This is a genomic window from Streptococcus sp. 'group B', assembly GCF_002073795.1.
Taxonomy (GTDB): Bacteria; Bacillota; Bacilli; order Lactobacillales; family Streptococcaceae; genus Streptococcus; species Streptococcus agalactiae.
This window is the reverse complement of record NZ_CP020432.1, coordinates 873187-930857: the sequence shown is the minus strand read 5'-3', so window position 1 is coordinate 930857 and position 57671 is coordinate 873187. Positions and strand designations below refer to the sequence as shown.

Annotated in this window: 50 protein-coding genes and 2 pseudogenes (2 of these 52 only partly in view); 7 read left to right on the top strand and 45 right to left on the bottom strand. The window is 34.9% G+C overall.

Annotated elements, in window-relative coordinates:
• The 3 genes in view from A6J68_RS05185 to A6J68_RS05175 are tightly spaced (at most 12 nt apart) and all read left to right on the top strand, a layout consistent with a single transcriptional unit that may run on beyond the window.
• On the top strand, positions 1 to 180 hold the final stretch of the coding sequence (locus A6J68_RS05185; RefSeq protein ID WP_000946173.1) for a transporter substrate-binding domain-containing protein. The gene continues 621 nt to the left of window position 1, outside the view; only the last 180 of its 801 coding nucleotides appear in the window; its start codon lies off the left edge, out of view; the stop codon is at positions 178 to 180.
• A 12-nt stretch (positions 181 to 192) separates the two neighbouring features.
• Positions 193 to 888 carry an amino acid ABC transporter permease gene (locus A6J68_RS05180; protein WP_105253165.1) on the top strand — a complete coding sequence of 232 codons (696 nt, stop codon included), beginning with the start codon at positions 193 to 195 and terminating at the stop codon, positions 886 to 888.
• 11 nt (positions 889 to 899) lie between these two features.
• The gene (locus A6J68_RS05175) at positions 900 to 1550 is read left to right on the top strand and encodes an amino acid ABC transporter permease (protein WP_000100034.1); all 651 of its coding nucleotides are present in this window, start codon (positions 900 to 902) and stop codon (positions 1548 to 1550) included.
• A gap of 48 nt (positions 1551 to 1598) precedes the next feature.
• Here the strand turns inward: A6J68_RS05175 and A6J68_RS05170 are convergent, their stop codons facing one another.
• The 8 genes from A6J68_RS05170 to ccpA form a co-directional block, all read right to left on the bottom strand.
• Entirely contained in the window at positions 1599 to 2165 is a 567-nt protein-coding gene (locus A6J68_RS05170; RefSeq protein ID WP_000592389.1) for a PepSY domain-containing protein, read from the bottom strand.
• A 166-nt stretch (positions 2166 to 2331) separates the two neighbouring features.
• Positions 2332 to 3351 (bottom strand): DUF3114 domain-containing protein, encoded by a 1020-nt coding sequence (locus A6J68_RS05165; protein ID WP_001140268.1) that lies wholly within the window; start codon positions 3349 to 3351, stop codon positions 2332 to 2334.
• 97 nt (positions 3352 to 3448) lie between these two features.
• Complete coding sequence (locus A6J68_RS05160) at positions 3449 to 4153, bottom strand: response regulator transcription factor (RefSeq protein ID WP_001261246.1); 705 nt, start codon at positions 4151 to 4153, stop codon at positions 3449 to 3451.
• 220 nt (positions 4154 to 4373) lie between these two features.
• Complete coding sequence (thrS, locus tag A6J68_RS05155) at positions 4374 to 6317, bottom strand: threonine--tRNA ligase (protein WP_105253164.1); 1944 nt, start codon at positions 6315 to 6317, stop codon at positions 4374 to 4376.
• A gap of 456 nt (positions 6318 to 6773) precedes the next feature.
• The gene (locus A6J68_RS05150) at positions 6774 to 8108 is read right to left on the bottom strand and encodes a glycosyltransferase family 4 protein (RefSeq protein ID WP_001219475.1); all 1335 of its coding nucleotides are present in this window, start codon (positions 8106 to 8108) and stop codon (positions 6774 to 6776) included.
• Position 8109: 1 nt separating this feature from the next.
• A complete protein-coding gene (locus tag A6J68_RS05145) occupies positions 8110 to 9108 on the bottom strand; it encodes a glycosyltransferase family 4 protein (RefSeq protein ID WP_000866349.1) in 999 nt (332 codons plus the stop codon).
• A gap of 44 nt (positions 9109 to 9152) precedes the next feature.
• Positions 9153 to 10619, bottom strand: coding sequence for an alpha-amylase (locus tag A6J68_RS05140; protein ID WP_000180587.1), 1467 nt, complete (start codon positions 10617 to 10619; stop codon positions 9153 to 9155).
• Positions 10620 to 10750: 131 nt separating this feature from the next.
• Positions 10751 to 11755, bottom strand: coding sequence for a catabolite control protein A (gene ccpA, locus A6J68_RS05135; protein ID WP_001090621.1), 1005 nt, complete (start codon positions 11753 to 11755; stop codon positions 10751 to 10753).
• A gap of 209 nt (positions 11756 to 11964) precedes the next feature.
• Here ccpA and A6J68_RS05130 point away from each other — a divergent pair, with 209 nt between their 5' ends.
• Entirely contained in the window at positions 11965 to 13050 is a 1086-nt protein-coding gene (locus A6J68_RS05130; RefSeq protein WP_000040811.1) for a M24 family metallopeptidase, read from the top strand.
• Positions 13051 to 13107: 57 nt separating this feature from the next.
• Here the strand turns inward: A6J68_RS05130 and A6J68_RS05125 are convergent, their stop codons facing one another.
• The 12 genes from A6J68_RS05125 to A6J68_RS05065 all read right to left on the bottom strand — a co-directional run bounded on the left by A6J68_RS05125 (position 13108) and on the right by A6J68_RS05065 (position 27488).
• A complete protein-coding gene (locus tag A6J68_RS05125; RefSeq protein WP_000149456.1) occupies positions 13108 to 14898 on the bottom strand; it encodes a glycoside hydrolase family 3 protein in 1791 nt (596 codons plus the stop codon).
• A gap of 15 nt (positions 14899 to 14913) precedes the next feature.
• A complete protein-coding gene (locus A6J68_RS05120) occupies positions 14914 to 15726 on the bottom strand; it encodes an HAD family hydrolase (protein WP_000228638.1) in 813 nt (270 codons plus the stop codon).
• Between the two features lie 152 nt (positions 15727 to 15878).
• Entirely contained in the window at positions 15879 to 16718 is an 840-nt protein-coding gene (locus A6J68_RS05115; RefSeq protein ID WP_000047578.1) for an SDR family oxidoreductase, read from the bottom strand.
• A 123-nt stretch (positions 16719 to 16841) separates the two neighbouring features.
• Positions 16842 to 17888, bottom strand: a complete 1047-nt coding sequence (gene uxuA, locus A6J68_RS05110) for a mannonate dehydratase (RefSeq protein ID WP_000426045.1) — start codon at positions 17886 to 17888, stop codon at positions 16842 to 16844.
• A gap of 17 nt (positions 17889 to 17905) precedes the next feature.
• Positions 17906 to 19306, bottom strand: a complete 1401-nt coding sequence (uxaC, locus tag A6J68_RS05105) for a glucuronate isomerase (protein ID WP_000885295.1) — start codon at positions 19304 to 19306, stop codon at positions 17906 to 17908.
• 16 nt (positions 19307 to 19322) lie between these two features.
• Positions 19323 to 19976 carry a bifunctional 4-hydroxy-2-oxoglutarate aldolase/2-dehydro-3-deoxy-phosphogluconate aldolase gene (locus A6J68_RS05100; protein ID WP_370657098.1) on the bottom strand — a complete coding sequence of 218 codons (654 nt, stop codon included), beginning with the start codon at positions 19974 to 19976 and terminating at the stop codon, positions 19323 to 19325.
• 80 nt (positions 19977 to 20056) lie between these two features.
• The gene (locus A6J68_RS05090) at positions 20057 to 20728 is read right to left on the bottom strand and encodes a FadR/GntR family transcriptional regulator (protein ID WP_000113632.1); all 672 of its coding nucleotides are present in this window, start codon (positions 20726 to 20728) and stop codon (positions 20057 to 20059) included.
• A 28-nt stretch (positions 20729 to 20756) separates the two neighbouring features.
• Positions 20757 to 22556 (bottom strand): beta-glucuronidase, encoded by a 1800-nt coding sequence (gene uidA, locus A6J68_RS05085; RefSeq protein ID WP_000966715.1) that lies wholly within the window; start codon positions 22554 to 22556, stop codon positions 20757 to 20759.
• 16 nt (positions 22557 to 22572) lie between these two features.
• Positions 22573 to 23598: a sugar kinase gene (locus A6J68_RS05080; protein ID WP_001062640.1), complete on the bottom strand. Its 1026-nt coding sequence runs from the start codon at positions 23596 to 23598 to the stop codon at positions 22573 to 22575.
• 66 nt (positions 23599 to 23664) lie between these two features.
• Positions 23665 to 25215, bottom strand: a complete 1551-nt coding sequence (locus A6J68_RS05075) for an MFS transporter (RefSeq protein ID WP_070469325.1) — start codon at positions 25213 to 25215, stop codon at positions 23665 to 23667.
• Between the two features lie 208 nt (positions 25216 to 25423).
• A complete protein-coding gene (locus A6J68_RS05070) occupies positions 25424 to 26416 on the bottom strand; it encodes a D-lactate dehydrogenase (RefSeq protein ID WP_000770070.1) in 993 nt (330 codons plus the stop codon).
• Positions 26417 to 26429: 13 nt separating this feature from the next.
• The gene (locus A6J68_RS05065; protein ID WP_001286427.1) at positions 26430 to 27488 is read right to left on the bottom strand and encodes a PTS transporter subunit IIC; all 1059 of its coding nucleotides are present in this window, start codon (positions 27486 to 27488) and stop codon (positions 26430 to 26432) included.
• Between the two features lie 192 nt (positions 27489 to 27680).
• Between A6J68_RS05065 and A6J68_RS05060 the strand changes: the two genes are divergently transcribed.
• Positions 27681 to 28565, top strand: a complete 885-nt coding sequence (locus tag A6J68_RS05060) for a LysR family transcriptional regulator (protein WP_000354843.1) — start codon at positions 27681 to 27683, stop codon at positions 28563 to 28565.
• Between the two features lie 36 nt (positions 28566 to 28601).
• Here A6J68_RS05060 and A6J68_RS05055 read toward each other — a convergent pair whose 3' ends face one another.
• The 3 genes from A6J68_RS05055 to A6J68_RS05045 form a co-directional block, all read right to left on the bottom strand.
• The gene (locus A6J68_RS05055; RefSeq protein WP_000601007.1) at positions 28602 to 29420 is read right to left on the bottom strand and encodes a hypothetical protein; all 819 of its coding nucleotides are present in this window, start codon (positions 29418 to 29420) and stop codon (positions 28602 to 28604) included.
• Between the two features lie 163 nt (positions 29421 to 29583).
• On the bottom strand, positions 29584 to 30357 hold the full coding sequence (locus A6J68_RS05050) for an ABC transporter permease (RefSeq protein ID WP_000011926.1): 774 nt from the start codon (positions 30355 to 30357) through the stop codon (positions 29584 to 29586).
• On the bottom strand, positions 30354 to 31010 hold the full coding sequence (locus tag A6J68_RS05045) for an ATP-binding cassette domain-containing protein (RefSeq protein ID WP_000121094.1): 657 nt from the start codon (positions 31008 to 31010) through the stop codon (positions 30354 to 30356). The genes A6J68_RS05050 and A6J68_RS05045 overlap by 4 nt, the downstream gene beginning before the upstream one ends.
• 216 nt (positions 31011 to 31226) lie before the next feature.
• Here A6J68_RS05045 and A6J68_RS05040 point away from each other — a divergent pair, with 216 nt between their 5' ends.
• Positions 31227 to 31865 (top strand): VTT domain-containing protein, encoded by a 639-nt coding sequence (locus A6J68_RS05040; protein ID WP_000478531.1) that lies wholly within the window; start codon positions 31227 to 31229, stop codon positions 31863 to 31865.
• A 77-nt stretch (positions 31866 to 31942) separates the two neighbouring features.
• Here the strand turns inward: A6J68_RS05040 and A6J68_RS05035 are convergent, their stop codons facing one another.
• Positions 31943 to 32728, bottom strand: a complete 786-nt coding sequence (locus tag A6J68_RS05035) for a DNA/RNA non-specific endonuclease (protein WP_000825431.1) — start codon at positions 32726 to 32728, stop codon at positions 31943 to 31945.
• A 260-nt stretch (positions 32729 to 32988) separates the two neighbouring features.
• Between A6J68_RS05035 and A6J68_RS05030 the strand changes: the two genes are divergently transcribed.
• Positions 32989 to 34434, top strand: a complete 1446-nt coding sequence (locus tag A6J68_RS05030) for an FAD/NAD(P)-binding protein (protein ID WP_000750933.1) — start codon at positions 32989 to 32991, stop codon at positions 34432 to 34434.
• 56 nt (positions 34435 to 34490) lie between these two features.
• Here the strand turns inward: A6J68_RS05030 and A6J68_RS05025 are convergent, their stop codons facing one another.
• From A6J68_RS05025 to A6J68_RS04930, 21 genes and pseudogenes are all read right to left on the bottom strand, one after another.
• The gene (locus A6J68_RS05025) at positions 34491 to 35162 is read right to left on the bottom strand and encodes an ATP-binding cassette domain-containing protein (RefSeq protein WP_000891267.1); all 672 of its coding nucleotides are present in this window, start codon (positions 35160 to 35162) and stop codon (positions 34491 to 34493) included.
• Between the two features lie 96 nt (positions 35163 to 35258).
• Positions 35259 to 35579, bottom strand: a complete 321-nt coding sequence (locus A6J68_RS05020) for a hypothetical protein (RefSeq protein ID WP_001865677.1) — start codon at positions 35577 to 35579, stop codon at positions 35259 to 35261.
• 8 nt (positions 35580 to 35587) lie between these two features.
• Positions 35588 to 35716 (bottom strand): hypothetical protein, encoded by a 129-nt coding sequence (locus tag A6J68_RS11635; RefSeq protein WP_000962057.1) that lies wholly within the window; start codon positions 35714 to 35716, stop codon positions 35588 to 35590.
• 100 nt (positions 35717 to 35816) lie between these two features.
• Entirely contained in the window at positions 35817 to 36611 is a 795-nt protein-coding gene (locus A6J68_RS05015; RefSeq protein ID WP_001869075.1) for an ABC transporter permease, read from the bottom strand.
• Positions 36612 to 36620: 9 nt separating this feature from the next.
• Positions 36621 to 37850: an ABC transporter permease gene (locus tag A6J68_RS05010; protein WP_001055321.1), complete on the bottom strand. Its 1230-nt coding sequence runs from the start codon at positions 37848 to 37850 to the stop codon at positions 36621 to 36623.
• Positions 37851 to 37973: 123 nt separating this feature from the next.
• Positions 37974 to 39035: an alpha/beta fold hydrolase gene (locus A6J68_RS05005; protein ID WP_001033956.1), complete on the bottom strand. Its 1062-nt coding sequence runs from the start codon at positions 39033 to 39035 to the stop codon at positions 37974 to 37976.
• 34 nt (positions 39036 to 39069) lie between these two features.
• Positions 39070 to 40069 (bottom strand): annotated as a pseudogene (locus A6J68_RS05000) (alpha/beta fold hydrolase).
• 34 nt (positions 40070 to 40103) lie between these two features.
• On the bottom strand, positions 40104 to 41135 hold the full coding sequence (locus A6J68_RS04995; RefSeq protein ID WP_000790436.1) for an alpha/beta fold hydrolase: 1032 nt from the start codon (positions 41133 to 41135) through the stop codon (positions 40104 to 40106).
• Positions 41136 to 41166: 31 nt separating this feature from the next.
• Positions 41167 to 41349, bottom strand: a complete 183-nt coding sequence (locus A6J68_RS11685) for a M13-type metalloendopeptidase (RefSeq protein ID WP_071659942.1) — start codon at positions 41347 to 41349, stop codon at positions 41167 to 41169.
• Positions 41274 to 42092: a M13 family metallopeptidase gene (locus tag A6J68_RS11680; RefSeq protein WP_001865683.1), complete on the bottom strand. Its 819-nt coding sequence runs from the start codon at positions 42090 to 42092 to the stop codon at positions 41274 to 41276. Before A6J68_RS11680 ends, A6J68_RS11685 begins: the two co-directional genes overlap by 76 nt.
• 20 nt (positions 42093 to 42112) lie before the next feature.
• Positions 42113 to 43198, bottom strand: coding sequence for a peptidase M13 (locus tag A6J68_RS04980; protein ID WP_001873818.1), 1086 nt, complete (start codon positions 43196 to 43198; stop codon positions 42113 to 42115).
• 183 nt (positions 43199 to 43381) lie between these two features.
• A pseudogene (locus A6J68_RS04975) lies at positions 43382 to 46700 on the bottom strand (hypothetical protein).
• Positions 46701 to 46745: 45 nt separating this feature from the next.
• The gene (locus tag A6J68_RS04970) at positions 46746 to 49403 is read right to left on the bottom strand and encodes a S8 family serine peptidase (RefSeq protein WP_000165740.1); all 2658 of its coding nucleotides are present in this window, start codon (positions 49401 to 49403) and stop codon (positions 46746 to 46748) included.
• A 51-nt stretch (positions 49404 to 49454) separates the two neighbouring features.
• Positions 49455 to 49970, bottom strand: coding sequence for a putative cross-wall-targeting lipoprotein signal domain-containing proteiin (locus A6J68_RS04965; RefSeq protein ID WP_000145149.1), 516 nt, complete (start codon positions 49968 to 49970; stop codon positions 49455 to 49457).
• A gap of 33 nt (positions 49971 to 50003) precedes the next feature.
• Entirely contained in the window at positions 50004 to 50345 is a 342-nt protein-coding gene (locus A6J68_RS04960) for a hypothetical protein (protein ID WP_001288731.1), read from the bottom strand.
• Positions 50346 to 50687: 342 nt separating this feature from the next.
• The gene (locus A6J68_RS04955) at positions 50688 to 51263 is read right to left on the bottom strand and encodes a hypothetical protein (protein ID WP_001068960.1); all 576 of its coding nucleotides are present in this window, start codon (positions 51261 to 51263) and stop codon (positions 50688 to 50690) included.
• Positions 51232 to 52443: a glycosyltransferase CylJ gene (gene cylJ / locus A6J68_RS04950; RefSeq protein WP_000033001.1), complete on the bottom strand. Its 1212-nt coding sequence runs from the start codon at positions 52441 to 52443 to the stop codon at positions 51232 to 51234. Before cylJ ends, A6J68_RS04955 begins: the two co-directional genes overlap by 32 nt.
• A gap of 4 nt (positions 52444 to 52447) precedes the next feature.
• On the bottom strand, positions 52448 to 54643 hold the full coding sequence (locus tag A6J68_RS04945) for a beta-ketoacyl-[acyl-carrier-protein] synthase family protein (RefSeq protein ID WP_000118223.1): 2196 nt from the start codon (positions 54641 to 54643) through the stop codon (positions 52448 to 52450).
• The gene (locus A6J68_RS04940) at positions 54640 to 55593 is read right to left on the bottom strand and encodes an aminomethyltransferase family protein (RefSeq protein ID WP_001092618.1); all 954 of its coding nucleotides are present in this window, start codon (positions 55591 to 55593) and stop codon (positions 54640 to 54642) included. Before A6J68_RS04940 ends, A6J68_RS04945 begins: the two co-directional genes overlap by 4 nt.
• Positions 55590 to 57593: a hypothetical protein gene (locus A6J68_RS04935; RefSeq protein WP_000650743.1), complete on the bottom strand. Its 2004-nt coding sequence runs from the start codon at positions 57591 to 57593 to the stop codon at positions 55590 to 55592. The genes A6J68_RS04940 and A6J68_RS04935 overlap by 4 nt, the downstream gene beginning before the upstream one ends.
• Positions 57590 to 57671: the 3' end of an ABC transporter permease gene (locus A6J68_RS04930; RefSeq protein ID WP_000462408.1), read on the bottom strand. 797 nt of this gene lie beyond the right edge of the window; only the last 82 of its 879 coding nucleotides appear in the window; its start codon lies beyond the right edge, outside the window — the gene reads right to left on this strand; its stop codon occupies positions 57590 to 57592. The genes A6J68_RS04935 and A6J68_RS04930 overlap by 4 nt, the downstream gene beginning before the upstream one ends.

Sequence of the window (57671 nt, the reverse complement as noted above, 5' to 3'; positions counted from 1 at the left end):
CATACAACCATATTAAAAGAAGGGTTCAATACGCAAGAATACGGTATTGCAACCAGTAAACAGGACAAAGTCTTGATTCCCTACGTTAATAAGTTACTGGTATCATGGGAAAAAGATGGTAGTTTAAAACACATTTATCAAAAATTTAAGCTTAAACCCGCTAAAGTAAAAAAAGAATAGGGAGGATTTTTTATGACTTTATTAAACATCAGTCCTTTTGCCATTTCAAGGTGGGGCGCTTTCTTTAACCATTTTGACCTATTCTTTAAAGGCTTCTTATATACTCTAGGTATTTCGTTTGGTGCACTCCTACTTGCTCTGATATTAGGAATTCTCTCTGGTGGTTTATCAACTTCTAAAAGTAAAGTTGGTAAGTTGATATCACGTATCTATGTTGAAGTTTTTCAAAACACACCTCTTTTGGTTCAAATGGTTTTTGTCTACTATGGACTAGCAATCATTAGTAATGGTCATATTATGATTAGTGCTTTTTTCACCGCTGTTTTGTGCGTTGGCCTATACCATGGTGCCTATATTTCTGAAGTTATTCGCTCAGGAATTGAAGCTGTCCCTAAAGGACAAACAGAGGCTGCTTTAGCTCAAGGATTCACAGCTAATCAAACCATGCAACTTATCATTTTGCCTCAAGCTATCAGAACAATTTTACCACCAATGACCAACCAAGTTGTTAACCTAATCAAGAATACCTCTACCGTAGCAATCATTTCTGGAGCCGATATCATGTTTTTAGCTAAGGCCTGGGCTTATGATACGACTAATTATATCCCAGCTTTTTCAGGAGCTGCTATCTTCTATTTTGTTATTTGTTTCCCACTAGCAAGCTGGGCAAGAAAACAAGAAGAATTAAATAAGAAAACTTATTCTTAAGGAGGTTTGATATGTCATCAGTCTTAACACTAACAAATATACTATTTCTCCTTCAAGGGTTCGGTTTAACCTTATATATATCTTTTATTTCCATTTTACTATCAATGTTTTTTGGAACTCTATTAGCAATTATGAGAAATAGCAAAAATCCTATCTGGAAATTAATAGCTAGTATCTATATCGAATTTGTCAGAAATGTTCCAAATCTACTTTGGATTTTTATCATTTTCTTAGTATTCCAGATGAAATCAGTCAGCGCTGGTATTACTTCGTTTACAATTTTTACCTCCGCTGCTTTAGCAGAAATTATTCGGGGAGGTTTAAATGGAGTTGATAAAGGACAGACAGAAGCTGGACTTTCTCAAGGATTCACTTATTTGCAAGTTTTCATTATTATTATTTTTCCACAAGCTTTTCGCAAAATGTTGCCAGCCATTATTTCTCAGTTTGTAACGGTTATAAAAGATACATCACTACTTTATTCTGTTATAGCTATTCAAGAAATCTTCGGAAAAAGTCAAATTCTAATGGGAAGATATTTCGAAGCTGGACAAGTTTTTACACTCTACGCTATTATAACTGCTGTCTATTTCATTACAAACTTTATCATCTCAAGTTTTTCACGTAAACTTTCAAAACGTTGGGAGCAAGCTACTGAGTAATTAAAACGAAGGCCTTTTAGACCTTCGTTTTTTTATATCTTATTTAAATTAATCATTCATATGATCTCTAGAACGTTCAATGATTTTTCCAGTTTCTGCATCAATTTGATAATCAACTTCATTTTTATTTTTCAGGTCCACAAAGTCAATATCATAAACTGATTTTCCATTTTCAATTTCTTCTTTGATCTTAAGATTACTGACTTCTGATTCCTCTATATTAGCATCTTTAAATGCAATCTTTTTGGCTTCTTCTTGACTTATTTTATGAGATTTTTGACTTGACGATGAACTTGACTGAGAAGTCGATTTTGAAAAGCCATTATTATCCATGTCCCGCTCAAGGATTTGTCCAGTCTTAGCATCTACATGATAGCTGTATTCTGCGCTTTTGGTATTGAATTCAATTTCGTAGCTCCCTCTAAAGTTTTCAAATTCTTTGTCAATTTTTTGATGTATGACATCCTTCTTAGCCACTTTAGCATCTTTATAAGCAATAGCTAACGCTTGATTAGTTGTCTTTTGGAATTGTGATTGGTAAAATAATACACCACCTCCAAGGATAACAACAAGGACTAAAAGAACTCCTAAAAAAACTTTATTTTTCTTAATCATACAGCACCTTCTTTCTATTATTCAATTGTATTTTAACATAAGCTAGACACTTTTTCAATTTTGACCACTCGTTTATAAAAATATGTGGTCAATAAAAACCATTTGACATTAATACCGCAAATTAAAAGATACCATAGTATCATGGTATCTTTTAATAGTATATGTATCAGTTGATGCGCATTTTCTGCACAGCCTTCTTCAAGTATTTGACTTGTTTATCAACCGATTGCTTAGCACTACGCCTTCCAAATGCGTAATATCCTTTTTTATTGAAATAACTACAATCGTAATCCTCTTCTTTAAAGAAAAACCATTTCCTTCTAGATAGATTTGGCGATCTATAACCTCTAGTCATATCGTTTCGAAATTTTGGGTCTAACTTTACAGGATCAACATCTAATTCTTTATGACGTGTATTATTTTTAAAAGCATAATTAAAGCTAGCACCGTTGATAATGCCATTACGTGTGATTACTTCTGCGTCAATCTCGTTTAAAAAGTTTCCTTTGTCATCAATAATAAATTCCGTATGGAATGAAATTAAAAGCTTACTATTAATAACCGGCTCATCATCTGGGAAACCAAAGATTTCACCATTTCTCCGACGTTTATTATGCAAGCGAGCAGATTCATAGTAGGCGATACTATCTGGTTCTCTTAAACATGATAGGTAGTTTACTAAAGCATCTCTATCAGTCATACCAACATCTTTAAAGTATCGTCGAACATACTGTGCTTGCTGACTAGAAATCAAATAGCGGAATTGATGGAGTTTCCTATTTAATACAGTATCTTCGGCTAGACTATTCCCAGGAAAAGAATCATAAATAACTTGTGATAAGGCTATCCAGAAATCATCATGCGGAGCTAACTCATCTGAAAACTGTGCGACCAAGTATTGTGTTTCTGATAATTCTCCTGACAATTCAGTTGGCATTTTAGCCTGCTCTAACACGAATTCTAAAGCTTTGAGGGGTGCTTGTAAACTTAAAGAAGTCCAAAAATACTTAAAAATAGGAGAGCCAACTTTTATATCATCAATAGCCTTGAGTCCCTTTAAAAAGAGTAATAGATCATCTTTAGGTATGCTCCATTTATCTGCTAAAGACAGTATCATTTTTATATTTTGATAATAATTTTCTATCCCTTCAACTGTAAAAGGAATATTAAGAGCGGTCTTTGCCATATCTCTCCCCTCCAATTTTACTTATTATAGCAAAAAGGAAAGCTTAAAACCAAGAAATATCTTCACTAAAAAATGGCTCTCACTAGCCATTATATTTTTAAACAAGATACTGCGGTTTTTCGATTTTATACCCTACTCCTCTAAGTGTTTTTATATATTTAGGATATTTACTATCATCTTCGATTTTGTCACGGATATTAGAAATATGCACCATAATCGTTGTCTCATCACCTTCTAAATACCTACCATTAATCTTCTCATAGAGTTGTGTTTTAGTATAAATCTTTCCTGGTGATGACATTAAGATATGAAGAATCTTAAATTCTGTAGCAGTCAACTTGATATGTTTACCATTTTTAGTTAGTTCAACATGTTCCTCATCTAGTTCCAATTCCCCTATCTTTATAAATTGATTTTTAGGTTTGGCAAGACTATTGAATTCATAGTAACGACGCAGTTGCGAATTAATTCGAGCTAAAACCTCCAAAGAATTAAACGGTTTCGTGATAAAATCATCTGCTCCAATATTCAATCCTAATATTCTGTCCATATCTGTTGTCTTAGCTGCTAGCATAATAATAGGAATCTGACTATCTTGACGAATGAGTCGCGTCAACTCATATCCATCTATTTTAGGTAGCGTAATATCTATGATTGCTAAATCAATCTGATGTTGCTGAAATAAAGAAAAAGCCTCCTCACCATCACTAGCCATCACAACCTTATAAAGAGCTCCCTCTAAATACGACCTTAATAACTCTATTGTTTCGTCATCACCTTGCACTACTAATACTGTTCGCAATGCTCCATACCCCTTTTTATTAATACTATTTTCCTTTATGTGTCAATCATATTAATTATACCAAAAAATCTAATTTTGTGAATGTTATATGAGATTATTTATCTATAATTAGCTTATAATTAAACATCAAGAAAAAATTAGCATCTAAAAAACTGATTCTGCATCATACAGTAATCAGTTCACATCATTTATTAATGATTTTTATAATGACTAATAAAATTTATTTAACTTCGTCAGGTCTAGATTTTCTTGCAATATCAGCTAAAATACTTTCTACAAATTCCTCTATAGATTTTGTTTCAGTCGCTTTACTTCCATAGCGACGCACATTTACGGCTTTTTCTTCCATTTCCTTATCACCAACAATCAATTGATATGGAATTTTTTGGGTTTGCGCCGCACGAATCTTATATTGCATCTTTTCGTTACGGTCATCCACTTCAGCACGAATACCACGATCTTTAAGGGCACGAGCCACTTCCCAAGCATAATCAATGTGGGCTTCATTTGAAATTGGAATAACAGAAACTTGTTGTGGAGCAAGCCAAGTTGGAAAGGCACCTTTGTAAGTTTCAATTAAAATAGCTGTAAATCGCTCCATTGTTGAAATACCACCGCGGTGAATCATAATTGGACGATGTTCTTCACCATCTGCACCGATGTATTTAAGATCAAAGCGTTCTGGAAGAAGGAAATCTAGTTGGATAGTAGATAATGTTTCTTCATTACCAAGAGCAGTTTTCACCTGGATATCCAATTTAGGACCGTAAAAGGCTGCTTCGCCTTCTGCTTCAAAATAATCTAATCCCAAATCATCCATAGCCTCTTTTAGCATAGCTTGTGCATTTTCCCACATCTCATCGTTATCATAATACTTATGTTTATCTTCTGGGTCACGATAAGATAAGCGGAAACGGTAATCTGTTAAGTTAAAATCTTCATAAATTTCTGCTATGAGATTAAGAGCTTTAAGAAATTCATCTTTAATTTGCTCAGGTGTAACGAAAATATGGGCATCGTTGAGTGTCATTTCGCGTACACGTTGCAATCCTGTGAGGGCCCCTGATTTTTCATAACGGTGCATCATACCAAGTTCAGCGATACGAATTGGCAATTCACGATATGAGTGAACATGATGTTTATAAACTTCAATATGGTGTGGGCAGTTCATTGGACGAAGAACGAATTCCTCCCCATCTCCCATATCCATTGTTGGGAACATATCTTCACGATAGTGGTCCCAGTGCCCAGAAGTCTTGTAAAATTCAACAGATGCCATCGGAGGTGTGTAAACGTGTTGATAACCTGAAGCAATCTCCTTATCAACAATGTAACGTTCCAATTCGCGGCGAATAGTTGCTCCATTTGGCAACCAGAATGGCAATCCTTGACCTACTTCAGGATTAACCATAAATAAATCAAGTTCTTTACCTAATTTGCGGTGGTCACGTTCCTTAGCTTCTTCACGGCGTTTAAGATATGCTTTCAAATCTTTTTTATCAAACCAAGCAGTACCATAGACACGCTGCATCATAGCATTATCACTGTTACCACGCCAGTAAGCCCCAGCGACATTTAGAAGATGAAAGACTTGAATACGTCCTGTTGATGGGACATGAGGTCCACGACAAAGGTCTACAAATTCACCTTGACGATAAACAGTTAAACCATCTTCAGCATGTTCACTAATTAATTCAACTTTATAAGGGTCATCTTTAAAAAGTTCTAACGCTTCTTCTTTACTGATTTCTTCACGAATACAAGGGTGATTTTCCTTAACAATTTTTTTCATTTCTTCTTCAATACGAGGAAGATCATCATTTGAAATTTGACCTGATTTATTATCAGTATCGTAGTAAAAACCATCGTGAATAGCTGGACCTACACCTAAACATAAGTCTGGAAAAAGGCGTTTTGCAGCTTGAGCAAATAAATGCGCTGCTGAGTGACGAAGAACTCCTAAAGCATCTTCGTGGTCAGGTGTTACAATCTCAATACTACCATCTTCTTCGATAGCACGTGTTGTATCAATAAGTTGACCATTAAATTTACCAGCTAAAGCTTTTTTAGCTAAAGAGTTAGAAATTGATTGTGCAATTTCAAATGTTGTGATGCCAGATTCAAATTCACGAATTGCACCATCTGGGAAAGTGATTTTAATCATCTTGTTCTCCTTTTCTTAATAACTGTTAGGGTGATACCAATTCCTAAACACATTAATTCACTAATAAACAAAGGGATTGACCTTTGATTGAATTCCACATTATCCTAGATAGGGATAATAAGTATAACATTAGAAAAGCAATCTGCCTCTTTTATGCAACCACTTCTTTTATAAAAAAAGAGCCTTTACATCCAAAAGGACGTAAAGACTACGTGGTTCCACCTCAATTTATCCAACACAAAAACTCGAGTATACTTGTGTCAGACCTCTAGTGGCGATAAGGGAACCACCCTTTTATGTTTACATAAAATCAAGGAAGTAGTACTAAGTTCTCTAATTGCACTCTTTCCACCAACCAGTGCTCGCTCTTGAAATCTATTAGAACCTAACATGTCTTCATTTTTTATTATAACAATATTTTTTATAATTTCAAGACATTTACTAATTTTATTCGTCTCAATCTAAAAAATCTCGAATAGATGAAATACGACGTTTAGGTGCTTTTACCACTTTTTTAGAGGCTCTTCCTGTAAAGGTAAAAACTTTCTTAGGTAAATATACCGCTTTTCTGACAAAACGAAGAGTAGAATGGCTATCCTTATTTCCTATCGTCAGAGAGACTTTTTCTTTCACACTAGCTTTTTGTGAAATCAGAAAGTCTAGGTAAAAAGCATATACAGACTTGCTGAAATTCTCAGCAGAAATCTCATATAATTTCTGTTCATAAGCTTCTTGAGTCATTTTGGGTGTCTCTGCTATTGCATCTAGGATAGCATCTGCCAAATCACTTTCCTTCTTGTACAGAGTTCCAAACATTTTATCTGAAATAACATCATCTAGATAAGGATTGCTTTGCGCAATGATTGGACGTCCACTCGCCAGACTCTCAATGTAAGTTAATCCTTGCGTTTCACTTGTTGAAGCACTAATAAAGAAATCACATGCTTTATAGTAGATAGCCACTTGGCTATGCTCAACCATACCTGTAAAAATAACTGAATTTTCAAGTTCTAAAGAGTGAACAAGTTCTTTTAGATCTGAAAGATAAGGACCATCTCCAACTATCACTAATTTTACGTGAGGATTTTCATCAACGACAGCTGATAAATGCATCAAGATTGCTTGAATATTTTTTTCAAAAGATACCCGTGATAAACTCAATAGCATTGTATCATTATCCGCAAGGCCAAGCTCCGTTCGTAGATTCTTGATTGTTTCTTCAGAGATATCCTCTCGACGATAGTTCTCAACAGGAATACCTGTCGGAATAACTTGTTTTGGAATTTTGACACCGTAACCATCTAGAAGATTGAGAACAATTCGAGAAGGACATATGACACCATCCAAATCACTTAGGTAGGTACGCATGATATATTTGACCATACTTGGCTTAATCAATTTGCCTTTTGCGATATAACCAACGTAATCCTCATATTGAGTATGATAAGTATGCACAACAGGTATTCTTAAAGCTTTTGCAACTAATTTTCCTAAAAGTCCTAAACTGAATTCTGTTTGAGTATGAATAATATCAAGTTCGTAGTCTTTAGCTATCCTATAAGCAGAAATTAAACCTCTATAAACTACTCGACGATCTGTAAAAGAAATAAAAGGGACACTTGGTAAACGAATAATTGTAGGGTCTTCAAAACGTTTGACATTACGGTCGGTAGTTGTGAAAATATAAACTTCGTGTCCTTCCTTCTCCAACCCTTCCTTTAAAGTTCGGATACTTGTTGAAACTCCCGAAACTTGGGGAAAGTATGTATCTGTAAATAGACCTATACGCATCTTACAACTCCATTACTTTTTGATAAACACTTGCCAATTCATGGGCAATTCGTTCGATACTTCGACTCTCAGCCACACGATAACCTTCTTTAATCTTATCACTCTTACCAGATAAGACTTTATCCAACTTTTCAACAAAACCATCAACATCAGTCGCTAATTCAACACTGTCTTCGGTCACCCAACCGTGATACACAGGGATATCTCTTAAAACCACATGCTGATGACTAGCTAAAGCCTCTAAAACTACTATCCCTTCTGTCTCTTCACGACTCGGAAAGAAGAAAGCATCGCTAGCACTCATGGCACCTTCATAAACATCACCTTTTATGTAACCAGCAAAAGTAACATTTGAGGGATGTTGCTTGGTAACGATTTGCCTAACCTTTCGAGGAATAACCCATTTATTTGTTTCTCCAAACCAAATAAAACGAATATCAGGCATTTTTGCAGCTACTTCAACAAATTGGTCAATTCCCTTACGCATGAAATAAAGACCGGCCCCCATAACAACTTTATCATCCTTACTTAAGTGAAAATAGTGACGAAATGCAGCTTCTTTCTTTTCTGACCTCTGATAGCGACTTAGATCAATCCCGTTAGATAAAACAAAAATTGGTTTCTTGATGCCATATGCTTTTATTAGTTGTTTAGAATAATCAGTTGGGGTTATAATGGCATCTGCTTTTTGATAAAAACGGCAAAGGTACCATTTAAAAAGCGGGGATACTAAATTTGAGCCAATAAAAGAATTTCTAAAGTCCTCTTCAGTGGAATGGCCATGCATAATTACTTTTTTCCCAGTTTTTTTAGCTTTACTCATCAAAAGCCAACTTCTAATACCATAGGTATTCATATGAACAAGGTCAAAGTCATCTGTAGGATTAGTGGTATAATCTATCCCAGCAATTTGAAGAGCTTTCTCTTGATGTTTGATAGCACGACCGATACCTGACTTTTTCAAGTATTCTTCAGCCTCTAAATACAGTAAAACTTTCATAGGTCTTATTATATCTCATTTTACCTTTTTTTTCACCTGATTTATCAGTTAGCTTCCTCTATTTTAGGGACCCAAGCCGAGATAGACGCAGATGCAACTAAAAAATCACCCCAACCATCATCTCCTATAACAACCTCTTGTTCACAATTGCCTAAATAATCAACAAAAGTTTTGCCTGCATAAATTTCCCCTACTTCCATATGTTTCCATCCCTGATCACCATTTGTTAGGACCACAGCTAAACAAGAATTATGTTCCTCATCCCCAAGACAAGTCCAACCAATACAATTTGAATGCGTAAAGTAATCGACTTGTTCGCCAAATACATAGTTTTGGCGTAGCTCAGCCATTTTATCAATAACCTCTTTAAAGGATGGTTGGCCAAATTCTCCTTGAATGCCATAGTAATCACCATAAAAAAGACATGGAGTCCCTTGTTGGCGTAAAAGTATCAAGCCATAAGCTAAAGGTTTAAACCAATCTTCCACTCTACTTTCTAGAGCTTGTCCACTTTGCGTATCGTGATTTTCTACGAATGTAACAGCATACTCAGGATTATCAATAACAAGACTATCATCAAAAATTGTTCGCATATCAAAATCACGGTTTTGGTGACTGGCATCAAAAAAATTCATATGCAAGGTGACATCAACAAGAGAAAATTGAAATTGTGTTGCCTCTAAATAGTCCTTCATTGATGTTTGGTCAGATTTCCAATATTCGCCAAAGACCTCTAAATCGGGTTTTATTTTTGTACGAATATCATTAATGAAAGTTTGAATAAAGTAAGAATCGATATGTTTCACAGCATCCAAACGAAAACCTTCAATGCCTGTAGTTTCAATAAACCACTTAGCCCAATCTTGTAAGTTTTTTATAACTTCAGGATGCTTAAAATCAATGTCATTGTACATGAGATAATCGAAATTACCATTTTCATCATCAATCAAATCATCGTCTGCCCAACCTTTATTATCGCCTACAATCATAAAGATGTCTGTTTCATTATTTTTAGCATCGTAATCTAAACCAGTAAAGTGGTACCAGTGCCATTTAAAATCATTGTACTCACCCTGTCTACCTGGGAAATCAAATCCCGTCCATCCTTCAATCTCATAGGGTTCACTTAATGCTTCTTGACGATTTTCAGGATTGACTTTGATGACTTGAAATTTTTCTTTATGATCACCATTGGCTTTATGGTTAAGAACGATATCTGCAAACGGTTTAATGCCATTTGCCTTTAACGACTTAATAAGCTTTAGATACTCTTCTTTCCTACCATATTTTGTTCTAATTGTTCCATTCTGGTCAAATTCTCCTAAATCAAAGAGATCATAAACACCATATCCTACATCATCACTGCTAGTTCCCTTAAATGCTGGTGGTAACCAGATTTTACTAATTCCAAGTTTTTTAAGGTCTGATATAGACTCCTCTAATTTCTTCCAGTGATTCCCATCACTAGGTAAATACCACTCAAAAGCTTGCATTATCAATTCATTTGTCATATTACACCTCTAAAAAAAGATTAGGAAGCTAAGCTACCCTAATCCTCTCAATATATCATGTTAAGTATCAGAAAGTTAAGCGCTAAGCTACTACCATTCTACCACTATTTTTCAAATAACATACTCTAACACTAATTATTTGTTGTGCCACGTTTAACAATCCCGTGATTAAGCACTATTTCTTTTTCTTCCAACTCTTCTTTGTGCATAATTTTTGTTAGCATACGCATGCTAACAGCACCCAAATCATAGACCGGTTGACTGATAGAAGTTAAGTTAGGACGTGTATATTGTGCGATTGGCGAGTCATTGCTTGTGATAATTTCAAAATCTTCAGGAACACGTTTACCTGCCTCAAAAAGACCATTTAACAAACCTGCCGCTAACTCATCCTCAGCAACATATGCTGCTGTTGCTCCAGCATTAATCACACGTTGAGCTAATGCAAAGCCTTCAGCATAACGGTAGTTGGCTTCAAAAACCAACCCCTCTTTAAAGTTTAAGCCATTTTTCTTGAGACCTTCTTTGTATCCTGCCAAACGAACCTTGCCATTAATATCGTCAATAAGTGGTCCTGATACAAAAGCAATGTCTTTATGATTGCCAGCTAAAATATCAATAACATCAACTGCTGCTGCTTTGTAATCGATATTAACACTTGGTAATTGATGCTCAAGGTCCACAGTACCTGCTAAAACAATCGGTGTGCGTGAACGAGAGAACTCTGCACGAATCTTTTCAGTTAAGTGGTGTCCCATAAAAATAATACCGTCTACTTGCTTAGCAAACAAAGTATTAACAACATTAACCTCTTTATCATCGTCTTCATCACTTGAAGCAAGGACAATGTTATATTTGTACATTGCTGCAATATCATCAATACCACGCGCTAAAATTGAAAAGTAGCTATTTGCGATATTAGGAATGACAACACCAACAGTTGTCGTTTTTTTACTTGCTAAACCACGCGCCACAGCATTTGGACGATAGTCAAGACGATCAATAACTTCAAGGACTTTCTTACGTGTATTTTCCTTGACATTTTTATTTCCATTTACCACACGACTAACAGTTGCCATCGAAACACCTGCTTCACGGGCAACATCATAAATCGTAATCGTATCATCTGTATTCATATTGATTTAACTTCCTTTCTATTTGAAAATGACGCTTTCACTGATATTTTATCACCTTTTGGAAACACTTTCAAGCTTTTATAAAGCTTTTTTATGAAAAACTTTCAAAATACTAACTAAACTTGATTTTTTCCTATTTTTTTGGAAAAATAATAGGCATAAGAAACTAGCCTAACTAGACTAAGTTCCTTTTAGGAAGAAGGGTTATTATGTCAAAACTTAATCGTATACGCCATCACTTACATTCAGTCCAAGCTGAACTTGCTGTCTTTTCTGATCCTGTGACAGTCAACTATTTAACAGGTTTCTTTTGCGATCCCCATGAAAGACAAATGTTTTTATTTGTCTATGAAGATCGCGATCCTATTTTATTTGTACCAGCACTAGAAGTATCGCGTGCAAAACAAAGTGTACCATTTCCCGTCTTTGGTTACATAGATTCAGAAAATCCTTGGCAAAAAATAGCTAGCAACTTACCATCCTTTTCTGTTTCTAAAGTTCTAGCCGAATTTGATAATCTTAATGTTACTAAATTCCAAGGTCTCCAAACCGTTTTTGATGGTCATTTTGAAAACCTAACACCTTATATTCAAAACATGCGCCTAATTAAATCACGAGATGAAATTGAGAAAATGTTAGTCGCTGGAGAATTTGCTGATAAAGCTGTTCAAGTTGGATTTGACAATATCTCGCTAAACAACACTGAAACCGATATTATCGCTCAAATCGAATTTGAAATGAAAAAACAAGGTATCAATAAAATGAGTTTCGACACTATGGTTTTGACTGGCAATAATGCAGCAAATCCACATGGTATCCCAGGAACTAATAAAATCGAAAATAATGCTTTGTTATTATTTGATTTAGGTGTAGAAACACTAGGTTATACGTCAGATATGACCCGTACAGTAGCAGTGGGGAAACCTGATCAATTCAAAAAAGATATTTACCATTTATGTCTTGAAGCACATCAAGCGGCTATTGATTTTATTAAGCCAGGAGTCCTTGCTTCTGAAGTTGACGCAGCAGCAAGAAATGTTATTGAAAAGGCTGGTTATGGACAATACTTTAACCACCGCCTTGGTCATGGATTAGGTATGGATGTCCATGAATTTCCATCTATTATGGCTGGTAACGATATGGAGATTCAAGAAGGCATGTGCTTCTCTGTTGAACCAGGTATTTATATACCAGATAAAGTTGGTGTGCGAATTGAAGACTGCGGTTATGTGACTAAAACCGGCTTTGAAGTATTTACCAAAACACCCAAGGAACTACTCTATTTTGAAGGATAAAAAAAGAGCTTTAAGCTCTTTTTTTATGTTACATAAAAGTACATCATCTTGTTTCTATTAGCATTGGCGCCATAAATGTGTATCAATTAAACCACAGTAAGCATCTACTGGTGAAACTCCTGTAAATTCTGATTCTCCAGCCAATTTCGCAACTACTGCACTTATCGTGCTAGGAAGCCCATCATAAGCATTAATATAAGTCCCTACCTGTGGCATATCTGCTAAAGCAAATGCATGTTGTACTGAAATCACAATAGATGGTATTTCATGAACGTAAAAAGGCTGATCAGGGGTGCCTTTAGCTGCTGGCCAAATAATACGTTGTGTTGTTCCTCCAGCATTGACATCTACCAAGTTAATAATCAAGTCATAGTGTTCTGTTAGATTTGCGATTGGCTGTTTTTGTGCGTAAACATTAGCGATAGCTGCTGCCCGCTCCTCTTGTGGCAATTTCATAATACGCTCTTCGGTAGACTCCCAGACAGTTACTTCATGGCCACGTGCCTCAAGTAACTCTTTCATGTAATCCGATGCACGTTGCTTGTTTCCAGCAATCATCGCACCAAAACCTCCCTTATATCCTTCAACGTTAACAAGTAAGATATGACGATAACGTTCTGGATTTACTGGAAAGATATCTTTTTGTTTATCTTTTACCAGAGTTACTGCTTTATCAGCAACTTCATCAGCTATTTTTTGCGACTCTAATGTGTTGATTAAAGCCATAGCCTTATCTTTAGGCATAAAGAGTTCTTGGCGACGTCCCTCATAGTTATGCAAGCCTAATTTCGCTTTTAGACCGAGAGTACGACGTAAAGCGTCATGGAGACGTTCCTCTGTTAGAATACCTTTTTCGTAACCTTCTTTCATCCATTGAATGTCTTCATCAGGGTCATTAAAGAATAAGAATAAATCACAACCTGCTTCAATCGCCGTTGGCAACAAATCTCTCCTTGGCATTGAAGCAGTCATTCCAACCATATGAGAAGCGTCCGTTACAATAGCTCCATTATAACCTAACTCTCCTCTCAATAACTCATCTAAAAGTGTTTTATTCAATGAAGCTGGTAACATATCATCAAGGTCTCGCTCTGGATGCATTTCTTTTTCAACGTTTGGTAAATGTATGTGACCTGCCATGACTCCTGGTAAACCTGCGTCAGCCAATTCACCATAAATGCGGCCAAATGTCGACATCCACTCCTCTTTACTCATAGGATTGGAAGCAAATGACAAATGATGATCACGCTCATCAATGCCATCCCCTGGAAAATGTTTAGCGAAAGGTACAATATTATATTGCATGATTCCTTTCATATACTCTTTTGAAAGTGAAATAATTTGATCAACGTTAGCACCCCAATTTCGACTAGCTATGATAGGATTACGCCAATTACGTGTCAAATCTACAATTGGAGAAAATGAAGCATTACAACCCACAGCAGATGCCTCCATCCCTGCGATTCTTCCCATTTCATAAGCATATTTCGGATCATTTGTAGCAGCCACTTTTATTTCATCGCCAACTTTAGTTCCATCCGTGACAGCACCGTCTCCACCAGCTTCTGTATTTGCAGCAATCAACATCGGCAATTTCGACTTTGTCTGTAAAATTAAATTCTGATCATAGATTTCACTTGAACTACCTCTATTATAGCGAACAGCAGCAATATGATACCGATCCAAAACATCTGTTAAATATTCTTCTGAACGACTAGCTCCCATATTGAAAAAAAGTTGCCCAATTTTCTCATCCAATGTCATCTCATTAATTGTTTTTTCAATCCACTCAATTGCTTCTTGATTTAGATTGAAGGGTTTCTTTGTTAAGTCAACTAAATGTGTCATAGCCTATCCTTTCTATTAGTTATCTAAATTAGCCCAAAAGGTATTAATAGATTCTTTTTGCCTTTGCTGTTCGAATTGACCTTTTGCAAAAGCTTCACCAATATCTTCTCTAAGAATTTCCCATGATTTGACTTCCTTACCAACAAGTACTGGGTAAAATGCAATACCATTTTGTTCTGCTGCAGCCAGATCACCCAGGGAATCTCCTACCATCAAAATAGTTTCACGGCAGTAACCACTTGCAATTAAAGTGGCGATAACATCTTCTTTTTTACCTCTATCTTGACAATAGATATCATCAACATACTTTAGCAATCCCTGTTCTTCCCACTCTTGCCAAACAGCTTCCTTGTTAGCAGAACTCACGACATAAACATTACCAAATTGACTTAATCGTTCTAAACTTTCTAACACACCTGAAAACGCTAAAGAATCTCCCTCATAATTTTTGATTTGGCGATTCACTTCATTGGACCATTCTAAAGCCTTCTCTAAATCTCTACTAAAATCGTTGGCAAGCGCTAACTCTAAGGAATTATTGGACAATGAGTCTGTTGTTTCGACCCATTCTTTTAATTTATCAATATGTTCTACTCCGGCAAACTCAAGGCCCATAACCAATCCCACAAACCGATTAACTCCACGAGTTCTTGAATAAAGATTGACTCTATCCCACTCTTTTAAAAAACTTGTTCTTTCTTGTTCTGATATCCCAAATATATCTGCAGCAATTGGACCAAAAAAGAGTTGATGCTTATATGTCATTGTATCCATTGCGCAACCATCAGAATCTATGCAAAAAGCGATTTTGTGATTTGTATCTACCATATTATCTCCAGTTTCTAAATTTATCTAACTTATGAGGATTTTCCAATTAGCAACCTACCCATCATTTAGTGGTAAGATCATTAAACAAATTTCCTTAAAAAACCACTCAACTCAATAATCTCTTATGTGTTAAGTGGCTATTATCTTGTAAATTAAACACCAGAGTAAGCAGCAAATCCACCATCAATCGGAAGGACAACGCCATTAACAAAACTTGATGATTTTTCATCTGCTAAAAAGAACAATCCGCCAATCAGCTCACTTGCTTCTCCAAATCTTCCCATTGGTGTATTATTAAGAATTTTCTCAGCACGCGCAGTTGGCTGACCGTCCTCAGTAAATAACAAGCTTCGGTTCTGATTTGTTACCAAGAAACCAGGTGCAATAGCATTACAACGGATACCAACTTTTGAGAAATGAACAGCTAGCCATTGTGTGAAGTTACTAATAGCTGCTTTAGCTCCAGAATAAGCTGGTATTTTGGTCAGAGGGGTGAAAGCATTCATTGAAGAGATATTAATAATATTCGCTCCTTCACGTCCAACCATATCTTGGGCAAATACTTGCGTTGGCAATAATGTTCCTAAATAATTTAAGTTAAAAACAAAGCTAATACCAGCTTCATCTAACTCAAAGAAGGTTTTTGTTTCTGAAGGTAAGTCTAATTCGTGAAATTCATTATCAGTTGTAGCTTTAGGATTGTTGCCTCCTGCACCATTAACTAAAATATCAGTTGGTCCAAGATCCTCTAAAACGGCTTGATGCACTTCTTCAAGGTTTTCTTTAGACAAAACGTTAGCTTTATAAGCCTTAGCGATACCACCTTCTTCTACAATTTCATCAGCAAATGTTTGAGCAGCTTCTTGATTCAAATCTAATAATGCCACTTTAGCGCCTGCTTTCGCAAATTCTTTAGCCATATAACCACAGAGAACACCGCCTGCACCTGTTATGACGACAACTTTATTGGTAAATGTAATTGTTTTTGACATCTTATTCCTCTCATTAACTTCTATAAGTATTCTACTCTTAGCTAAGTACAATCATATTATGATAATAACTTTCCAAATTTCTCTTTCAGGAGATTGGAACAGGAGAAATTTGGAAGCATCGCCTTATTTTGAACCTTTAATCACAGCTTCGTATAAACCAGAAACGTAAGTGGCTCCTAAAGCTCTATCGTATAGGCCATATCCTGGACGACCTGTTTCTCCCCAAATCATACGCCCGTGGTCAGGTCGAATAGCACCCTCAAACCCAAATTCATGGCATAACTTAATAACTTCATACATGTCTATTGACCCGTATTCTGATGGATGAGCCGATTCTTTAAATGACTTTCCATCACCTAATTTAATATTGCGAGCATGAACAAAGTTTACACGATCTAACTCAAAAGCACGTCGCGAAATCTCTAAAACATCATTCTGGGGATCAGAAGCGTAAGAACCCACACATAAAGTGATGCCATTACTTTTACTATCGTACAATTTCACAAAACGCTCAATAGCCTCTAACCCAGTAATAATGCGAGGTAAACCAAAAATAGAATATGGTGGGTCATCCGGATGAATGGCCATTTTAACGCCTACGGCTTCCGCTTCAGGAATAATACGTTTAATAAAATAAGTGAGATTTTCCCAAAGTTTTTCCTCATCAATTTCAGCATAGGCATCCATGATAGCCTTCATTTCTTCTTTACTATAGCTGGCATCCCATCCTGGCAAAGATAATTCACCGTTTACTGGATCCATTTTTTTAGAAACCGTCTCATCAAATATCAAAGCTGTGGAACCATCTGGATATTGATATGCTAAATCAGTGCGTGTCCAGTCAAATACTGGCATAAAATTATAACAAATAGTATCAATACCTTCCGCAGCCAAATTTTTGACGGTTTGAATATAATTATCAATCAAGAGATCACGTGTTGGACGTCCCAATTTGATATCTTCATGAACAGGTACTGATTCGATAACCGAAATTTTAAGCCCTGCTGCCTCTACCTTTTCTTTCAGCTGTTGAATGCGCTCACGTGACCAAACTTCTCCTACTGGTACATCGTATATCGCTGTAACAATCCCTTTCATTGTTGGAATTTGACCAATATTTTCTAAAGTAACGGGGTCGTCTTCACCATACCACCTAAATGACATTTCCATGATTTCACTCTTCCTTTTTAGTTCTTAAAATAATTAACTGCATTTTGATAAGCGATGTCTTTAGCCATACTTCCTAAAGCTTGATAATCTTCTGGAACTTCTCCTTCTTCAATCCATTCTCCTAAGTAGGTACATAAAATACGTCGAAAATAGTCATGACGTTGATAAGATAGAAAACTTCTAGAATCTGTTAACATACCAATAAAATTCGCCAACATGCCTTGCTCTGCTAAGGCATTCATTTGACTAATCATCCCTAATTTAGTATCTGCAAACCACCAACCTGCACCAAATTGAAGGTAAGATCTCACTCCAAGTTCGTTAGCTTGAAAATTTGCCAAAGTGTTAGCTACTGCTATATTGTAAGCTGGATTGAGATTATACCAAATCATTTTAGGCAGACTATCTTTTTTAACCAAGGAATCCAATAAACGGTTCATATTAACAGTTAAAGCCACTTGGTCACCAAGTGAATCCACACCCACGTCAGCTCCCAATTTTTCAAAAATAGTAGAATGATTATTTCTCAAAGCTCCAAAATGCACCTGTGTTACAAAACCATATTTTTTATATAATCGGCAAAGTTCCATAAAAACAGCTGTTTGCCATTTGCTGATTTCTGATTGATTTGGGATATAGCCTTCACAAACTTTATTAAATAAATCGTTCAACTCCAATTCATCAGTTTGTTCAAAGACGATTTCCGTAAAACTGATATCGCTAGCCCTACAACCATTTTGAGCAAAATACGCAATGCGTTCTTCCATTGCTGCTATAAATGTTGAAAAATCTGTAATCTCTTTTTGAGTAATGTCACCCAGTTTAGTAATAAAATCAACAAAATGTCGATGTTCAATAAAAGCTTCATCTGGCCTAAATGTCGGAGCAACAACTGTTTTAAAACTCTCATCAGCAGCCAACTTTTTATGCCACTCGAGAGTATCAAGAGGGTGGTCTGTAGTACCAATAAACATAACTTTGCTATCTGCAATTAAACGTCTAGGACTTATTTTATGCTCTTTCAAGAAATGATTTAAACGATGATAAATTTCCTCAGCATTTGATTCTGTCAAAATCTCATTAACACCAAAGATATTTTTCAATTCCATAGCAGACCAATGATAAACAGGATTACCGTATGCTCTTTCTAGTGTTCTAGCAAATGCTTTAAATTTCTCAAGGTTGGATGCTGGACCTGTAATTTCTGCTTCAGAAATACCATTAGCCCTCATAAGACGCCATTTATAGTGGTCACCACCAAGCCACAAATCCACAATATTATCAAAAATATGATCTTCAAAAATGTCCTTTGGATCTAAGTGGCAATGATAATCAAAAATAGGTTGTCTCTTGACCTCTTCATACAGCTGTATAGCTGCTTGATTTTTTAACATAAATGTTTCAGTATTAAACGCCATATTCTTCTCTTACTCACTAATCAAGTGCAGAAACAAACTGTTTAGCTATTTTAGTAACACTATCATAGCCTTCTGTGGCTACTTTACTAGATAATGCTGAGCCAACACCAACCGCAACTGCTCCTGCTTTTCTCCATTCAACTACATTTGAAACAGAGACGCCACCTGATGGCATTAAATCAACATCTGGAATAGGACCATGAATATCTTTGATAAAACCTGGACCCACAACTCCACCTGGAAAAAGCTTTATAATCTGACATTTATACTTTCTAGCTACCACGATTTCTGTTGCCGTTGCACAGCCTGGGAAATAATAAACCTTGTTTTCATTAGCTAAATTAGCAATATCTGAATCAAAGTGTGGGCTAACCAAAAATTTAGCTCCAGCATCAATAGCCTCTTTAGCAAGTTCAGTTGTCATGACCGTTCCGGCCCCCACAATAATTTCTTTATTATTTTTAAAGTCATCTGATAATTGTTTGATGACTTTGCTTGCTTCAGGAGTCGAAAAAGTTACTTCAATATTCCGAATACCACCCAAAATAGCATGCTTTGCGATTTCGAGCGCATCCTCAGATGATTTCCCTCGAATAACAGCAAAGAAATAGTTGTTTTTCAATTGATTTAACATAATACCTCCCAAAATGTAACCGTTATCTTTAACTATATTATATAAGTCATCTGATGAATTGTCAAGAAGAATACTAAAAAAATAGCTATTCAAGAATAGCTATTTTTCTTCTTATATTAAGCTTTCAACGCTGAACGTCTAACACTCATGATATGCATAAGCATAGCATCATGTGCAGCTACTGGATTTTTTTCTCGGATTGCTTTGATAATTTCTCTATGTGCTTCTAAACTATCCGACTTCATCTGACGATTTGTATAATTCGCATTTATCAGATGAATTGACTGGTTGATGACTGGCAAAAGGCTATCCATTGCAATATTACCACTGTATTTAGCTAGCATGGAATGAAATTCCACGTCTAAAAGTAAATGTTTCGGATCGCCTGCGTGAACAGCATCTTCAATATCTCCAACAAGCTTTTCGAGTAATTGTAACTGATCATCTGTAATTCTATAAGCTACCAGCTCTGCTATTCGAGGTTCCAATAAAAGGCGTAGTTCAAAGAGATCTGATGTCAACCTATCTGTGTCCTTTATTAGAGAGAACCCTAATGGATCCTCAGAAACACCCTTTTTAGAACTAATATATGTTCCAGAGCCCTGTCTGACTTCTAAAATATTACGCGTTGCTAAACTTCTGACTGCTTCTCGGATTGTGCTGCGACCAACATCTAGATCTTCTGCTAATTCATATTCATTGGGGAGCTTAGCACCAACAGGGTATTCTCTTTCTAAAATTAAATGCAATAGACGATCTGCTGTTTGTTCTACTAAGGGTCTAGCCATATCATCACCTCTTCTAAAATAACTACCCCTATTTTACACTATTTTTTTTATTATGGTAATGAGGAATAGTCATCCAGCGTTTTTTAAATTCTTTGACGACTTGTTTCGGCTGGCGATTCCTTGAAAAGAGACCTTTGTGATTCCCCTGTACACGAAGTATCATCAGATTAGTTTCAAAGTCTGCAAAATTCCAGACTTGCTCACCAACTAAATTAGGAATACCATCAAAAACACGATGACTCATTTCATAAAAATCACATTGAAATTCTTCTGTATATGGAATATTCCAAGTAGAATGTAATCCCGGTAACGTATCAGCGCCATACTCCGTTATGATAATTGGTTTGTCAGGAAATTTATCTTGCCATTCTAATAACTCTTTTCTTATACCTACTTCTGCATTTGTTAAATCACCGTGGTCAACGTACCAACCATAGTAACGATTAAGGCAGACAACATCAACCAGGTCCATCACTTGGTCTCTATCTGGGGTTGCCATTAAAATATTAACCAAGGTGACAGGACGTTTTTGAGGGTCTAAATCTTTATAAAGTTTTACTAATGGCTCAAAATAATCATGTGCTCCCGCTTCATGACTAGCCGGTTCGTTAGCGACTACCCACATCACGACGCTAGGATGATTTTTATCACGCTTCACTAATTCTTGGATAGCTTGTTCATGCGCCGCTTTTGTTTGCATCAAATTCCACGTACCATTATCTTTTGGTGACAAATCTAAGGAAGCGTTAAAATTTTGAAATAACCCTACTGCTGGAACCTCATCTATCACTAACACTCCCATTCGATCTGCTAAACGCATCATTTCTTCAGAATAAGGATAATGGGATGTTCTAAAAGAGTTTGCCCCCATATCCTTCAAAAGATTCAAATCCATTAAGTTAGCAGCTTCATTCAAACCTCTGCCATTAATGAACGTATCTTCATGTTTACCAAATCCTTTAAAATAAATAGGTTTGCGATTCAATAGGAATTGACCATTTGTCACTTCTATTTCTCTAAGACCAAAATTTTCCTCATAGACATCTTGGAGTTGATTATCAACAAAAATTTCAACACGCGCTGTGTACAGATAGGCATTTAAAACTTCCCAAAGATGGACATCACTAAGAAATAATCTGCTATCCTTCGTTTCACCCACTAGTTTGTTATCTTCATCAAAAACGCTAATTCTAACTTCGTCAACCTTTTGATTAGTCTCCACTAAAAAATGTAAATCTGCTGACTGTAAATCATCTGATAGACGACTTGTAATTGTAATATCAAAAATATGATTTTTAGGACGTATCATCAACTTAAGAGGACGATGCACACCTGCATAATTGAAGAAATCAAAATTCTCACGTACTTTCTTCTTAATGCTACCATCTTCTTGAATGATTTCACTATAATTTCCGACCGGAAGCGTGGTATAGTCTAAAACGTTATTAGCACAAATTGATACCTTAATTTTCTCATTATTATACTTACATTCAGGAACAAGAACTTCAAAAGGAGTAAAACCTCCCTTATGCTCTCCTACCAATACACCGTCAACATAAATTTTAGCTTGATGTGTCACTGAGCCAAAACGCAGCACCATCTCTTCATCCTCTGATACTTTAGGTACTTCAATGACTTTTTCATACCAAAAATCACCTATATAATCACGTTTTTCTTTACTTACCATCAAATCATTAAATGAAGTCGGGATAACCATGACTTCATCTGAAGGTAGTAATTCATTTGGATTATGTTCTCCTAATTTAAAGTTCCAAATACCGCCTAAATCATAAGTATTTCTTGTTTTTGTCAATAATGGATATAACATACACTCTCCTTTTACACTATCGTTTAATATCATTTGTTTCTTTTTCAATGAGGTAAGCAATATCATCTCGTGTCATGATATTGATATCTCCTTGAATGGTATGTTTGTATTTAAATGTAGCCATAGCTATTTCTAAGGCCCTTTGAGGAGTTTCTTTTTCCAGAAGCGCATGAATTAAACCTGCAGCAAAGGCATCTCCTGTCCCCACACGATCTAATACTTCAACGCCAGTTTTATCAGTTTGATATAACATATTATTATGATACAAATATGATTTTAACATATACTGATTAGTATATTCCATTTCCCTTTGAGTAAAGGCAATATAGTCTAACCCATATTCTTGGACAATCTTTTGGGTTATCTTTTCAAGTAATTCAATATCAAGGTAAGGTCTGGATAAGCCCAACTCATCTTTTAAATCTTCACTTTCGCCAGCTAAATAAATCGGCTCTAAGCCAAAGCAAACATCTAATAATCCTAATAGTGGCGATAATTGCTCACGTGCCTCTTGAAAAGATGACCATAAACTCTCACGAAAATTGAGATCAATCGATACTTTTACACCTCCTTCTTTAGCTTTTGTCATAAGGAACCGAGTCACCTCATATAAGTCCTTGGTTAGTGCTGGAGTAATTCCAGAAACATGAAACCAATCCACTCCCTTAAAAATAGAAGTAAAATCATAATCACTCAAGGTACTTTCCCAAAAAGATGAATAGTTACGATCGTAGATAACCTTATTTGTTCTTACCGAAAATCCTTGTTCATAGTAATAAATTCCTAGTCGTCCTTCTTTTTTAATTATAGCAGCTGGACTAATTTGCTGTGACAATATAAATTGACTTGCCATCTTGCCCAAATCATTATCAGGCAAAGCTGAGACCAATCCTACATGGTAACCTAGTTGAGCAAGGCTTGCTAAGACATTAAGTTCTGAACCACCGAATTGGCATTTTAGGTGATTAGCCTGCATCAGTGTGTGATATTGAGGTGGAGATAATCGCAAAAGAACCTCACCTAATGAAATAATTTTTGCCATAAGAATCCTCCAATGGTAGCTCTTATTTAACAAAATAGCTGCTCTATTGAAGAGCAGCTAAACTTTTTAATCTTTATCAATAGGATATTTTGTTACATCAACATAATCCATATCTGTCAAAGGAACATTACGAGCAATATCTTTAGCACGTTCCTTAGTAGTTGCTGCTTTCATAACTTGAATCTTCTCTTGAATACGAACCATTTCTTCTTTATCTAGTTTGTAAAATTTCATTAAAAGAAGAGCTATAGACAAAGTTATAAATGGAATGGCCACAAGGATACTAATAGCTGCCATTTTTAAATCAGGGGGCAGTGGTGTTTCGATAGTTGGAAATGATTTTGAAAATCCAATTCCTGCTAACACAAAACCTACTACCATAGGAGCAAATGAAGAAGCAATCGAATCTGTTAAGGAGAAGATAGTTCCAATCATTCCTGATACATAACGACCGGATTCAGAAGTTTCATAGTCAGAAATATCTGCTCCCATAGTCAATACTAAACTAGCAGGTGCTTGTGAAGCGTATCTCGCAATAATATTAGTAACGATAAATAAAATAGTATAAAGATTTAGGCTTGTTAAACTAAGGTCACCAGGCTTACCAACGTAAAGAACTGCACCAAAAGCAAGTAAACCAATCATACCGATCTGAATTGCTCTGACATATGAAAAACGAAGACCTTTTTTACGAGCAATTGTTGAGAACAAAATATTAATAATAACACCAGGAACAATGAAAAGAAGTGAGAATTGTCCTGATAAAGCATAATTACCAAATAAAATACCAAACAATAGCACCATAACAACGGAATCGCCAAAGAATTGGATGGCAAATTTTACCAAAGCTGCAGCAATGGATAATATCTGAAGCGGTTTATTTCCTTTCAACACCTTCCAGTAATCTTTTAGAGCAGTCTTTTGGGTATTCTCTCCTAAACCAAAGAATTCTTTTCTGTCTTTTGCCCAAATCCCAATAATTGCAACGATTGCTAAAATAGCTGAAATAAGAATTGTTCCAAAAATAAGGACATTGAAGAATTGAGGTGTAAAATTACCAAATTTTGGTACTAAGAAAACTGAAACGACAAACTGACCGCCTGTCATTAATGATGTTGTCATAACTGCATCAACGATATTAAAAATAGGACGTTGCTTAGGGTCATTTGTCAGTGCTGTTTGCCCTGCTTTAGTTATTGTCTGTTGCATTGAGTATCCAATTTTATGGATAATTAGAACAAGGATAAATAATGGGAAACGAATATTTTCATCGACACCTCTCAATGCAAGAAGAAAAATCAATGACAAAGCCGTAATAACGTTCCCAATAATCAAAATAGGACGATACTTACCAAATTTTGTATCAGTTTTATCAATCATAATACCAATAGCTGGATCAATAAAACCATCAAAAATACGGATATAACCCATAATTTGACTGACAAAAATGGCTGCCGAGCCAAGAACGCCAGTTGAGAAATAGGTAACAAACATAAACGTAAATAAGTATATATTTGTAGAAGCATTGTTCATGGCAAACATAACTAACTGCCATACTTTCGCTCGGTTATAAGATACAACTTCTTCACGTTGTTCCATATCCATTGTTTTCTCCATGAGAGAACCCTCCTTGTATTTTGTAAACGCTTTTATGATTAAATAATACTATTCATCTGATGTTTTTTTTCAATATTTTTATAAAAAATATCTTTTTTTATTATAAAAAAGACTTTCAAGCTATAAATACATAAGATGTTTTTTTGCTTTAAAGGTCATAATCATCATATGTTTTGTTACCCCACAAAAAAAGATGCCTAAGCATCTTTTAGTTGACTTTCGTAGTAGTTGTTCCCGTTTCAATCACTTCTACACAAGCATTTAAGGCACCCTCTACTAGATTTTTGACCGCTTCATCTGTATAATAAGCCGCATGAGGAGTGTATATTACTTTCGGATGGTTAATCAGTCTTAGGAAATCCTTGTCTGAAATGTCTTGACCTTGACAATTTTTAGGTATATATGGCCCCTCAAATTCATAAGTATCAATACCAGCTCCCTCCAAAAGCCCTTGATCTAAAGCCTCAAGAAGATCTTTGGTTTCCACCAATGCTCCACGTGCCATATTCATTAAAATAGCACCTTTTTTAAACTGTTTAAACATATCTAAATTAAATAGATGCGTATTTTCAGCAGTTGGTGGCATATGTAAGGACACAAGATCAGCTTCTTCAACAGCTTCTTCTACCGAATTGACATACTCAAGGATACCATCTGCCATTGGATTATGGTAAATATCATAACCAATAACACGACATCCGAACCCTTTAAAAATTTTAGCAGTCGCTAGACCAATGCGACCAGTTCCTATTATAGCCACAGTCATGTTACCTAGGACTCGTCCTCGAATTGGCAAGGTCCATGAAAAATTCTGTTCACGAACATTAGCTCTAATAAGCTCAACTTTTCGAATAAGGTTAAGAGCGATTGTCACTGTAAATTCTGCAATAGACTCCGGTGAGTAACTTGGCACATTGCTAATGATAATACCATGTTGCTTAGCTAACTCAAGATTATACATATCAACACCAGCACTGCGCTGAGCGATTTGCTTAATTCCCATTTCTTTGAGAAGAGGATAAATAGCATCATCTAAAGGCTCAATCTGTGCATTAGCAATCCCATCAAAACCTTCTACCTCATTAACAGTTTCCAATGTCAAAGGTCCTTCACTCATAGAAAGTTCCACATGATTTCGGTTTGCCCAATCTTGTGCTAATGTTGCTTCTTCTTCTCTAACATTAAATACTTTGAGTTTCATCACTAATATCTCCTTAAATATCTAATTTATAGTCCATTGGATCAATAATTTTAAGTACTTTTATAAAGAGGTAATTAAAAATAAAATTCAATATAATTGGTGCAGCAACAAATATTATAATTATCAATAACATATTCATAACTGACCATCCACCTTTTGCTAAATTAAGAGCATTAATCGGTCCAATCAAACCACTGATACCAAAACCTGCACTAGCTGGTGTTCCTTGAATATTAAAGAGAGCTCCGAGAATTCCTAGTATTGCTGCTGAAGATATCATAGGTAGCATAATCTTCGGTTTTGCTAATACATTAGCCATCGAAATCTTAGGAGACCCTAAAACATGCGCTAAGGCTGTCCCCTTAGAATTGACTGACCACCCAGCCATACAAAGCCCAAAACTAGCAGCACAGATACCTAAATTAGCAGCACCAGAACCAATTCCGGACAAACTAATTGCCAAAGCAATCCCAACTGTTGTGATTGGAGATACGATCAAGAAACAGAAAATCATCGCAATTAAAATTGACATCAAAACAGGTTGTAAACCAAGTAATGAAGCAATCCCTTGTCCAATCATGGTGGTAATCATTTTGACATAAGGTAATAACACATGACCTACTCCTCCAACTAGTAAGAGTGTTACTGTTGGAATGACAATCAAAGTGAATGATTTCGTCTTGTCAGATAAAAATTGGATCAAAAGGACACCTAAGGCAGCAGTAATTCCCATGTTAATGATATCGCCTGTTCCTTTTAGCATAATAGCGCCTTTAAGGAAGGTTGCAGCTCCACCTGCAAACATAACCGCTAATCCTAGTGATGCTGATTGAATGGGATTAAATTTAAAATTGAGACCAACCATAATACCAATAACAAGCCCCATCATACTTGTTGCAACTGCTGTTGCAGCGATTAAAGTTGCAAAGCCGCTCCACATTGGCAGTAAAGCTTTCATTAATTCTCCAAGGATTGCTCCTGGTATCAAGACAATAACAGTCCCTAAAGCTAAACCATTTAATACGTTCATTATAAACGATTTAGTTGTTTGTTTTTCGACAACATCCGACATAAGATGCCTCCTACTAATAATGATTGTTTGTGATTTCACTAACTATATTAACTATATCATAGCTATTTGCAAAAGGAAAATTGGAAAAAATTATATAAGTATAGCTTTTACTAATATTATTGTGGAAATAATCATAAAGGTCAGATTGATAGACTTGTGCTATACTATTACTAAGAAAAAAGGACAGATATTATGGATATTAGACAACTTACTTACTTTATTGCTGTTGCAGAAGCAAAAAATTATTCACGCGCTGCAAAAAGTCTTTTTGTGACCCAACCTACACTTTCACAATCCATTAAAAAATTAGAAGCAGAATTAAATACTATTTTATTCTTACAAAATGGTCGTCAACTCGCTTTAACTGAAGCAGGAGAAATTCTCTATGAGAAAGGACAATTGTTGATGACTAATGTTAATCAAATGGTTACGGAGATCCAGCAATTAAATCAAGAAAAAAAGGAAGGTGTCCGTGTAGGGCTTACTTCTCTTTTTGCTATTCAATTTATGAAACAGATTTCAACTTTTATGGCTACACATTCAAATGTTGAAGTATCTTTGATTCAAGATGGTTCCCGTAAATTACAAGAATTGTTAGCAAAAGGAAAGATCGATATTGGCTTATTGTCCTTTCCAAGTACCCGCAATGATATCACTATCGAACCACTGCAAACCTCAACTAAAGGATATAAAGTAAGCATTGTCATGCCAAAATCGCATCCTCTTGCAACACTTCCTGAAATTGAACTTAATGATTTAAGAGATTATAAAGTTGCCTCACTCAACGAACATTATATGCTAGGAGAGATGTTGCCTCGTAAATGTCGTGCTTTAGGATTTGACCCCCATATCGTCTTTAAACACAATGACTGGGAAGTTCTTATTCATAGTTTACAAGACCTCAATGCAGTCACTATTTTACCAAGTGAATTTGAAAGCATTAGCCAAGTTCAAGATTTATGCTGGGTCCCACTTAAGGATAAAAATAATTTTTATCCGATTGGTATTGCTTACCGAAATGATACTTCTTTTAGTCCTATGATTGAAGAATTTTTAAGTCTTTTAAAGACCAATTAATAGCAGTTAAACCAAAAAGTTTTAAACTTTTTGGTTTTATTTATTTTCCAAATGACAAAGAAAATCATAAACTTTTTGATTCCACTCATAAAGTGTTTCGTTACAGTAATCTAAATAATAAACCCTGTGTTTCAAGTCATTGGGCACAAGGCTTTGATAATCTTCTTGATAATGTTTTGGGATAACACATGCAACTAAATGTTCTGCTAAAGAAAGCTGATTTTTAATTTTAGCAGGATGATAACCATCAAAAATAGAATCAGGATGATTGATGATATCTTGATAAGTAAAATGAAAACTGACCCCTGGCTTAAAACCTACTGTTAACTCCTGTTCAGATGGTGCTTTGCCTAACAATCTTTCCATTACTAAACGATAACCAGAATTGGTATTTGACCAGTTCAACATCACATAGTCAAAGTAATCTTTAGGGTCTCCAGCAGCATTCCTCTTATCTTTTACCAGTACTTCAGCAGGCTTATTAAAGGCTTTAACTGCTGATAAGATTTTACCTTCTTTAAAAATTAGTTTTGCAGTTTCAATCGTACATGTATGGCTTAAAAAATCAGAAGTTAAACTAATACCATCCTCATTAAAAGTAGCTGCCGCTTCTCTATATTTGGGAATATAGGGAAAAGTAAAACTATTGTATTTTAAAAAATGAACAATTTTTGCGAGGAGATGTTTATCGTCACATTGTATCTCAGTTTTTCTTTTATATTGTTTCTCGTAAGCTATGAAAGCTCCTATCCTTTCCAATTCAAACGCCTTAATTCGAGGATAATCCAGCAAAGCTAATTGGTAAACACCTCCCCATTGTAAACTATATGCTGCACGACAAATTTTTAAAATCATTTCTTCCTCCTTTTGATAATCCCTACAACAATTTCTATTAAATAGTAGCATTTAAACGTAATCGACTCAATAACTTGGTCAATTTTCGATCAAAAATAAGATTAAGATACCAAAAAAGCCTGGACTATACTTACCAGACTAACATACTGTTTATTAAAATGAATCAATCTTTTGTTACTACTAATTGCTTACGATTATTAAAGAAAATTTTATAAGCCAAATAAGTAGCTACAAAAGAAGCTATCGAAGTCGTTGCTAATAGCATAAACGTCACCATCATTTGGTATTTAACCGCTTGGATAGGTGAAGTTCCAGCAAGAATTAACCCTGTCATCATTCCTGGCAAAGATACAATCCCAAGTGTTTTAGCTGAATCAATTGTAGGTACCATACCAGTTTTGATAACATCACGAATAATATCAATCGAAGCTGGCAAAATATCTGCTCCTAAAGCTAATTTTGTCTCCACTTCCTCTTGTTTACTTCTAAATTCGGACAATAATTGTTTATAGCACAAACCGATTGCTACCATAGAATTACTAATAATCATACCACCTACAGGAATCATTTGATTCGGAACAAATTTTAAAATTCCTGAAAAAATCAAGACAGATAAAGTGATTATAGTCCCTGACCCAATAGCTATAAATGAAATAACAAACCCTTTATTAATCCCTTTACCACGCTTAGCTGCGTTATAAGAAGCATTAATAATCATGAATAGCATTAAAAGAGCTGTGAAAATAGGATTTTGATAACCAAATATATAGTCTAGCAAAAAACCCACTGCTAATAATTGAATCACTGCTCGGATAGCGCTAATAATCACTTCTTTTTCTAGGTTTAACTTTTGCCAGTAAGAAAAAAATAAAGTAATCAAAACTAATGACGATGCCATTAGTAATGACATTAAAGAAATAGAATTTGCACCGCTCATTTTATAACCTCCATTGCTTCAATACTACCATTGACAACTTTTAAGACTTTATTGGCAAATCGACGACTCTGTTCCTCATCATGCGTAATCCACAAAATCGTTATTCCTTTGTCATGTAATGATTTAATAACCTTTTCAACAATAGCTTTATTATGATTGTCTAAAGCCGAAGTAACTTCATCTAAGAGTAAAACTTTAGGTTCAAACAATAATTGCCTAATCAGAGCAATACGTTGCTTTTCTCCTCCTGATAGTTTTTTGACATCCTGTTTCAGGTAAGACTGGTCCATTTCAAAACGTTGAAATAAATCATCAACGCGTCTATAATCTACTTTTTCGTGTCGAATGTGGTAAGGAAAACTAATATTGTCTTCCACTGTATTACCAAATAAATGTGGCGTTTGAAAACAGTAAGAAATCATTTTTCGACTTTCAATCGGTTCTAATTGGTTCAAATCTTTTCCATCAAAGAAAATATGACCTGCAGTAGGACTCATTAAACCACTGGCTAATTTTAATACAGTACTCTTACCACTTCCAGATGGCCCTACAATAGAAACAAAATCACCTTCATCAATTGCAAAGTTGATATCATTTAAAACCAACTTATCATCCGTTTTAAAATCAACGTGTTTAAAGGTTAAATAGGACATTGTTAAGCTCCTTTATTTCTTATTTATAATCATTATAATTAAGTCTAACATAAAAATCAAAAAAAAGCTCTTTAGAATAATTCTAAATTAATAAGTAAACTTATTTTACCTCTTATTAAAAATTTTCTGATAAAATAGGCTTTGTAAGAGGCCTTATAAACAAGATAGTTATCATCCAAGTCTCTGCACTTTAGTTGATCAATAAAGGAGACTCCTATGTTTTTAATCGATTTTATTTTACATATTGATACTCATATCTATGCTATGGCTAACACTGTTGGTAATTGGACCTATCTATTGCTCTTCCTCGTTATTTTCGTTGAAACTGGGGCTGTCATCTTTCCATTTTTACCAGGTGATAGTTTATTATTTGCTGCTGGAGCCCTTGCTGCAAATCCAAAAATGTCCTTCAATATTGTAACTTTTCTTATTATTTTCTTTATTGCAGCATTTATTGGTGATAGTTGCAACTTCTTGATTGGTCGTACATTTGGTTACCGTTTTATCAAACATCCTTTCTTTCGTCGTTTCATTAAAGAAAAAAATATCCGAGATGCTGAGCTTTATTTTGAGAAAAAAGGTACTGCTGCCATCATTTTAGGGCGCTATATCCCTATTATCAGAACCTTTGTTCCTTTTGTAGCAAGTATTAGTCAGCTCCCTCCAAAAGTATTTATCAAACGCGCCTTCATTGCAGCATTATCTTGGTCAGTTATTGCAACAGGTTCTGGTTTTCTCTTTGGTAATATTCCTTTTGTGAAGCAGCACTTCTCGCTTATTATCTTGGGAATTGTATTTGTTACCTTAATTCCTGTCCTTATTTCTGGTGTCAAATCATATCGGAACACTAAGTAATGTATCCAAAAATTTCTATTTAACACTATTAATCACTAAGAATGACAACAAAAAAAGAGCAATTAGTTGCTCTTTTATTAATTTAGTGTTATTTCTCCTGTTGCATAATCCATAGTGTATGATGCTTGTGTGTTTGGAATAGCAACATTAAATTCTAATGTGCCATCTTGTGATTTAGCTTCTAGGTGCATTGCAAATGGAACTAAATCAGTATCATTACGGTACAATGGAGTTACACGGTAACGAACACGTTTGTTTTGGTCAACCGCCTTACGAACTAAGCTTTCATAATAATTTTGTCCACGATTGATTTTTTGATTTGATTGGTTGGAATGAGCTGTTTGTGTGACAACATTTTGAGGATTTGACACGGAAGCATCCCAACCTTTGAAATTTCCAGCTAAAGCATAGGCAATTAAATGCCCCTTGTCGACTGCATGCCCATAATGGTCATTAGTAGCTACTTGATGCCAACCTAATGGTTTCCAATTTGCATCGGGAAGAGTGGTATCTCTGCGATTTTGATATTGACGAATGGTTCTATCAAGCATTGCATTAGCAGTTGATAGTCTTTGTTGATTGTCAATTGTATTTTGAACATACGCTTTAACATTGACATCAGCATTTAAATTTGTCTGATTATTATTTAATTCATAAATACCATTAACATATTGAAATGGTAGGTTACCAATAGCATTTTTTAAATTATTTTGAAATTCCTGGCTCGTATCAACAGATGAATTGACATCAGCATGTACTATCGGCGTTACGTTTTGCGGCTGCGTTGGAAGACCAAAGGTCATTACCCCCAACATACCTAATGTAGCAATTACGGTTATAAACAGTTTATGTAATCTTTTCATAAGCTTTACCTCTTTCTAATTACATTAAACAAGCGTCTACCATATTGATATCCGTTTTAGCTAATTGCTCTCCTTTTGTCACAACCATATCATATGCCTATTATTTAAGCATGTCAATCATTTATTTAATCTTATATTAATTTAATATTACTTTAAATTTAATTTACTCGTTAAATTAGAAAATCTGCAAATAATAGCTTTGTTCATCCCCTAACTTAAATCAAAATTTATGCTATGATAGTGGTAAGGAGGCTTGTTCTGTGAAAAAAACAATTGGTATTATAGGTATGGGAGTTAGTGGTTTAGCTGTTCTACTAGCACTTTCTCGTAAAAAAGAGAAAGAGTTAAAACAGTTAGCTATTTTTTGTTTTGATGATACTGTCCACTTTGGACGAGGAATTCCTTTTCAAGAAGACGTTGACTCAGCTTTAATCAATTCCCCAATCAACGATATTTCATTTGATTATCGCCATATGTCTGACTTCATGGATTGGTTAGAAGAAAATTACTATGACACAAATCTAACCTATGTATCAAGGACACTTTACGGACAATACCTTTCAGAAAGAACTAAGTTACTTTTAGATAAACTCCCTGTCACGGTTATTAAAACAAGAGTGGATAAACTAAACTATTTATCAGATGAGCAACAATGGCAAGTCTATATTCAAGATAAGCTTTTTCCTGTCACATTTGATGAATTACACTTAGCTTGTGGTGCTCTGCCTGTTATAGAACCTTATCATTTGGAAGGGAAGACCGATTATATCAAAGACCCTTATCCTATCAAATACTTGGCTCAGGAAAATTGGAAGGGAAAAACAGTTGCTATCATCGGGACTGGTCTAGCTGCAATTGATGTTATAAAATGGTTGCTACTCAATACACAATCTTCTGTTAAAGCATTTTCAAGAACCAACTACTTCCCTAGCGTCCGTATTGTTAATGATTTACCACTTACTTGGCACTTTTTTACCAATGATAACCTTAAAGCATTTCTATCACATCCTTCAAAAACCTTCACTATTGCCGATTTTAATGATTTGATGTCTGGCGAATTGGAGCATCTTGGCTTTAAAAACTGGAAAAATACAACAGAAACTTTTTTATCCCCAGGAATTGATGGTCTCAAGTTAGCCTTTAAATACCCTAAGCAACTCTATCTATTACAACAATTAGCTTCACGAATCACTGTCTGGTTAACTGACCTTTGGCCACTCATGTCATTATCAGATAAGAAAGAGTATAAAGCACTCTATGGAAAAGCGATTATTAACTTGCGAAATCCTATGCCTGATGAATCTGCTAAAGTAATTTTGAAAGCTGCACAAAAAGGGACTTTTTCTCTGATCAATAACGTCAAGACAATTACAAAAAATGACGAAGGATTTTCAATAGAAAAAGAAAAACAAAATCATATATCTGTCGATCGCGTCATTAACGCTACTGGTTACCAGTTAAACACTAAAAACTGGACAAAAGCCAATCCACTTCTAAAATCGCTCATCAATCAAGAATTTTGTCAAATTGACGATCAAGGAGGGATTACTATTTTAACTGAAAATGCACAAGTTTTGTCTCCAAAATATGGTCCAATGCCAGGTTTATATGCGCATGGTGCACTGGTTAATGGTGTCGTTTATCAGAATAACTCTACAATTAAAATTCAACAAATGGCAGAGCGAGCCTTTTCTGATAATAAATAACCATTTCTAAAAAATACCTCCTCTTTTATTATTTAAGAAAGGGAGGTATTTTTTTATTATAAATTCCTTTGTTGTAATATAGACTGTGCTATACTTTCTTTTGATAATTCTTTTAAGTTATCTCCTATCAATTGTAAAGCAGTATCAGCCATATGAGCGATCTCTCTACTATGTGTCACCATAATAACACATCGTTTTTCCTTATGCGCAAAATCTTTAAGACGCATCGTAATATCACGCGCAATGTCAAAATCTAAATTTCCCGTAGGTTCATCAAGTAAAATAGCTGGTGTTCCTACAACCAAAGCTCTCGCAATAGCTACACGTTGTTGTTGCCCTCCTGATAATCTCAAGATATTTCGCGTTAACATATCTTCTTTTAAACCTAAATCCAACAATAATTGTTTATCTGCAGTAGGTTTTACCAACTGAACATTTTCCAATGGGGTTAGATAGTCTAAAAGGTTATAATTTTGAAAGACCAAAGCTATATTCTTTTTGCGATGCTGAGCATAACCTGCTTCTTTAATATCTTTTTTGTTAAATAATACTTGTCCCTCAGTAGGCGAATCAAGACCTGCCATCAAGGATAGAAGGGTTGTTTTCCCTGAACCAGAATTCCCTAATATAGTATAAAATACCCCTGACTGAAAACTATAATTGATATTTTCTAATGTTTTATTGTCGTTCCCCTTATAACGATAAGCAATATTTTTTAATTCGAGCATAGATTTCTCTTTCTTGAGCTATGTATTCAATAGCAGAGCATATTCATTTTAACCGTTAATATAGATGTCACTATTGGTCGGTATACTTATGGCACTTTAGGACAGTTTTGATAAGATTCCCCTTGGTTTGTAGCGAGCAATAATTAAACTAGTAGTAATAATAGCAAATAAGACGATTGCTAAACCAACTAGAATTACTAACCAGACTTCCTCAGGCTTCACTTGTACATTTAACGTCTTAATCGTTTGCATAAACATATCTGTATCACTATCAGCCCCAAGCTGCATATTCCCAAACCCTTTCATAAAGTCTGCTCTGACAGTTCTAGAGGCCTGATACACTAAGGAGTCTGCTAATTTTTGACCAATAAATTGACTGATAAGTACTGATAAAGCAAAGGCTGGAATAGCAATCATTAGTACTTCTACTGCGTACTGACAATGATAATTGCTTTAGACTTACCAATAGCTAATAAAATACCTGTCTCATGGGTTCTACCACCAATCCAGAATAGCAGAGCCATCATCACTAGGATAATAGATACTACTAACATGCCGCCTTGTAGAGAAGTAATTAATTGATTCAAGACATCTATACTTTTTGCATAACTTGTTAGCAAGGTTGCTGTAATTGTCAGTTGATATTTATTCCAATCAATAGGATTGTTTTTTGATAAAACTTTTAAGAGTTTCTATATCAGCATTCTTTTTAGGATATACAGTTGTTTGGCGATAAAAGGCCTTACCTTTAGAATAGCCGTATAAATCCTTAATCAATTGCGTATCTGAAAAGGCTGTATTTTCTAGCATCTCATAAGGGTAATTTGATTTTTGTACCGTTTTACCTTTATATATGCCAACAATAGTTGCTTCAACTAATGTTTTATCCTTACTGTTTCTAACGGGGTCTTTTGAAAACATTAACTTATCGCCAACTTTAAGATGATTTGTCTTCGCAAAAGCCTGATGAACAATTATAACTCGCTGATCTTTCGGCGTGATATGTCGCCCTCCCTTAAGAGAAATCATCCCCGCTGTGTATTTAGGATCTGTATCGGAGTAACTATTACCATGAACTTGTAAAACTTGTTCTTTATATTGTTCTTTATCATTTGGTCGTGTAACCATTTTTTCCGAGGTTAGTCCAGCATAAGCCATCAAATTATTATTAACGCGCTTAACATTTGGATTACTTGCTATGTTAACTATTGCTTTTTCAGGGATTTCTCCAGATCCGTAACCATCACCAACAAGGTCAGTACTATCCGATGAAATATGCAAAATTGATCCAGTTTGCCTTGAAAATGTCTTCTTAGCAGTAAGACCAGCATTTTTTACCGCAATACCGCTAATTAATGTAGAAGCAACTAGCCATAAACATACGAATAAAGTGATACTCTTACGCTTTTTACGGCTAACATATAAAAAGGAACGTTTAAATAAATTCATATTAACCTCCTATGACATTCGTGACAATATTTGCTTTGGTTGTAGTTTAAGAATAGAATAACTAGATAATACAACTGCAAATAAGCAAATTAAAGCACCCTGAGCATAGAGTCTAAAGACATCCATTACTCCAACAGAAACAGCGAGGTTATCAATTCTATCAATAATTAGACTACTATTTTGTACAATTTGTGAACTCACACCACCATTAACTTGTGATAAAAGGCCAGCTGCAAATGTTTTTCCAAGAAAGACACCACCAATAATAGATAGTGTGAAGGCAGCACCTGCTACTAACAGTACTTCTATCAGATAATGACCTATGATTTCAAACTTAGTTTTTCCGATAGCGAGTAAAATTCCCGTCTCTTTAATGCGGTTATTAATCCAAAATGTTAGCATGACAACTAATATTGCCATCGCCACGAGACTAACAATAAGAATGATTCGTCCCACTAGACGATGCAATGTCTCGATATTACGATAAGAATCTCCATAAAACTCTTTAGCTGTTTGAACATCTAATTTCCCGAAATCAAGCGGCCATTGTTTGATGTTTTGGATAACTGTATCCACTAAACGTTTATCACTTAAGCGCACTGCAACCGTCTGATAACCTTTTTGTTTACTAATCTTCCTAACCAATGTTGCCTGAGCAATCAATGTATTATCAATATTGGGATTAAAAGTATTTTTAGACTTAGCACTATTCGCATCATAAATTCCTGCAATAGTAACATTTTCTTTGCCTAATCTCAATTTGTTACCCACACTTAAATGATTCTTTTGTGCTAACTTCAATGGAACTAGTACTTGTTTTGTATTATCGGCCGCTAAATGGCTTCCTTTCTTTAAGACCAATGCTTTTGTCTGAAAAGCTCGTAAATCTTCTGTACTTTGATAACCTGCTAATGTAACTTGATTCTCTTCTTTAGAAGAGTTATATGGTGATACAGATTTTAAACGGCTACCAACATCAATGCTTAAACTTGCCTCTACTGACTCAACCATTTTTGCTTTTTTCAAAGCTTCGTATGCTTGTTCAGGCCAATAAGCCTTTTCTTTGGAGGTTAAATAAATGCTTTTCCCTTGTTTTGTTAGGATATTTTTTTCCAAAGAATGCTGAATACTCATCAGACTGATTAAACATGTGCCTATAGTTAGAAAAACTAAGAACAAGGTTACTGTTTTCATTTTTTGACGTTTCAAATAAGCTAAACTTAATGTCCATAGGTTCACTATTTTCCCTCCTTTTTCTATCTTAATAATCTCTAGAATAACGATAGAAGTCGTTAGATATTCTCTATCGACTTCTACGTTATCTATCAATTAGTGATTTTATAGCACTGTTTCTAAAAACAATTATTTCTCAAATGTTTTCATAAATTGGTTAGTATAATCAATTACTTCTTTAAGGTTAGTATCATAAATTTGGTGAGTTCCGTCTAGTGTATGAATAGAGACTTCTTTTGGATCTTCTGATAACTCCTTATGTTGCTCTTGCCAACTGCCTTTAATTGGTATATCTAAACTACGTAATTGAAGCCCTAAGTCACTTTCACGTGCTAATAAATACATAGCAGGAATTCCCTTTGGAATCTTATAGTTGGCACTTTCGTTAATCATATTAGAAGAATTCTTCGCTTCTTCTTTCATATTAGAATTATTAAGTATCTTATGTCCAATAGCAAAAAATTGTGCATTAATATCGTCGGATACTTTAGGAATTTTAGGTAATTCTTTTAACACTGGAGCAGCGAAATCAACTTGCTTACCACCTTCCATACCCGGCGTTGATGTATCTAAACCTATTAATCCTAGCACTTCCTTTGGATAAGTACTGATGTATTTAAGGGCATAAACACCACCAATTGAATGAGAGGCAATTACATATTTTCCGGTAATACCAACTTTTTGTAAAGCTTCGTGGATATCTGAGGTAATATTAGCTAGATTTCGTGGTTGGTCAATGACATCACTTAAACCTGAACCAAATGGCTCAACTACCACAACCTTATGAGTTTTACTTAAATTACTAATCAAATTATGGTACTGATGTTTGGCAGTCACCGTCCCTTGACCAGGAATAAAGACAATTGGTACTTTACCTTCTCCAACAGTATAGACATTCATCTTCTTGCCTTTGACTTCAACCTTTTGACCATATTCTTTGATAGGTGTTTTGATATATTTTTGATATTGTTTGTTACTAATAAAGCTCTCTGTGCCTTTATTATATTTTTCAAGTTCTTTCGTTAACTTCATTCGCTTGGCTGCTGTTGCCTTGTCTTCCTTCGGATTTGCAGTTACGTTTTCTTGCTTAGGATCCTCAGTTTTAGTTTTTTGATTATCTTTATTGGCAGAACATCCAACGCAAAGCATTAAAGTCAGGGCGATGGTTGATAATGTCGTTATTTTATTCATCTTTTCTCCTTAGTAAAACAATTGGGGGGAATAATTATTTTTCATGCGATTGAATCCACTCGTCAATAGCCTTCGCCATATGTTTATATTGCGTATGATAAATCAAGTGGCTAGCATCTAGTGTCTCAACAGAAACGTCTTTTGGATCTTCAGATAAGTCAATATGTTGTTGTTCCCAGCTTTTAAGCTTAGGGAATATTTTTTTACGCATTTTTATATCTTCTGCTGACTCATTAGCTAAGAAATACTTAGCTGGCATACCTTTAGGGAACTTAACTTTTTCCATTTTATGAAGATTGTCACTAACACGCCTATCTTCATCGCGCTCTGTTTTATTACCTGATTTTTTAGCACCGATTGATAAGTATTGTTCATTGGTTTTCTTATCAACTTCTGGAATGGATTCTGCCCATTTTAAGGTTGAAGCTGAAGATTCTCCAGTTGTGCCATCACCTTCCATATTTGGTGTGCTTGTATCCATGCCAATGAAACCTTTGACATCGTTAGAATATGTCTTAGCATAATTTAGACCGTATATGCCACCTAACGAGTGAGCCATAAGATAGAAATTTTTGACACCGACTTTCTTTGGTAATATTTTCAATCGTACGTGGCTTATCTGTCATATCACTAAGCCCATAACCGAGCGGTTCAACCGTATAAATTTTATATTTTTTCCCTAATCTATCAAGCAAGTTTTTGTAAGCATAACGTGGTGAAATTTCAGCTTGACCAGGGAAGACTACTAGCGGAATTTTCCCTTGACCCATTGTATATATGTTCATTTTTTTACCGTCACCGACATCAATTTTTTGTCCGTAATCTTCAATTGGTTTCGCTTTATATTTAGTTAGGTCAATAGCACCTTTAGCAATCATAGCTTTTTCTGCTTCTCTCTCTTGTTTTTGCTTAGCGATTGACTTTTCTTGCTTAGGCTGCTCAGTTTTAGTTTTTTGATTATCTTTATTGGCAGAACATCCAACGCAAAGCATCAAAGCGAGGGCAACGGTTGATAATTTCGTTATTTTATTCATTTTTTCTCCTTGACTTAGGTATTTCATTCAACGATTACTTTTGATGGGATTGGATAAATCCATCAATAGCTTTAGCCATATGTTCATATTGTGTTTGGAAAATATTGTGACTACCTTTAAGAATTTCAACGGAAGCATCTTTTGGATCTTCAGATAAATCAATATGCTGCTGATCCCAATTTTTCAAACCTTTAAAATCTGCTTGACGTAGCTTGATTCCCTCCACAGATTGATCAGCAAGAAAATACTTAGTTGGCATCCCTTTAGGGAATTTTACATTCTTCAATTTACCAAGATTATCACCTAAGCGCTCATCTTCATCTCGTTGAGACTTATTGCCGTTAATTTTTTTCGCAATTGACAGATACTGTTCGTTAGTCTTATCATCAACATCTGGTAATTTCATTGCCCATTTAGCACTTTCAGGGTCATACTTTGTTTTTTGTTCCCCTTCCATCCAAGGTGTACTGGTATCCATACCAATAAATCCTCTGACTTCTTCTGGATAATTTTTAGCATAATTTAAAGAATACATACCGCCAAGTGAGTGAGCTGCAAGGTAGAAATTTTTAACTCCAATTTTATTTAGGCCTGTGTGAATTTCTTTTGTAATGTTTTCTAGCGTACGTGGTTTAGTAGGAATATCACTGAGACCATAGCCTAATGGTTCTACTGTATAAATTTTATATTTTTTACTTAACCGCTCAATTAAATTCTTATAAGCATAGCGTGGCGAAATCTCAGCTTGACCAGGAATAAAAACAATTGGAATTTTTCCCTGACCAGTTTCATAAATGTTCATTTTCTTGCCATCACCAACATCGATTTTTTTACCATAATCTTTGACCGGTTTTGCCTTATATTTTGTCAAATCAACAGCGCCTTGGGGATGCATCTCTTGATCAGCAGCTTCTTTGTTTTTGGGTTCTTCTTTTTGCTTATCTGTGAGTTTAGTTTGTTTAGGATGATGAGACTGTGTTTTAGATGTAGACGTGTTTGATGCAGCACACGCCGTACAAAGTAGTAGGCTTAAAGCAACAGTTGATAGCTTTGTTATATTCTTCATGCATTCTCCTTATTGTCTGGAAAACATAGCTTTACCAAAGTGTCAAACGTTTTTCTGGTTTTAGATACATTGAATCGCCTTTTTTAACACCAAAGGCATCATAAAATTCTTGGAAATTACGTACTGGGATGTTAGCTCTCAATTCATATGGTGCATGAACATCTGACTGAATTGAGGACTTACTTTGTTCTTTGGTTGCTTTTTGACGCCAAATACTTGCCCATGATTCAAAAAATTCTTTATAGTTTGGATTTTTTCAGTCTTAAGAGCTTCTAGAGATGCCATAACACCACCATTATCTGCAATATTTTCTGCTAAAGTTAATTTACCATCAACTTTACCGCCATCTGCTTTAAGGCCATCCCATTGGTCAATCATAGCTTGTGTTTTTTTCTTATAATGTTTTAAATCTTCTTTAGTCCACCAATCGTGAAGATTCCCTTTCTCGTCATATTTCATACCATTAATATCAAATGAGTGTGAAATTTCATGACCAATAATTGCTCCGATAGCTCCATAATTTTGACTAACTGTTTTAGTTTTATCGTAGAGTGGTGATTGAAAAATCGCTGCTGGAAAGACTATGGAATTGGTATTAGGATCATTATAAGCATTTACAGCATTGGCACTCATTTGCCAATGTTCACGTTGATTAGACTGGTTAAATTCTTCAAATGTTTTCTTGTTCGATAATTTTCTGTAGTTATCATTGTTTTCAAAGAAGCTTGCTTTACTATCAAATTGGTACTGACGATAAAGATCAGGATAATCTTCTGGATAGCCAATCATTAATCTCATGTTATCAAGTTTCTTAATGGCCATTGCTTTTGTATTTTCTGATAACCAAGTGTTGTTTTTTAACCGTGTTTTATAGACATTAATGATTTTCTTAGCCATATGTTCGACGTCTTTTTTAGCTGCCTCACCAAAATATTTCTTACCATAATAATCACCCAAAATATGGCCAAAAGTATATTCTAATTGGGTGTAAGCATTTTTTCTTTCAATTCAATCTGAGTCAAACCAGACGCAACATTCTTAAAAGCACTCGCTGCTTGACGATTTTGTTCTCCTAGAAAATCTGATTGATCAACTAGCATAGAAATCATCATCCATGCTTTCATATTGGCTAATTGTTTACTATTTATAACATCATTAACCTGTTTAAAATAAGTTTTATCTTCTACATTGACTGCCTTATTCGTTGGCCCAACTAGTTTTTCAATCAATTCTTTAAAGTCAAATTCCTTGGCGTAATTGTGAACCGTTTCCATACTTTCAGGGTTATATCGCCCCGCAGCTGTCTCACTTTCAGCTGTGATTTTACTTTGATCAACTTGCGTTTTTTCTGATAAGAGTCTATCAAATGCTATAGCTTGTTTAACTAGTTTTCTATCTTCAATGTTACTTTTTCCAGCTTGTTTAAGCAAAGCCATTGCTGAAGTACGGTAAGCTGATAATTTAGCCTCACCTTCTTTATTGCCCTTCTTATATTGGTCAGGTGATTCAAGTAATGCGGGTGCTTGACGAAGCACCAATTGCTTTTGGCTATTATCTCGAGCATTGGTTTCCACAGTCAAACCAAATGGTAAAACAAAACCACTCATCACAAAATCATGGGCCAAACTTTGAAAGTCTTTCATTGAAGAGACTGCTTCAAGTTTTTGTAAAACTGGTTTTAGAGGTTTGAGACCATTTTTATCTCTTGTTTTAAAGTCCATACCTTGTTTATAGTATGCAACCATTTTTTTCTGTTCATCATTGGTTGTTTCAATCTTTCCTGAGGCCATTTTAGCCATATCAGACACTAACAGTTGCTTTAATTTATCCTCAATTTCTGAAAAACTATTAACACTAGTCTGCCCTTGTTTGAGTTTTGTATTGGCTAGCCAATTATCATTGACAGCCCTGTAGAGATTTTCTCTCGGACTGACATTATTTGCTTTCTTCTCACTGGCAGATACTGCATGTAACATAGCAATATCTTTAACCACATATCCTGATATAAGACAAGCTGTTAAAGTAAGAACACTCATGGATTTTAAATAGGATTTTCTTTGCATAAATGACACCTCTCTTTCTTATTCACTTTTAGTATAGCAAGTAGGGTGTTAAATTCTTGTTAAGAATTCACTTTTTTACACTTATACAAAAAAGTAGTAGCTAATGAGCTACTACTTTTGATTTAAGAGATAAAACCTTTTATCCATCACAATTAATGTTGCTAAATAGATTTTATTTTATCATTAATATTTGCTTTTAAACTTTTTAGCTAAACTAAATAATACACTCAGCATAACGATAGCCATTCCAGTGATATAATAACCACGTTTGCTGTCACCAGTGGATGGCAATGTATTTTTAATTTGTTTTTCAACATGTGTCTGATGTGAAGTTATCTGTTTATTGTCTGTTCTAGCCATATGAACTGCGGAAACTGTCTTAGTCTTTGGTAAATCAGACGCTTTAACTGTAGTATCAGTTTGATGAACGTTATTAACTTTGTAGCCTTCTTCAACTATAGGTGCTTCTTGGGTTTTATGTCCCTCTTCAGCTTTACGTGCTTCTTCGACTTTATGTGCTTCTTCAGCTTTACGTACTTCTTCAGCTTTATGTGCTTCTTCAGCTTTACGTGCTTCTTCAGCTTTACGTGCTTCGTCAGCTTTATGTGCTTCTTCAGCTTTACGAATAGCTTCTAAGTCAACTACTTTAATCGGAACATCAACTTTATCAACACCACCATTTACATAATGAATCGATACTTTAGCGTTTGTTAACATTCCTGATTCATTTGTGTTTGGAGCTTCGTCGATTGTTAATGTATAAGCTCCTGCCATTTCTGGAACAACTAAGTGCTTCATCAACATATCCACAGTTACTTTAGCTCCTTTGTCAGCTGTCATTTGGCTTGCTTTAACATCAAAACGGTTTCTATAGATATGAAGGGTCTCATTACGACGATAATTTGATAAGTCAACAGCAGATAACTTAATAATATTATCTCCAAATTCTAGTGGTACTGTCATATCTTTAGTGATTTCTACACCATTTCTAAAACTATAAAGACCGGTTTTATCAACAGATTCAAGTAATGAATCATCTTGATATAATTTTAGTTTTAGAGAGTCATCTTTGGCAACGATGTGGATAAGAGCAGTATCAGAAGTCAAATCACGTTTAGCAACTGCTGTGTTAAGCTCTGGAACTGATTGGTCAAAGAACATGCGACGAACAATACTTGCTTTCTCTCCTGCTTCTGTTACCACTTCAACCCTAATCCAAGTGTTAAAACGACTAAGTGGTAATTTAGCCCGGAACTCATATTGTTTACCGGCATAAAGTACTCTACGTCCACTCATTAATGGTTTTGTTCGATTAGTCAAGTCTTTACCTTGAATAATAACAGGGGTTCCTAGCATGTCTCCATTTTCATTCACCATTTTGACTTCAACATGCTTGCTTTTATCACCATCCTTGATGTGACCGATAATACCAGATGCTGTGATTTCCTTACCATTTAGAGTTGCCTCACTAGCAGTTTCCAATAAGGCAGGAGTTAAGAGAAATACTGATGGGTATTTATGTTCACTAACAGGATCATCTTGTGGTCCAGCAACTGCAAACTGTCTCATCATCATATTTTCAGTAAGAGCACTCGCTCCTTTAACAGCATTAAAATTAAGTTTAGTATCTGCAGTGAGATTAATTCGAAGGACTAGACTGTCACTTGTTTCGTAATACGCTGAATCTTTTTGCATAGTAAGTAGCATATCCCTCATATGCTTATTTTTAGATAATCTAGGACTTAAAGGAAGTTGTTGAACTTTCTTACTTACACTACCCGTCTCCATAATCAAACTTTTAACATTTAATGAATTTTCTGTTTTATGTAATACAAATGTTGTCCATCCTTTAGTTAAAGGTAACTCACTACCTTTACCAACTTCTTTTCCATTCACAGTAACCTTACTATAATGTGACCAGTCAATATTAGCAAAGGTTACTTTTGCTGTATTTTCATTGGCTTGAGTTGAATGACTGAGCTGTTCACCTTTTTTAGTCATATCTTCTTTCTGATGACTATATGGATCTTCTTGCCCTTTATAAACAACTTTAAGACTTGCACCACTGGTTAATTTAAATTTAAGGTTAATTGCATCTTTATAAATATAGTATCCATCTATCTGACTTTCAGTTAAACCAAAACTAGAGTCAAATTTTTTCAATTCATTTGGAACACCATTTTGGATAAGGTATATTTTTTTAATAATTGAAGCTGGGTCTTGAGATTGTTTGAAAAACATATCTAATTCAACTGTTCCAGTTTTTGCAATAAGTTGTCCCTTAAATTCAGAATCCTTTCGTCCAAGTCGAATAGTTTTAAACTTACTCATGTCCATATCGTTTATATCCAAAGAAACATCTTTTTGTTCAACCAATTCTGGCATCTTTCCATCTTTGAAAGTGGTCATGATTTCTGAACTTGAGTTAATGTTATTAATAGTAAACTCTAGACGACGATTTGTCGGGTTGTATTTTAATTGGTAAGTTTTGCTGAGATTAATGTCTTGTTCATCATTTTTCAAGATATTATCAACAGTTTTAACCTCATTCAAACGACGAACAGATAAACTATCAATATGTCTGACATCATTTGGTAATTCAATACCAATCTTAACAGATTTATCTTTAAGCGCTATACGAGAAGTTTCTTGCAATTTATCGTTAACATAAATCTTACCACCCTTGTCTTTAATAGCAGCAAAGCTTGAAAATACAATGGCATGGTAATCTACTGTTTCACCAGTAGCTAATTGCTCAAAAGTAGTATTGCTCAAATAGTCAACCGCTGTGATATTGACATATTTTGTATCTGCAAAATAATCTGTTGTGATAGTAATTTCTTTATTGCGATTATTATTACGATAAATTTTAAGACTAGTGTCATCAAATTGATTAGCTGACAAAGCATTTCTAGGAATGACTAATTTGCCATCAGATTCGACTTGTAATATTTTGCCATTTACTTTGCTAGCTAAAATAGGGTCATCAACAAAGCTAAGTTGAAGAGACTTAGCATATTTAATTGCTCCTGATTTATCTTCAATAGCGTCTTTTTTACTATCCTTTGGTGGCTTCATCCGGCGGCGTGTTTAAATCTGGGAAACCTGGAGGAGTTGATAAACTATCTTTGGGTTTGCTTGGCTTAGTTCCCGGTGGGGTTGAATAATCAAAACTTCTCATTGAAGTTGGTGCTGGTAAATCAATTCCTGGTGGACGGTCTAATTTTGGTTTTTCAACTTTTTTATCTTCTTTTTTAAATCCTGGAGGTGTGATAAGGTCTAAATTATTATTGCCACCACCAACATACTTAACAGATTGAAGATAAACGTCTTTCAAACCAATGCCAGTATCCTGAACTTTGAAAGTAATTTTTTTCCAGCGATCTTCTAACTTCTCTACAGTAGTCTTATCTTTGGGACTTAAGTAAGGTTTATTGTTGTCCATTTTGATATAGTATTGATAAATTTGGACACCATCGCCACCGACACCTTTATTATTCAACTGTACTTTAATTTGATAAATGTATTGTTTATCCCCTTTTGCAATTTAATCTTTAATCTTACCATCCCAAATAGAATCTGGCATCATGGCAAAACTATTACGATAATCTAGGCGATAAAGTTTTCTAACGTCGTGTGATCTACCAAGTACACGAACTTCTTTATTGGTATCTGGATCTATAATAGAATATTGAACATACTCCATATTACGCAAAGCTGCAATACGAACTCCTGCTTTGTCATAGAAAGGACTATTAGGAGAGAAAAATACTGTATTGTTATAGATTGGAAGACTCAACATGCCGTTAGTTGTAAAGGTTGATGAGGTCTTGTTGGTTTCTTTATTAACATAGAATTGAACGCGACGTTTTTTGTCACCGTTACCAATTTCAGAAATGCCTTCAAAAGCATCAATAGCTTTTTGCTCTGTCCATGAACCGTAAAAACCTAAAAATGGTAAGTGTAAATCGGCTACACCTTCAGTATCTTTTAAGTTAAGATAACCTTCCAAGAAATTATTGCGAGTTAAAGCCTCTGCATCAGAATAATCCACATCAAGGTCAACAGCTAATGTCTTACCTGCTTCTACAGTAACTTTCCTTGTAACTGCATCAGCTTTTTTTGATACTAGGTGTTCTGAATTTTGCGTACGAAATCCTTTTTCATCAACTGGGTCCGCAATCGCTTCTGATGAGATGATATACGTTTTATTAGTTTTTCCAAAGTTACGAAGTAGAATGCGTGCTTTAAATTTTTTCTCTTTTAATTCACGTAACTCCAACTTACCATCTGCATTATTATCGTTAGTCCCTGTTACAGTTGCAACGACTGTCGTAACAAGAGCTTTGGCAAGATTCATTGCTCCGCTACCTTGTTGGCGCACAAAGTAAGGTGTTTTGCCATCTTTTGATTGTTTATTGATAATTGGCTGTGCAGTGTTCATCAAGAGTAATTTAATAAAATCAGCAGCATTATCAACAGGAATTTTTTTATCTGTAATGTATTGTTTTAAAACTGCAGCTGCCCCAGCTACCTGAGGTGCAGCCATTGATGTTCCTGATTTATCAGCATATTGATTATCCTCCACAGTTGAGAAAATATGACCACCTGGAGCTGTAATCTCAGGTTTTAGACGTAAGTCTGGTGTAGGTCCCCAAGAAGAATAAGAAGATAATTGTCCTGCTAAACTATTATCAATAGCTTGACGCTCTGTTAAAATAGTAATAATTTTATTGCTATTATTTTTGATATTGTTATACGTGCTTCTGGTAATGCGAGCAATATTAAATTTAGCTGCTTCTGATTCAACTAATAATTGACTGCCTAAATCATCTTTAACCTTCGCATTATTGTAAAGCAAGATAGCAGCTGGATTTAACTTAGTAATCGCCTGTACTTTTTCTAAAAATCCATTAGATTTATTATCTTCTGGAATTTCAAGCATGGCGATTTTACCACTTAAATCAAAATGTTTTGACAATTCCGAAGGAGCTTCTGCTCCCAAATCTACAGCCAATCCAATAATAGTTTTTGAAGCGTTTGGGGCAACATGAAGATTAATGACTTCTGTAACTTCTGTTCCAGATTTTTTATCTTTAAATTTCAAAACATGAGCATGCTTTTTAAGGTTCTCCATAGAGGCAACAGCCAAGGTATTATCATCGAGGGCTGGGTTGGCAATCAAGGCTGTATCATAATTTTCTGCTAGCGGCTTAACACCATAAGTATTACCGTCAGTGATATTTCCTTCATTACCTGCTGCTACTGCAATGACGATTCCTGCCTTACACGCTCTTGCAATAACTTCAAGTTCAGGATAGTCTTTCCCCTCATGTACAAATCCAGCAGGTGTTCCAAGACTCATATTAACAACATCAGCTTTTAGTAAAATAGCATCGTCTAGAGCTTTTAGCCACACATCTGTGAAGGTTGTGGGATTTTGTTGGTCATCTGAAAATACCTTCATCGCTAAAATTTGAGCATTTGGTGCAACACCATACAATTTTTGATTATCATCATTAGCTCCTACGATACCTGTTACATGCATACCATGCATTACACCGTAGCTATCCTTGAGGTTATCATTATAGTCATAATAGTTATAACCATAAGGTACTTTTTCGGAATAGAATTTTCCTTTGAGATTCTTTTCATGAATCAGTTTTTCAATACTAGTTTTATTATACTTAGCACGATTTGGTTCTTTGATTTTTAGTGCTTGGTGTTTGAAATCAACCCCTGAATCAATAACTGCAACAACAGTTCCCTCACCTTTATACTGGGAGTTGTTCCAAACTTCTGGCAAACCAATAAGTTGCCCTGAGGAAGATAGTAAAGGTTTTGTCTGAACATATTCTTGTGAGACATAGACCCTTCTAACATCAGCAATCGTTTTTAATTTTTCAATTTCTTGAGCTTGAATATCAAGTGCGACACCATTAATAATAGCATCGTAACGCTTCACTTTGCTTGAATCAAAGTGAACACTTTTTTCAATATTCTTAAGAACTTTATCTTGCTCTTGCTTGATGCTTTGTAATTTTTTCTCAACATCAGCTTGATTTAACTGTGCAACTGTTTTTTTCTGTTCTGTCGCATAATCTAAGATAGATTCCTTATTAAATTCAACAATTACTCTTACTTTTTGAGGCTTTGGCACAGCCGGAGTAGCTTTCTCAGCAACCGCCCCCTGTGGTTTAGTCACAGTAACTGCCTTAGTTGCTTCTGTACTCTTATTGCCTTTCTCTGAGTTTTCTTACTCGTATTTAGGCAACTGCTTTGGCTGATTAACAACTTCTGGTGTAACAGTTACTTTTGGAGCTACCTTCTTAGTATCTTGAGCTAAGTTAGGAATCTCAACTGTTTTTTCATTAATTGTTGGGGGTGTGGTTGTAATAGGTTGGCTAACGTCTGAGTTAACACTAGCTTTTACTGTTTCTGGCCTTTCTACTACCTTATCTCTAGGCATTACTCGGCTCTCAGATTGAACAGTTTCACTTTTGACAACCTTATTCTCCTTAGCTTCAACAGGAGTTGTAGTTGCTTGTGTACTATGAGTCTTAGAGGTATTTAGAGCTGTTGTGTCTGCTTGAACTGGCTGAGGTACTTTCGTTACAGTGGTAGGTGAGGTTGTTGCTTCATCAGCGTGAATCTCTGTACTTGCTGTAGCTAGACTAACAACTGCTACTGTACCCAATAAAGCACCGCATAGGCTGCGGCACACTTTACTTTTCCTAAATCCAAATTTGTCCGTCTTTTTATAAAATGTCATGGCTTCCTCGTTTCTAAATTTTTGTCTACATCTTTAATCATCATTAAGAAATAATCCATGCTGAATACTCGGCAACGGATCAACCATATCATCACCATTGTCATAAACAATATGATTATCTAGCCCTAAATTGGTTATATTATCAACGGTACTATTTTTCAAAACAACAGTTACATACCGACATATGTCTGAAAATTCTAAATAATGAAGACGTGAATCCATAAAAAAGACTTTGATAGGCTCTTTTTGAGGAGGAATTTCGACAACAACTTTTCCATCATAGTGATGAATATATTTCGTATTCTCTATAATTCTTAAAATAGTATTAGATGAATCATTATGACCAATAGGTTTGGCTGAAAGGAATTCACTCATAAAAGAACCTCACATTACTTAACCGGTTTGTTAACCAGCTAACGAAATTTTAGCACTCCTCTAAGTACTTGTCAATGGCAAATGTTAAGTTAAAATCGTTTTCAGCAATAAGTTCTTTTATCTTTTTTTACATTAGAAAATATTTCAGTTTTTATTATTTCTAATTATTATCACAAAAAAACACCTCTATTTTCTGATTTTCTCATAAAATGTGGAAATGATCAGTTTATCATATCAACTCTAACCATAATTGTTAAAGACTACCCAAGGTATTATAAAAAGCCCTTGAAATACTTCAAAGTGCTTTTTATAGATGCATATGTAGGAACAACATGTTGCGAGTTAGTTATCTGGTAATAATTCTTTTAAGTAAACCGCTTCTACTTTAAAAGTATTATCAAAAGCATAACCATAAATATAGCCATCTATCATTGTTTGATAGGTAATATCTATAGATTTCCCACATTTATAGGAAATTTCTTTTTGTAACCATGCCTTATAAAATAATAATTTAGAATCCATATCACTACTAACTGATTCTCCTAGGTAGTTTTGGTAGGTTTGTTCTGATCTATCTTTGTATTTCTCAATATCAACCCCAGTTGAACCACTGGGAGCATAGGTTAGAATATGATAGTCACCAGAATTAGAGTAACTAATTTTCCCCTTTGGCAAACCAATTAAATAACTACTAACACTAGAAAAAGATTCCTGACAAATCTTATTGGTAAAACCTAACTTTTTTAAGCATTGGTACACAAAATAACTCCCTGTTAACAGTTTATCTTTGCTTACCTGTCTATTTGCTTGTTGATATCTCATCAACCGATCGCCAGATAAATTATTCTCCAATGTAGACTGCCTATTTTTATAAATCATAATATAGTTAACTTTGTCTTTTTCTGATAAAGGATTCAATTTCTGCCTCCGCTTTTTGTAAAGATGCCTCTGCTTCTTCTTTAATTCCTTGGCTTAGTCTTATCATATAACTTTTATAGATATCATAGTCTCTTTCAAGACAGCTAATTGCTTTACGTATCTCTCTTACATCAGGTTTCTTTACCAAATAAGCGCACTTTTCTTTACTGAACTTCTTAATATTCCAAAATTGTTCGTTAAAGAAAGGGATACCTATAAAGGGAATACCTTGTGCAGCCATCGCATAAACTGTTCCTTGCCCACCGTGTATAATAGCGAAATAAATCTCTTTATCTATGGTTTTAAAATCAATAAAATCAACTATCTCAATATAACTTCCTGGAATGTTTATAGCCTCACCACAGCTTGTCAGTAAATAATGATAATGCCTTGGTAATGTCTTTAAAAAAGATTCCACCCAATCTCGTTTAAATGAAGTACCAAAGCTGAGCAGTACAGTCTTATTGTCTTGATTAATTTGGCTGCATTTTGAAAAACCTACATTATCTATCAAAATAGGTCCTATCGTTTTATAGGACGAATCTTTATCAAATTCATAAAACAAAGAGTAATCTGTTACCAAGTTTAGATCACCAGTAAATAATTCTAAAGCATTATTAAAAGGTTTGCCACCATATTTTTTAATATAGTTATTCCACGTTTTAACATTTGTTGAATAAGTAGTGATTACTCTTTTGATAAAATCCTTTGTTTGAGGCTTACTAGCTTTACTTATCTTCCCATTAGGCAATATTCCTTCTGAGTTTTCAACAATTTCACTGATATGCGTTGCCCCTGAAATAATCCAAATTAATGGTATGCTTTCTAAACGACAACTTGTAACAATAGATAGACGGTAACCTGTCAATACAGCATCAAATTTTTCTTGGCGTAACAAGTCTCTTTCAATAGAACAGATGCGTTCAATTTCTTCTTCTGATAAAAAATTAAAGTCTGTTGAAAGAGAAAAGAAAGCATCATATCGCTTACTATTATAAACAGATTTATCTTCTACACAGTGGTGATAGCGATAAGCATCATTATTAAATAAAAATGGATAATAATTGTCTCCAAGGATATGAATATCATGTCCTTGTTCATATAAACAATTAGCCAGTTTTGATAATCTTTGGCTCTCTCCTAAATTCATCATGAAAGGAGCAAATAAAAATTTACTCATTTTATCACCTTTTTTCAATAATAGCAAAAGAGATACCACCGAAGATCGAATAAGATAGGACTAAATAATAGCCCTTTTCTATACTTTCATTAACAGTATAGTCCAGTTCTTCACCAGCACCATTAGATGAAAATCCAAACTGACCAGAAGCAAGGTTTGGCATATTATAATACTCAGACAAGTTCGCTAAGAAATCATAATCTGAACTAACTGCCTTCTTCCGCTCATTCCAAACGAAACCTTTGATATCTTTTATGGTTAGTCCTAAGTCTGATAATAAATTTTGAAGCGCAGCATCAAAAATAGTCATCACATCTGTGAATGTTTTATGGCTATATTTTAATTGTTTACTACCTAATATTATAGGAGAATTATCCAATGCTTGACGAGAGAGGACTTGTGCTGAACAATAATCAGAACCGACAAACATTTGACTATCATAGTTTAATTGTTGCCACCACATAAAACTCATGTCTGTCCACTGATTAGCAGAAACAAGAATCACATAGTCTAGATTATCGTTACGCATCATTTCCTTGGCATATTGTATACCATCAAGCGCTCCACTATTTGTCGAAATGACAGATAAAGGACCTGTTATTTTAAAAATGATAGAAAGCATACCAGCTGCTGCATTCATTACTGTAAACGGGAATCGTGAAGCAGAAACATGTGCATATCCTTCTGTTGTGATTTGCTTTTCAATACCTTCAACAACCTCAACTGGTCCAGAAAGTGTTGTAAATACAATTCCTACTTTTGAAGTATCTTGTTTTTTTAGATTAATATTGCTTTCTATTAGTGCTTGAGCTGTTGTTACGGCAACCATTTTGGAAAAATCATCCATTTTCCTAAATTGTGCTGGGTTGACAGTTTTGGGTGGTCTAGCCCCTTTAAAGCGTAATGCTTCAAAGTCGTTGAAATTACTAGCAACTTTTTCATAGGTTATAGAAAGTGATTCATTCTTAGAAATGGAAGCAACAGATGATAAGATAGCCATTTTAAGATTTTCTCTAGCAGGTAATGTTTCTAGAGGTGAATCTAAAGATGACAATAAGACACCACTATTATTTCCACCAAAAGCAAACGAAAAATTTAAAGCATTTCTTATTGGGTATTCTCTCTTTTGATGATAGACAAAATTTTCTGGAAAACCTTCTATCCCAATCTCATTTTTAGTTGCTGGTACAGTCTGTTCCTCTATTGCCGCTAAACAATTAATCAATTCGATAATACCTGCAGCCCCTAGAGTATGACCCGTTTGCCCCTTGGTACTGCTGATCAATGTCGTTGTCGGGAAAAACTTACCATACATATTTTTTTCCATTTTATCATTAGCTTGAGTACCTGTACCGTGACCGTTAATATAGTCAATCTCACTGTAGTCAATACCTGCTTGAGTCACTAGCTGCTTTGCAATCTGTGCCGCCCCTTCACCTGTTGGCTTAGGTGCTGTTATATGATAACCATCTGAAGTAATAAGACCACCGATAATTTTTCCATATTTAGCTAAGGACTGATCTTTGACAAGAACAACAAAACCAGCGCCCTCACCCAAATTGATTCCTTTTCCAGAAGAATAGGGCTGACATGCCATTTCTGTATTAATAGCTCCTAGTGATGTGAAGCCTGCTAAAGAAATATCACTTAACTCATCACAGCCACCACAAATAGCTAAATCACAATCGCCATCTTGAAGTAATTGTGTTCCTAATATTACGGCATTATTACTTGCAGAACAGGCGGTTGAAATAACATACGAAGCTCCCACAATATCATGATAAGCCATCAATTCATCAGCAATATGGTAAACAGATGCTTTTTCTAATAAACTAGCATCTACTTGACGCTCTCCTTCTTCAAATTGATACAAGGCATTTTGACCAGCACTCTTTCCCCCAAGTGAGGTCCCTAAACACACAGCAATATTATGATAAGCTTTTAAATTAACACCTGAAGAAGCAAGAGCCTCTTCAAAAGCGGTAAAAGCAAATTTAAAATTACGTGTCTCATCTTTGTATTGCTCAGGAACCTCTGGGTCACTAGTTATGCTTCCTGTATAAGATTCTAAAATAGAGTCGTGATTTTTATATAAATGTTTAGAAATTCCTTCTTTTAAGTCGAAGAGATGCTGTTTATGCTCGCTATAATTCTTTCCCAAAGAAGAAATAATTCCTATTCCACTAACATATACGCTCATTCTTTGTTCCAACTTTCTGGGATACAATAAGGGCTTGATTGTGTTTTCAAAATTTGGCCATCTTCTGTTACAAAAGTAACTCCTGAATGAGCATATGTTTGGTTAACAATCATCAAACCTAGGTAATTTTCCGAAGAGTCTTTCTCGTCTGCTATCCAAAAAATCTTTCCAACAATTTGGTCATCAAATAGCACTGGTGTTCCTGAAGCGAGTTTTTCCTTCGTTGAGAATCCAACACTTTTAACTGTTGCTGATCTGATGTGCTCTAACAAGCTATCGCGACCTCTAAATTCTTCCTTTGTGAAATCTAGATTCCAAGAATAACCTATTTCATATAAAGAATATTCTTCTTGTTGATAAATATCAGTAATGGGTTGTCCCACTTCAAACCTTAAATATCTATCAAGTTCATCCCCATACTCTGCTATACCTTCACAGACATCCGAAACAAAAGTAGCAAAAATAGAAGATGGTAGGAAAAATTGATAGCCAAATTCTCCAGAAAAACCAAATCTAGCAAGATAACCTTTCTCACCTTTATAAGTCATCTCTATCAAAGTACGAAAATTAAGTGTTGAAATATCATATTCATAAAATGACTGAGCAATTTCTCCCGAATATCTTCCTTCAATTTGCAGCATTTTATACTCGTCAGAAATATCTGTTACGGTATAGTCAAAATTGATGTTGTCTAAATAAGAATCCAAAGCTTTATGACTAGCCAACCAATATTTATCATCAAATTTGTAGAAAGTCACATCATCATAAACTGTTCCATCTTCATTGAGTAAAAAAGTGTAGCCACAAGTATCTGTATCTGCAAATACAATATTCTTAGGAATCACAAGGTCTAAGGCTTCTTCACATTCTTCACCAGTAATTTCATATAAATACCCCTCATAAACTTTATAACCTTTATCTGTTCTCAATGTATTATAAATAGTATTCATTTTTCTTCACACTTTCTATATTCTGTAATGCTCACATTTGTAGCATAAGGTGAGTTCCTTTTAAACATGCACCTTATTTTTAAATGATTGTTCTCTTTGTAAGAATAAAATATTCCATTTTTAGCAGAAATTAGTATATATTTATCATCGCTAGCTACATACAATACTAATTGTTGACTATTTTCCAAAACATAGGATTTATTATCATATTTGACATGTTCCCCTTGGCGGATTTGGACAAACTTTCCTCTAATTCGATAATCAAAAGAAATAGAATATAATTCACTGTCTCTTGGAATTTCATTCTTAGGCAAAACAATCTGATTATAGGCTAAAACCAGTTTGTGACTAGGATAATGCTTTCTGTTAGCTATCATTCTCTTGATGCCATAATCCTTCTCTTCTTCTAATGTTAGGTTAGAGATATGTTTTAAAAGGTCAGTTGCTGACGCTTGGTAGTTGCTGTCCCATATTGGCTGTTTTTTTAGATTGATTAACGCCTCCTCCGATGATGCTTGTGAAATCCTAAAATGATAAGTCAGTGGAAAAGAAAGGCTATCTGTATCAATAAGACATAAGGGTCTAAATTGCATTTGATTGCTGGCTTTGCCAGGAGGAGAATAGGAAATCATTTTATCTTCATTCGGGAGGTAATAATGGAATTGTCTATCTTCAAACTTATCTGCTCGAAGAAAATCATCATGCTCAATCGGGTAACTTCCTGGAACATTCACAAGATAACCTTCACTATCTCTAATCAACTGCTCTTGGCAGTGTAACTTGAAAGTCTGTTTCAATAATTTTGGGAACATCTCTTTAGCCTTTTGATTACATTTATAAACACAAGTGATTTCTTCGTCACTTGTAAATGTCATGATTTTCTCAATTAAAGCACCTTGATAGAAACATTTGATTGTAATGTGATTTTCTTCTTCTTTTACAACTAATTTCTTGTCCAAAGGTTGGCTAAAAATCAAAAAACTATCTTCAAGTATCTTTCTTTTCTGCTTTTCAAAAATAAGGCTGCCATTTGGAGAGATAAGTAAATCATAACCTTGAAAAGTTCTCTTAAGACAAATAGTTGCATCTCTATAATGCTTTTTTCGACGTTCCAGTTGAACATCGATATTACCATAAAGGGTTTCCACAGTTGCTTGAATGTAATAATAATTGGCAAAACGACTTAAAGTTAGGCTAGGGTGAGCCCTCGTTAAGTTTGCCAAGTGATATTTTCCAGTTTTAACCCGAACCCTCTTTACTTGTTCCGATAAAAAGTCAACTTGTAAAACATAACGGTTATCTAACTTAGCAATTTCCATTTGAAACAAGCTCATTTTTAAATAATAAGGAAGTGAAGCACTATCTTCTGCTTTAAATAATATTTCTTCATCAGAGACTTTGGTCCTAATTTCTGTCTCCTCTTCCAAGGGATTTTCAATTTCCTCCATAATTTGAAAAGTTGATATGTCGTATGTTTTACCATAATAATTCGAAATACGAAACGTATTCAATATCTTAGGGAGGTGACTACGCAATGATCGACAATGCAGTATGTCTTCATATGTCTTATCATACTCTTTGAAGCCATTCAATTTTGATAAAGCTAAGGAGGGTTTATTGTAGTTACTGATTTCGGTATAGATATTAGAAAACTTCAGTTTTGTTATCTTCTTTAAGATAGTTTTATATAGATAAGTGATTGCCTGTCCACTACGACTTTTCGAATCAATTAAAAGAAAACCACTAAAGCTACTATTCCAATCTAAACAACCATAGGTAATAAATTTAAAGAAAGCTGATGTTCCAATCAAAACACCATGATTTTTCAGTAAAAATAAATGTGTCACTTCTTTAACTTTTAACGTTAAATCAAGGTCATCAACAGTTAAAGGCCTACCGTCTGGAAATTGATAAACATGATTCCTATTAAATAAATGAACCACTTCAGAATAATCTTCTAAGGAAGCTTCAGAAATCTTTAATTTATTATCATCTTTCATTTTTTAACCTTTTTAATAATAAAATGAATTGCCAATAAAATAAGAATGAGGGCAATGATATAAATCAACATAAAGTGA

What these genes read in the sequence shown, in the direction of transcription:
- thrS (WP_105253164.1), bottom strand. Translation starts at nt 6,317, where the DNA reads ATGATTAAAATCACTTTCCCAGATGGTGCAATTCGTGAATTTGAATCT.
- A6J68_RS05025 (WP_000891267.1), bottom strand. Translation starts at nt 35,162, where the DNA reads ATGCTCGAATTAAAAAATATTGCTTATCGTTATAAGGGGAACGACAAT.
- ccpA (WP_001090621.1), bottom strand. Translation starts at nt 11,755, where the DNA reads ATGAATACAGATGATACGATTACGATTTATGATGTTGCCCGTGAAGCA.
- A6J68_RS04995 (WP_000790436.1), bottom strand. Translation starts at nt 41,135, where the DNA reads ATGAAGAATATAACAAAGCTATCAACTGTTGCTTTAAGCCTACTACTT.
- A6J68_RS04945 (WP_000118223.1), bottom strand. Translation starts at nt 54,643, where the DNA reads ATGAGCGTATATGTTAGTGGAATAGGAATTATTTCTTCTTTGGGAAAG.
- A6J68_RS05145 (WP_000866349.1), bottom strand. Translation starts at nt 9,108, where the DNA reads ATGAAAGTTTTACTGTATTTAGAGGCTGAAGAATACTTGAAAAAGTCA.
- A6J68_RS04940 (WP_001092618.1), bottom strand. Translation starts at nt 55,593, where the DNA reads ATGAATACTATTTATAATACATTGAGAACAGATAAAGGTTATAAAGTT.
- A6J68_RS05115 (WP_000047578.1), bottom strand. Translation starts at nt 16,718, where the DNA reads ATGTCAAAAACAATTACATTTACCAATAAAGTTGTCGTCATAACAGGT.
- A6J68_RS05120 (WP_000228638.1), bottom strand. Translation starts at nt 15,726, where the DNA reads ATGGTAGATACAAATCACAAAATCGCTTTTTGCATAGATTCTGATGGT.
- uxuA (WP_000426045.1), bottom strand. Translation starts at nt 17,888, where the DNA reads ATGGAAATGTCATTTAGGTGGTATGGTGAAGACGACCCCGTTACTTTA.
- A6J68_RS05035 (WP_000825431.1), bottom strand. Translation starts at nt 32,728, where the DNA reads ATGAAAAGATTACATAAACTGTTTATAACCGTAATTGCTACATTAGGT.
- A6J68_RS05020 (WP_001865677.1), bottom strand. Translation starts at nt 35,579, where the DNA reads ATGATTGCTATTCCAGCCTTTGCTTTATCAGTACTTATCAGTCAATTT.
- A6J68_RS05170 (WP_000592389.1), bottom strand. Translation starts at nt 2,165, where the DNA reads ATGATTAAGAAAAATAAAGTTTTTTTAGGAGTTCTTTTAGTCCTTGTT.
- cylJ (WP_000033001.1), bottom strand. Translation starts at nt 52,443, where the DNA reads ATGAGTAAATTTTTATTTGCTCCTTTCATGATGAATTTAGGAGAGAGC.
- A6J68_RS05140 (WP_000180587.1), bottom strand. Translation starts at nt 10,619, where the DNA reads ATGACAAATGAATTGATAATGCAAGCTTTTGAGTGGTATTTACCTAGT.
- A6J68_RS05165 (WP_001140268.1), bottom strand. Translation starts at nt 3,351, where the DNA reads ATGGCAAAGACCGCTCTTAATATTCCTTTTACAGTTGAAGGGATAGAA.
- A6J68_RS05060 (WP_000354843.1), top strand. Translation starts at nt 27,681, where the DNA reads ATGGATATTAGACAACTTACTTACTTTATTGCTGTTGCAGAAGCAAAA.
- A6J68_RS05125 (WP_000149456.1), bottom strand. Translation starts at nt 14,898, where the DNA reads ATGACACATTTAGTTGACTTAACAAAGAAACCCTTCAATCTAAATCAA.
- uxaC (WP_000885295.1), bottom strand. Translation starts at nt 19,306, where the DNA reads ATGGCGTTTAATACTGAAACATTTATGTTAAAAAATCAAGCAGCTATA.
- A6J68_RS05180 (WP_105253165.1), top strand. Translation starts at nt 193, where the DNA reads ATGACTTTATTAAACATCAGTCCTTTTGCCATTTCAAGGTGGGGCGCT.
- A6J68_RS04965 (WP_000145149.1), bottom strand. Translation starts at nt 49,970, where the DNA reads ATGACATTTTATAAAAAGACGGACAAATTTGGATTTAGGAAAAGTAAA.
- A6J68_RS04960 (WP_001288731.1), bottom strand. Translation starts at nt 50,345, where the DNA reads ATGAGTGAATTCCTTTCAGCCAAACCTATTGGTCATAATGATTCATCT.
- A6J68_RS05150 (WP_001219475.1), bottom strand. Translation starts at nt 8,108, where the DNA reads ATGCGTATAGGTCTATTTACAGATACATACTTTCCCCAAGTTTCGGGA.
- A6J68_RS05090 (WP_000113632.1), bottom strand. Translation starts at nt 20,728, where the DNA reads ATGGCTAGACCCTTAGTAGAACAAACAGCAGATCGTCTATTGCATTTA.
- A6J68_RS05070 (WP_000770070.1), bottom strand. Translation starts at nt 26,416, where the DNA reads ATGAAACTCAAAGTATTTAATGTTAGAGAAGAAGAAGCAACATTAGCA.
- A6J68_RS05080 (WP_001062640.1), bottom strand. Translation starts at nt 23,598, where the DNA reads ATGGCAAAAATTATTTCATTAGGTGAGGTTCTTTTGCGATTATCTCCA.
- A6J68_RS05015 (WP_001869075.1), bottom strand. Translation starts at nt 36,611, where the DNA reads ATGAATTTATTTAAACGTTCCTTTTTATATGTTAGCCGTAAAAAGCGT.
- A6J68_RS05050 (WP_000011926.1), bottom strand. Translation starts at nt 30,357, where the DNA reads ATGAGCGGTGCAAATTCTATTTCTTTAATGTCATTACTAATGGCATCG.
- A6J68_RS05130 (WP_000040811.1), top strand. Translation starts at nt 11,965, where the DNA reads ATGTCAAAACTTAATCGTATACGCCATCACTTACATTCAGTCCAAGCT.
- A6J68_RS05045 (WP_000121094.1), bottom strand. Translation starts at nt 31,010, where the DNA reads ATGTCCTATTTAACCTTTAAACACGTTGATTTTAAAACGGATGATAAG.
- A6J68_RS05175 (WP_000100034.1), top strand. Translation starts at nt 900, where the DNA reads ATGTCATCAGTCTTAACACTAACAAATATACTATTTCTCCTTCAAGGG.
- A6J68_RS05005 (WP_001033956.1), bottom strand. Translation starts at nt 39,035, where the DNA reads ATGAATAAAATAACGACATTATCAACCATCGCCCTGACTTTAATGCTT.
- A6J68_RS04935 (WP_000650743.1), bottom strand. Translation starts at nt 57,593, where the DNA reads ATGAAAGATGATAATAAATTAAAGATTTCTGAAGCTTCCTTAGAAGAT.
- A6J68_RS04980 (WP_001873818.1), bottom strand. Translation starts at nt 43,198, where the DNA reads ATGCAAAGAAAATCCTATTTAAAATCCATGAGTGTTCTTACTTTAACA.
- uidA (WP_000966715.1), bottom strand. Translation starts at nt 22,556, where the DNA reads ATGTTATATCCATTATTGACAAAAACAAGAAATACTTATGATTTAGGC.
- A6J68_RS05065 (WP_001286427.1), bottom strand. Translation starts at nt 27,488, where the DNA reads ATGTCGGATGTTGTCGAAAAACAAACAACTAAATCGTTTATAATGAAC.
- A6J68_RS05040 (WP_000478531.1), top strand. Translation starts at nt 31,227, where the DNA reads ATGTTTTTAATCGATTTTATTTTACATATTGATACTCATATCTATGCT.
- A6J68_RS05055 (WP_000601007.1), bottom strand. Translation starts at nt 29,420, where the DNA reads ATGATTTTAAAAATTTGTCGTGCAGCATATAGTTTACAATGGGGAGGT.
- A6J68_RS05075 (WP_070469325.1), bottom strand. Translation starts at nt 25,215, where the DNA reads ATGGAGAAAACAATGGATATGGAACAACGTGAAGAAGTTGTATCTTAT.
- A6J68_RS11635 (WP_000962057.1), bottom strand. Translation starts at nt 35,716, where the DNA reads ATGTTAGTAGTATCTATTATCCTAGTGATGATGGCTCTGCTATTCTGG.